A 57,671-nucleotide genomic window follows, 5' to 3' on the forward strand; every position below is an offset into this window, starting at 1 on the left:
GCCGCCAAATCCTCGGACGCCTCGTCGTGCTGAGTTTCGACAGCCCCCTCGACAGTGACGGCAAATGTAGTCCGGCTGACGGTAATCGTGTCACCGGTCATGATTCGACCTTCCTGCACAGCCTGTCCATTAACGAGCATAGGTGCATTGGCTCTCGCAATCACACGGCACTCGCCTCCGCGACAATCCATTTCAAAATGAATCGCTTCTAGGCCGCGATCATCCGCCAACCGATAGTCAGCGTGGTCCGTACCACCGATGGTCGCACGCTGACCTCCGCGAAGCTGAATTCGACGTCCGATCCCTGGGCCACGGACAACTTGAATCAGTGCAATCATGTATACCCTACTCCGTAATGCGTCAATTAATTTTCAGAATTGCACCACTTAGCTTTAACGTTGCCGCACCTGACACGTCAGCAATCGCACCACCTATTTTGACTTGCGCTTGCGCCGCAATCTCAACTTGCGGAGAACTTATGGTTATCTTCGCTGGTTCGATTTTGATGCTGCTCGCACCCACCTTCAGCTCAATGACCTGTCCCGCTTGCGTGACATGTTTGCCAACGGGAACTTTGATGGTGCGGTTGCCGAGTTTGATCTCAATCGACTCGTTACCTTTCTCGACCACGGTGTCACGGTTGCCGCTCTTCACCGTGATCGTTTCATTTCCTTGTTCAACCGTCAGGGTGCGATCGTTGAAAACCTCGATCGTTTGATTCCCTTTGTCCTTTTTGTCTTGCCCAATCTTGATCGTCGCATCATTCTCGACGATTTGTGTGAAGTCTCTTTCCGCATGAAGGTAGATTTCCTCCTCATCCGCCTTATCCTCAAACCTCAATTCATTGAAGTTTTTAGGCTTTCCTCCCTTTGTCGAACGTGACTTGATTCCACTTTGCGTTTGATTGTCGGGAAGGTCGTACGGTGTCGTTTGCTTGGCATTGTACACGCGTCCGGTAATCACTGGACGATCCGGATCCCCGTCCAAGAATTCGACCAACACCTCCTGTCCGATTCGAGGAATATGCACGGAGCCCCAGCCCTTACCGGCCCAGGTATTGCTAACGCGAATCCAGCAAGAACTATTCTCATCGTTCTTACCCTCGCGATCCCAAGGGAATTGAACTTTGACGCGTCCATACTTGTCGGTCCATATCTCCTCCCCGGACTTGCCGACCACCACAGCCGACTGAGGCCCCGAAACAATTGGACGCGGTGTAGTGGAGGGTGAGCGAAACTGGTCCGACTTCTTCATGGCTTCGAAATGCGTTTCGAATTCATTCGCACCGCCAGAAAAAACTTGAATCTCCGATGACACGATTCGGACGATCGAACTGGTAACTAGGTATTCAACTCGATTCTGATCCGTGCGAGGATGATCCTCCATCTCAAAGCAGGAACCAGTAACCAGCGTCACTTCATTTCCGACACCCATGTACCGATTGTGATCCGCCTGATACTCCTCCGCTCGCACTTTTGCCAATTGTGTTCCATTCCCAACCTCGGTGTATCGACCGGGAAAATCATAACGCTCAAACTTTGCGAGCTTATGTCTTCGAGTCACGTTCGCCCTGGCGGTAATATCCGCCTCGGGTTTCTCAAAGTCGTAATCGCCAATCGTGACAGATGTTGAATGCAGCTGGCTTCGGAAGGTCCACGACGAAATATGCTTTTGTTCGGCAGGGGCTTCACCGGGACGACGAAACGGAATGGGATTCATCCCTTTGATGGTCGTGTGACTTGCCGAGTCGTCAACTAACACCATCGTGTGTTTCTTTTCCTCATGCACGAAGTAGTAATAGATCCCCTCCTCTTCAAGCAAACGACTAACGAAATCGAAATCCGATTCGCGGTACTGCACACAGTAATTCCGCTTCGGATGCTGCTTTGTGAGCGACAATTTGAAATCCGTGAAGCCGTGCGTCGTTTTAAAGATATCGCTAACGATTTCGGGAACCGTTTTCGCTTGGAAGATCCGGCTGTCGGTTGTGTGATTGAGGAACCAAAGCCAAGGTCGGAGCACGATGTCATAGACGCTGAATTCGTTGTGCACTCCTTGATACGAGATTTCCGAAACTATGCCGTGGATAAATCTTTTCTTGTTCTCGATAGGCTCGTAGTGCAGCGCCAAGGATTCGCCCAGGTACTTGCTGTCATCGACCGAATGATCTTTGCTGAACGCTCGGATGGCACATTCAAAGGGTCGCCCCAAGGCATCCTCGTACCGAAGATTTTCAAGCAACAGGCCATCCTTATCTTCTGATTTGCCCAGAGCCGAAACGATGCGGTGAATGCGTTCCTTCTTTACCATCTGATACGCCAAGCAGTGAGGGATATTTCACATCGGTCAAGCCGAACACTTATTAAACCTATTGTATCAGCAAGGCTCAACCCGTGCCGACAGCATCAACGGCTACTTCAGAGCGAAGTCACCGCGCCCAACTGATTACGCAGCTCCACTGGAATACACCAAGACGGTTCCTATTTAGGTCTGCCGATAAACCGAGTTGCATTGCAAAAAAGTGGTGCTCGGCTCAAGAAACCAGAACGTCTTAATGAGCGAGCGGCTTCTTTTCCATTCGATGCCCCAACACCGATTTGCTGCCGTTTTGCCAGCATAAATCATACTACCCACCAAACGAGCTTACGGGATTTAACGATAAAAGCGAAAAATGCCCTGTTTCGTGATAATGCCGACGGTTCGGAACCTGAACGGAACAACTTCTCAACCATTTCACTCCGATAACAAGATTGTTTGATCCCTTATGTTATTACGCGGAACGAGACATGCTGCGCCACTGCCTACTCCTCATTGCATTCGCTGCGCTGCCTACGGTGGCGATCGCCCAAAGCACCGCGGCAATTGGAGACAACACTCCGAATCGTCCATTCTCAAATGCAATCACTTCGCTTTCTAACGACCGACAGACGAACACCGCCAACACTCGCAGCAGTCGCTTAAAACGATTGCCGAGGATGTACGGTGATTCCCTGCAAACCGGATCGCTTAGTTTCTCATCAGACGCTGGATCGGGATATCTCCAATCGCCAACATGTGGCGCCGCACGCATCGGCGACAACAACTCTCCCATCCCGCAGGATCGCGTCTACTTTCTGTACCAGCACTTTCACAACGCCGTCGATTCGACGTTCGGCCCCAACAGCCGAACGCAGTCGCTTGACCTCTACACTCTTGGCTTTGAAAAAACGTTCTGTAGTGAGCGTTTCTCGCTCGAAATGCGACTTCCCTTTAGTTCGTCACTCGCTCAATCGGATGGAAGTGTGAGCGTCACAAACGACTCGCTTCAAAGCATCACGGGTGTTGCTAAAGCCGTTCTACTCGAAAGTGATGACTCTATCTTCACCTGTGGACTGGGCATTTCGTTCCCCGTCAGCGATTGCTCTTCACAACTCAAAGTCGATGAAGTGACGACAGGCCTGGGCGGACAATCGGCATACTTCTCTCCCTTTGTTGGCTACGCGGCAACATTGTCGGAGCAAACGTTCGTCAATTCGTTTGCCCAGTTGATGATCCCCTCGGGCAGCGAGTTTGTTGAGGTAGCCGATTCTTCAAGCAGCGATCAGGGTTGGTTTCGCCCCGAGGAAGTTCTGGTGTTTGACATCTCGACGGGACTCTGGTTATTCAGAGACGAAAACGCGCCTATCTCGGGAATTGCCGCAATGCTCGAACTTCACTACTCCACCACGCTAGGCGATGATCAGACGGCATCGGCATCAACGTCCGGCAACAGTTTCGACTTCGATCTCCAGCGATTCGACACGCTCAATTTGACTTCGGGACTACATTTTGAAATCTATCGAACCACCGCGCGCGTTGCGGCGGTCGCTCCGCTCCGCGATGACCGCTTCTTCGACGCGGAAATTCATTTTTCGTTGAATCGCAATTTCTAAACGTCGTTCCGTTCCCCGGTTGGAATCGAGATTTTGATCATCCAGCGTTGGACCGCGATTGGTCTTCGCCATCGAGGCGTCGCGGGATGCGATTCGCTCGTGCGGAAACTCGCCCGATAGCGCGCGAGTTCGGTCATATTCGTGTTTCGTCTAATTATCGAATGCGTAAGCGAATTCGCCGTCGCTGACACCGAGATTGACGCGTGAAACCTCGCGACCTTCGGCCGTACGCAGCAAAAGTTCGCGACTGATTTCGGGCAACACCGTGTTGGTTAAAATCGAATCGATCATACGCCCGCCACTCTCCAACTCAGTACATCGGCTCGCGATGAGCGTGATCGCTTCTTCGTCGTAGGTCATTGGGATGCGGTATTTTTCTTGGACGCGTCGCTGAATTCGCCCGAGTTGCAACTTAGTGATCTTGCCGATCATCTCGTCACTGAGAGGGAAGTAGGGGATGGTCACGATGCGACCAAGCAGCGCCGCGGGAAACACACTCAACAGCGGCTCTCGCAGTGCCTTGGCAATCCCGTCAGGCGACGGCATCAATTCCGGGTCGCTGCACATATTCATAATCAAGTCACTGCCGACGTTCGAAGTCAACAGAATTAACGTATTGCGGAAATCAATCCGACGTCCTTCGCCATCCTCCATCACGCCTTTGTCGAAGACTTGAAAAAAGATCTCGTGAACATCGGGGTGTGCCTTCTCGACTTCATCCAACAACACAACGCTGTACGGTTTTCGGCGGACCGCTTCGGTGAGAACTCCGCCTTCACCGTAGCCCACATAACCGGGAGGAGCTCCTTTCAAACTCGACACCGTATGAGCCTCTTGGAATTCGCTCATATTAATGGTGATCATGTTCTGCTCCCCTCCGTACAGCAGCTCGGACAACGCCAGCGCGGTTTCTGTTTTTCCAACACCACTGGGGCCGCAAAACATGAAGACGCCGATCGGTTTGCTCGGATTATCCAGTCCCGCCCGCGAGGTTTGCACGCGTTTAGCAACCATCTCCAATGCGTGACGTTGCCCGATGACGCGTTGATCCAGGTGGGTGGCCATGTTCAGCACGGCATCGATTTCATCTTTGAGCATCCGCCCGACGGGGATCCCAGTCCAATCGGCAACGACGGCGGCAACAGCCTGCTCGTCGACACTCGGTAGGATCAGAGGATTTTCCCCTTGCAGCTCCGCTAATTCGGATTGCAATACGGAAAGCTTATCGAGCAACTGCTGACGCTGTTCGTCGGAGAGTTCTGGCTTGGCGCCGTCGACGTCGTCGGGCGAGTCCTTTTGCAACGCGTCACTTCGCAGACGGGCACGAATTGCGAGTACTTTTTCAACACGCTCCTTTTCGGTATTCCATCGCGACTCCAGTTTCGCCAATTCGGCTCGGAGCGACTCAAGCTTCTTTTCTGCAGCTTCTCGACGTGCCAGTGTTTCGACGCCAATGGCGCTTTCACTCTTGATGATCTTCAATTCCGTTTCATACGCATGGATATTCCTTTGCACGTACTCCACCTCCGCCGGAACGGAATGCTGAGTCATCGTCACGCGGGCACAGGCGGTGTCGAGAAGGCTGACACATTTGTCCGGCAGCTGCCGATCGGGAATGTAACGGCTCGACAGCTTCACGGCCGCTTCGATCGCCTCATCTAAGATTTGGGCTTTGTGATGCTTTTCAAGCGACGCTGCCATGCTGCGCATCATTCGAATCGCCTTCTCTTCGGAAGGCTCGTCGACCTTAACAACCTGGAATCGACGTGTGAGCGCGGGATCCTTTTCAATGTATTGCTTGTATTCCGCCCACGTGGTTGCGGCAATCGTCCGCAGTTCGCCGCGTGCCAGGGCAGGTTTGAGAAGATTCGCCGCATCGCCCGTTCCTTGCTGGCCACCCGCCCCGATCAGAGTGTGTGCTTCGTCGATGAACAGGATCACGGGCTTTTCAGACGACTGGACTTCTTCAATCACCTGCTTTAGCCGATTTTCAAATTCGCCTTTCATACTCGCCCCGGCTTGCATCGCGGCCACATCAAGACTTCGCAATGACACCTCTTTCAAGGGCGGAGGAACTTCACCCGACACAATTCGCTGGGCGAGACCTTCTAAGATCGCCGTCTTTCCGACACCCGCTTCGCCCGTCAGGATCGGATTGTTCTGACGACGTCGCATCAAGATATCAACGATCTGACGAATTTCATCGTCGCGACCGATGACCGGATCCATCTCGCCACTACGAGCTTTCTCGGTCAAATCATGGGAGTAGCTTTGCAGGGCTTCTTGCTTGCCCATTTGCGCCGGTGCCATCGCGCCGCTGGCGACGCCGGGGGCCACGCCGCCTCCGATTTGCCGGCCGTCTTTCGCCGACATATTTTCTTCAGGCGATGAGGACACAATCTCGCGAAAGTTGTCGACAAGCTGTTCGATTTTGATCTTGCTGAACTCACTCGAAATGGATGCTAGCGCGTGAGCCAGATCTCGCGTTTTCAGCAGCCCCACGATGAGGTACCCCGTCCGAACTTGCGAATCGGCGAACATCAGTGTGCCGTACACCCAACCACGCTCAACACCCTGTTCGATATGTGGCGAGAAATCCGATATCGATGTCGAACCGCGAGGAAGCTTATCGAGCGAGGTGGTGATATCTTTCGCGAGCCGACCGGGGTCGATTTGAAAGTGGCGTATGATCTCGTGCAGGTCGGAATTTTCGAGCTGCAAGATCTGGTGAATCCAGTGCACTAATTCGACATAAGCGTTGCCACGCATTTTGCAGAACACGGTGGCAGCTTCGATCGACTGATACCCGACGGAATTGAGTTTCCCGAACAATGTCGCGCGGCTGATTTCAATCATGATGGACCTTTCTTTTGCCTGGAGATGAGTAAGTTCGGTGAGACTCTGGCGACCTAGCCGGCGTGAACGAAAAGGGTTATTGAACAGATTCCTGGAGGATCAAATCGTCGCGATCAACTTCGCAATTTTCCGTCACGAGCCAGTCACGCCAGCCAAGGTTTCCCGACACCCCGAGCTGCATCGATGGAACGTGATCTTTCTTAAGCTGAAAACGTACTTCCCACTGCAACTGATGACCGACGTAATTGCGAACGACCGATTCCAATCGATTGAGACTCTCACCGCCGGGTAACAGCCGTTGATATTCGTCTAGAGACAGTGGTCCCACGACGATGCGAAATTTTTGAGAGCAGTCCCAAACGTGCGAGCCGATGGTCGCATTGAGCCCGAGTGTCGTGGTCGCCCCAGAGACGCCAAGCGAATTGCAACAATCGTCGGGAAGTTTGATCCATTGTCCGACAAACTCTTCGATCCTTACGGGCAGCTTGAGAAATGCCCCCAAAATGACCTCCAGCCCCTCGGCGTTACGAGTCTGGCAGCCCAATCGCCCCGCAAAATGCAACTTGACCAAGTCCGGCATCGCATCGCGGTCGCGAAACGCAGGAGTGCCGATCCCGATTAAGGAACCCACGTAATCTTGGAAACGATCTTCCTCAGGGCGATCAAAATGCAGCGTCGGTTCGGCATCCGCCCGGGCGCGGTAGAACAACGACAACATGCGGTGGTGGAATAGATTTAAAAATGACGTGATCGTCGGGTCGTCGTGATTGTGTTGGCGTTGCCAAGCCGTTTCGGTCAAATGCAATGGCATCGGACCATTGGGCCCTAACAATCCCATGACCTGCTGCCAAATCCGAGTCTGCCCAGTCGGGGTCGAATCCACTTTCGTGACCGATCCCGCGGCAAAATTCATCGTTGGCGACTGAACAACTCGGACCCGCTCGTCCGCAGGATGATCGGCCTTGCCGATGCGAGGCTGATCAGGATTCGCGCACTCAACCGCTCGCATGGCTGTATACAAGCCAAACTCATGCGGTCGCTCGTGCAATCGACGCTGATGCTCTAAAGCAGTGGGCGTCGGCCCATCCTGGCTGGCCATCGTTTGATCTCGCCTCGTTGTTGTGTGCGAAGTACCGTTTCCGTAAATGAATTGAGTGAAACGTACTTGCTAAAAAATTGCTCCAGCACCGAGCCGAGCAAAAAGCCTCCTTGTCCCTTAAAAGCCGACTCGTCGAACTCTAATTCCACCTCGACGCCGCGTCCAAACGTGATCGGTCCCGTGGTCGGTAACTGACGAGTGATCCCCTTCGACCGGATCGATTGAATTCCGTTGATCTGTTTTTCGATCGTCGATCCGTCGGTAGGACTGTATAGTTCCAACAGTTGACGTATCGCTGCGGCACCCGATTTGGAATCGGAATCGCAAAGCGACAGATAGTTCAGCGAAAGATGACTGACAATCCGCCACAACAACTCACCCCTGGCATGGGCCAACGAGGGCCGGGGAGCAGTCGGTCCGGCGATGCACCGTATGCTTTCGACCGGCGCACCAATGTCGAGCGTAAAGTCAGTCTCTAGCGCGCCAATCGGAATCTGCAGCGGAAGATCACGGTTGGTACACAACACTTCGACCGACAACATTTGAAGCTCCCGGCGATAGGGAGCGGCACGGCCATCGACCAGCGATAGGTACACTTCACTCCCCGTGTAACTGGAACGTGCACCTTCGAGTTTTTGTTTGGAGGAAGCGACACGCGGAACTCGGTTGATGGTGTAGTACGCCATCGCATCACCACCAAGGCCATCGGTCATGGAATAGAACGGCTCAAAGACCTGGTCGTGTTCCATGTCGACTCCTCGACCGATCACCGACTTCACATCGAACACCTCCAGGTCCAATGGCCGCGATCGATCGGGAACCACGTGGTGCTCAAAATGACTGTCGGATAGATGAATTGAATCAGCTCGTTGCGGGAACAAATTAATCGCCGGAGTGCAATGCAACTGAACGCTTTGCTTGTTCACCGAACGCTGCAGAATCGGGTCGGCTCGATCGAAAACGACAATGATTTCGATCTCCTCGTCATCACAGCGTCGAATCGCTTGGTCGAGCTGGCTGAGCTTCGCGAACAGAAACTTTTCCGGGAATGCGAAATACTCACGCAGCAGCCGATAGCCTTGGAACGAACGATTGTCGAATGGGATCGATGCTTGGTCGTTTTCGAAACCCACCGGCGACACTGACTCTTTGCCCAACACGACCTGCCATGCCGGGTTCGCCCCGACTGGCTGCACAACAACCGCAACAGTGGTTGCCATCAATTGCTCGTAGAGTCGCACAGGGGTCTCGTCGGGACCGACCAGGTACAGAGGCAATTCTTTCAGCTGCAATTCGGAAATTTTAAGACCAGCGGTTGCGCGGAGGCGAATCCGCAGCCCCGCCGACGCGATGTCGCGCAACCGACTCGGCAACGAAAGTGTCGTCACATCGCGACTGAAATAAGTGCAGTCGATGACCTCCAATGGCCACAAATCGACACCTTGCGTCGTGGTGTATTGACACTGAATTTGCGAGTCTTCTGCCGGTGCGGTTCGCAGACGAACACCGCGGGGGACGTGGTGCCCTTCGTTCAATCGTCCTTCCGTCAGATCGGGGTTGAACTGCGCAATCGTCGCCGATGGTGTCGGATAGAGGTAATGTGGATAAACCAGCTCGAGCAGGTGCTGCGTAAATCGCGGCACCTCCGAATCCATCTTGAGTTGAATACGGGCGGCAAGAAACGCGAATCCTTCTAGCAACCGTTCCACATAGGGATCCGCGCAGGCGAGCGTTTCGAGTCCCAACCGCCCCGCGATCTTAGGATACTGTTGAGCAAACTCACCGCCGGACTCGCGAATGTATTGCAGCTCCTGTTCGTAATAACTGAGAAGTCTCGTATCCACAGGCTAAAAATCCGCTACGGTTTGAATTCGAATATCCCCGGTCTCGAGGTCAACATTGGTTCGCAAAAACAGTTTCAATGGGACCGGTGTCGCCCACAAATCGCCTTTGATCTCGAAAACCAACGCGTTGACGGAACTCTCTTGATCCGAATACGTCGCCTTAACTTGGACCGTATCTGGGATGATCCGCGGTTCATAAAGACGTATCGCGTCTCCCAGACGATTTTCGATGTCGCTGATGTCGACCGCAGAGAGCGTTCGCCCGGCAAGTCCCGGCATTCCATAATTGATGACCGATGCTGCGACGTTTGGGAAATCCGTCAAATCATGAACCGATTCCGCATTATCAGTATTCATCAGCCATTCAAGGTCGCGCAAGACACTCGCACGATGCTGTGTGAGAGAATGGATTCGCTGGCTACGAGATTCCCGTTGAACGCGTGAGGCATCATCAATCAGACGATCCAGCAAAGATGGCTGAAGCTTTTCTTTGAGCGATAGGTCAGCCATCGGTTTGTCCCTTCATTACGACAGACGTGAGCAACGAGCAAGCGAGCTACGATGGGGCGTCAAAAGAAATCGCAGCCAAATCGAGAAGTGCGTAATCGTCCTGATCGGTTGCCAGCATTCTTTGGCCGAGCCCGAGATAAGATTCGTCACCCACTTGTTTCCAGTCCGTCTTTCGACCCAACTGAATCAACCCGTCATCACTGTCTTGCGACCCGGGATAGCGAGTCGGCACCATTCCGACCATCTCGCCTCCTCCAACCCATGTAAACTGCGCGGCGATCCAAACGTAATCTCGGAGGTCCGATACGTCATGGAACTGTACTTCCTGGATCCGTTGGAAGGGCACCCAGTAGTACTTTCCCTGCATGATGACTTCCATGAAAGGTCCGATGCGGGAATCGGCATCGGCAATCCACTCGAACGCCACACTCTCTCCGGTCTCTGCATCTCCTCGGGGGCGAAGCGTAATGCGCCCCGCCGATGGTTCGGCATCCTCCAAAGCTTCCGACTGCAGCGCACTCGCCGCCTCGTACTTCTTCTCGCCGGACAACCGAAGTGCTTCGATCATCTTGGCGATCCACGCCTCCGGCTCGCCAAAGATTAACGGGGCCCGTTTCCCTTCAAACACCTCGCCGCGAAGAGCCTCACACTGCAAGATATGCTGGTATGCCTCGCCCATCGTCTGGCATTCCTTATCCAGATCCGACGCCACCTTCAACTGAGACAATGAACGCGTCCAGTCACCGGTGATGGCAAACAGTTGGAACAGGAAGACGCGATGTTTCGACACCTGCGGCTCATTGCGAACGTCATCCTTCACTTGGCTCAGGGCGAGTTCAAGGTCTCCGTTCCGCAGTGCTTCAATAGCTGTCACGATCTCTTCCCTTTCCAACTGCTCGGAATCCAATCTTTTAATTCCTCTTGACTGAAGCCCTTCGCATTGGAGGGTCGGAAGTTCCCTTTTTCATCGATTTGCGCATACTGAATGGCAAACTTGTCAAACTTCAGGGAGAAGGATTCCGTCGGACGGTCGTCACTGCTCCCCGATAATGACCAGGAATCGACAACCACGTCCTCCAGAGCAACTTTCATGTAGGCCGTCACCGCTACCTTCGACTTATTGGCCTCTTTCGCAAAAGCGGAAGAGGCTTCGACAAAATGAATCTCCGCCGCCAAGTCATCGCGTGAATTGCTTTCGATCTTCAACTTGTCAAAGACCGAGAGATACATCAGCGCGCTGGTCGCCACATCAACAAACTTGCTACACGAAACGGTATTCTCCGCTTTGCCAGACCCCACTGCCGTTGTCCCGGTCAACTCTTTCCGAACTTCAGCTTCGGTATTGAGCGAGGCAATTTTTTTGTAATCTGGCGTCTTCGCAGTCGACCCGAAGCTAAATGAGAAATTGGCATCCGAGAGTGGAAACCAGCTTTCATACCCATCGAGCATCACACTGCCCGGGGTCTTCGAATTGCGCATCTTGTCTGTTATGCGGGCGACGATCAAAGGAGACTATCCAAGGTGAAGGTTACGGCTTCCAGTTAGCACCGACGGCGAGCGCGGCTTCCTGCATATCCCACTTCTTGTTCTTGACGTTGTCCCAGCCCATGTAGTGAACTTTTCCGGTCCAGTTGTCACCCTCGTGCGGTGCATAACCAAACGCGAGCTTGTTATAGAGGAACGAAACCTCCTCGGTTGGACGATCATCCGCATCGCCGCTCGTCGACCAACTCTTGATCATGCAGCGGTGGAGCTTGTAGGACAGGTAGACCCGCACACCGGTGTCGGTGCCCCCCGTTTCCCCAGCGATTTCAACGAAGCAGATTTCGGCATCGCCAAGAGATTGGCCCTGAATGGACGCTTGAGCCAAGTACGCCGATGCAGCATCCATCGATTTGCTGATGGAGCATTCCTGCATCTCGCCCACGCCCAGATTGACATCCTTCGTACCGCCCTTTTCACCGCTTTCTTTGAACTCTCGCTCGACGCCAAAACTGAAACTATCAGCCATAAACCACGATTCATCGAAACCGTCGAGTTTGCAGTCACCCAAAATACCGGGAATTCGAATTGCTATTGCCATCTTTCGTTAATCCTATTCATACGCGGGAGAAGTAAAGCCGAATTGGTAAGCCGAGATTACGCAGGAAGTTTCGAGACCAACCGCAACGAAACGGTCAGACCTTCCAATTGGTAGTGAGGGCGGAGGAAGAATTTGGAGGAGTAGTACCCTGGATTACTCGGGTCCTCCTCCAGTTCAACCGAAGCGTCCGCCAGCGGACGCATTGCCTTGTCCGCTTCGGTCGCCGTTGCTGGGTTGGGTTCCACATAATTGTTGATCCAATTTTGCAACCACGATTGAAGCTGCTCACGCTCCATCGACGATCCGATTTTGTCCCGGACCATACATTTCAAATAATGTGCAAAACGACATGTCGCGAACAAGTAAGGCAATCGCGCCGAGAGGTTGGCGTTTGCGGTCGCGTCGGGATTGTCGTATTCAGCGGGCTTCTGAAGTGATTGGGCACCGATAAACGCCGCGAAATCACTGTTCTTCTTATGAATCAGCGGCATGAAACCGTTGGCCGCCAACTCCGCCTCACGCCGGTCCGAAATCGCGATTTCGGTTGGGCATTTCATATCAACGCCGCCGTCGTCAGTCGGAAACGTATGCGACGGCAAATTCTCGACAGCACCGCCCGATTCCACCCCACGAATTTGGGTACACCAACCGTAGTGCTTGAATGCCGACGTGATGTTGGTCGCCATCGCGTAAGCTGAATTGGCCCAACAGTAGCTATCGTGTTCGCTGCCATCAACGTTCTCTTCGAAGTCGAACTCGTCGACCGGATCGGTCTTAGAGCCGTATGGCAAACGAGCGAGGAAACGAGGCATGGTCAGCCCCAGGTAACGAGAGTCTTCCGATTCCCGCAGCGACCGCCACGCGGCATACTCGGGGGTTTGGAAAATCTTCGTCAGATCACGTGGGTTACTGAGCTCTTGCCATGAATCCATCTGGAATGTTGATGGCGACCCACCGGTGATAAACGGTGCGTGGGCGGCGGCGCAAATCTGCGTCATTTCTTGCAGCAAGGCGACGTCCGGCGGACTGTGATCGAAGTGGTAGTCACCGACCAAACAGCCGTAAGGCTCACCGCCAAACTGCCCGTACTCCGCTTCATAAATCTGCTTGAATATCGGACTCTGGTCCCACGCGGTTCCTTTGTACTTCTTCAGCGTTTTCCCAAGATCCTGCTTGGAGATATTGAGAACTCGAATCTTCAGCTGCTCATCGGTCTCGGTGTTGTTGACCAAATGATGCAACCCACGCCATGCCCCTTCGAGTTTCTGAAATTCTTCGTGATGCAAAATCTCGTTGACTTGCTCAGTCAGCTTCTTGTCAATTTCTGCAATCATCATTGAGATGGACCGCAACGCGTCATCCGAAACCACATTGGCCTGCGCCAACGCTTGCTCGGCGAGCGTTTTCACCGCAGACTCGATTGCGTCCTTTGCGGCATCCGACTTGGGCCGAAATTCCTTTTGCAACAGCGCCGAAAATTCACTGTCAGCAAAGACGGTGCTGCCACTCGAGGCGGCCGATTGAAGATTTCCTTGAGACATATCGTTTGCTCTTACAGGTCGTTGAGAAGTGAATCCAGATCGTCATCGTCGGAGTCGCCCGATGAGGCCGGCGCATCATCGCCACCGATATCATTGAGCATCGAATCCAAGTCATCGTCCGCCGCGGGCTCGCTGGCGGGAGCAGCTGCGGCAACCGGAGCGGCTGCTGCGACGGGAGCGGCCGAAGGAGGAGCCGCCGCGGCGGCTGCCGGCGGTGATTGCTTCTCCGGATTGGGCGCCGACGCAAGACTCTGAAGCTTGGCCGAGTCCTGTAACAATTCGGCAATCATTTCCTCCGCACCAGATTTGCCGTCCATGTAGGTCATCAGGTTTGCCAACTGCGTCCTCGTATCGAGCAGTTTCCGAAGCGGTTCGACCTTCCTAGCGATCGCCGCTGGGGAGAAATCGTCCATACTTTCGAAGGTAATGTCGACGCTTAAGTTGCCTTCGCCCGTCAGCGTATTGGAAACAGGAAACGCCACTCGCGGCTTCATCGACTTCAAACGATTGTCGAAGTTGTCGACATCGATTTCCAAGAATTTGCGATTGGCGACGGGCTCTAACTTATCGGCCGGTTTCCCCGACAGATCAGCCATGACCCCCATCACAAAAGGCAATTGCACGGTCTTCTCAGCACCGTAAACTTCCACGTCGTACTCGATCTGCACGCGCGGGGCGCGATTGCGCCCGATAAACTTTTGGCCGCTAGATTTTGCCACTACAGTACTCCTGGAAAAACGAATGCCCTGCCTGAAGTTGCAGGTTACGGAAGTTATTGGTGGTTAACGTATTAGTCATCCGATCGCCCGCCACCGATTTGCTCGGCTTGCTGCAGCGCATCGGGCGTCAGATCCTGAATGATTTCCATGAACGAGGCGGTCACCAATCGCTTGGCACGGTTCAGCAATAGCGGAAGCGGACTCGATGGCTCGTATTTTTCGTAGTAGTCGCAGATCCGGTCGATCGCGCGAATGACGTCCTCACGCTTGCGAATCTCGCCGCACCCGACCGGTTGCGCCGGAACCGATTCGGCCGCCGCCGGCGTCTCGCCCGACACCGCTTCTGATTCCGATTCCGCCGATTCGCTGCTATCGACCTGCCGCTTTTGCAGGTACCCCTGCACAAACCCTTCGATTTCCGTGACGACATCCACGATCGGATCGAGGCTAACTGCCTGACTGACACCAACCTTGCTTGTGATTGCGGACTCGATTGCCGATAGCTTTTGACGGATGTCGCTAACGACACTCAGGGTTTCGCGAAGCATGTTGACGTCGCATCCTTGAAAAGCGCCGTCTATCGTTGACATCGAAATTGGTGGATCTCCACCTTCAGGTGCCGCGATGTCACCGCGGGCGATCTCGAGATCCATCAGCGTGATCGGACCAATGCCGGGTACTTGTATTAACGGCGATTGTTTTAACAAACGCAGCGTCGTCGAGGGATCTCGCAACGACGCGACCGCGTTGACTCTTTCAGTGGGATCATCGTCGTCATCCGCATCGAGCACCGGATGAACGCTGCTCCAAAAGTCAGTCAAATAACTTTCGATTAACGACGCCACGTCGCGAAACTCGGCCAACCCGCCAACCGCCAACGAAGCGTTCGCCAAATGCACTGCGATACGCAAATCTTTTGTACGAGCTAATAATTCGACCGCCAGCTTATGCACGGTCTTCCAGTCGGGCTCTTCGGCCTCGATGATCGTGTCCCCGAACTGCTGCTCCTGCTTCCCTTTGACCGCCTGATCCAACGCCACCGCTTGAAGGTCGTACTCCAAATCTTGCCCGCTCGGCTCATCATCTGAGACAGGAGTCAACAGCGATTCGAGATCAAGGGAACTCATCAGCGCGAGATTTCAGCTTTCGTTAGCATGGTGATTTGCACAAGTCGCCTGGGAAACCAAGCCGATCGTAGAGCCAGAGAACGCGGGGCTGACTTAACAGACTCCGACCGCTACTAGCTACCAATCACGATACCACGTCCATCCATGTGGTGCACGACTTGCTTCCTCTGGGAGTATAAACCGAACCGAGTCCTAAAGTCACACGATTCGACACGAGAATTTCGCAGAAGTCGTTTAGAACGAGAATCGAATGTTCGCGCGGAGCAAGTTTTGATACCAGCGGGCGTCCCCGAATGCGGTCCCGAATTGCAGACCGTATTCAACAAGCCCGAGATCAGACCCGGTGTCGCAAACCAACCGTCCACCCGCGTAGATAGTAAAGATATTCTCGGGGTCGATGTCGAAAACGCCGCCGCTCGTCGTCCGCTGCCCATCCATCACTTGCCAGTGAACAGCCTCAAGACTCGAGATCCAAGCATAGGAATCTCGCTCGCGGAGTACGCGACTCCAAGCGAACCCGTCACTCAAGACCTCACCACCGTGAATCGGGTCACCGCCGATGGGAAACCAGTATTTCAACGCGGCATGGATGTAGTTCGCGTCGTCGACCCGGTAGCGAAACAGCACGCCGGGCTCCAATGACACGTGCCCGGTGCCCAACCCCAACTTAGCATTTCCGGTGTTCACATGCGTCCGCAACATCGGCGTGATCTGCCATGTCCGGCCGTCCAGAAAAACGGTTTTGAGGGTCACTTTGACATCCCCTAAACCAGCATGATTCCGGTTGATCTCAGGATCGATCCCACGAATGGGAATCTCCGTCGCGAGTGAATAGCTCTTTGAGCCCAGCTCTACCTTGAAGAGAAAATCTTGGTAATCAGCGGAGTCTTCGGGGCCCGGCCCCTTCAGCGGACTGGCAAGCAAATACTCGGCCCGATTAGGCCAGATGAAGTCATAGGCAAAGTCGGTACCCAGCGAAATGTAATTCTGGGGCTGTGTCGTATCGACCTCAAAAGGCGCGTGAACCACTCGCTCCGCGCCCACACCAGCTGGTCGACAAACAAACTCTTTCACCCTGGAAAACGTCGACAGCGGCCCGTCAACGATATACTCGACGTCCTCGTTGAAACCTTCGTTAACCAAGACATCAAACAGTGGATCGGTGGCCTCCAAAGTGCCCGGCAGCAACTCGGCATCGCCGGGAAGCGTGATTGACTCAACGTCTTCGGCGACCGGTGGCAACTCAGACTCAACCTCAGGCTCTGGCAGCAACGCAGGCCCGGCTGTTGGCTCAGGCAGCAATTCCGGCTGAACTTGCCACGCGGGCGGCACGTTAGCCTCAACGGCCGGTGCGGGCAGCACCCCGGGTTCGACGGCCGGTGCGGGCAGCACGCCGAGTTCGACGGCCTGCGCAGGTAGCGTCTCAGCTTCATTGGCCGGCTTCGGCAGCACCTCGGGTTCAACCTCGGGAGCTGACAACGACTCAGACTGAACTGCGGCGGAGAGCATCAACTGCGCAGGATCCGCAAGCGGATCGACACGGCGGACTGGACCTGCAAATGGCGTCGACGGGCTGTCCGGAGCCGCAAACGGCACGCTCGGATTATCCAACGTGACGGGCAAACCCGACACAAAAAGCGGCTCAGCCATGGTTGCAGGTGGCGGGTTCAACTCGCCCTCCAACAACGCCATCGTCTCAGGCTGCGTAACCAACGCTGGCACTGATTCGTCCGCAAATACCTGCGGCTGGACTACTCTGATTTGCAGCGTTGAGACCGGCCGGAACAAACTGGGAGGCAGCGGCTCGGCCGCGTTAAGAGCTTCGCCCAAGTTGATTTTGGTCGGCATTCGAAACTGAGCGGTGCCGAAGCTAAAAGCACCCCGCTTGGCAAAAACGTTCGTTCCACGACGGCCCGGAACCCCGTCGGACACCTGCGCAGTAGCGACGTTCGCGAACCCTACGACGGACAACGCGACAACCAAAAACGGCAGTGATCCCAGCGACTGAATCATGAAAACCAACTAGCGGACTCGTCACCACGCCTATTATTCGCACGCGGAAAAAAACTACTCGTTTGTATCGTATCGGTTGTAACGGTTGATTCTGTACACGAAAAACGGGGAATTTGACGGTTAGGCCGACGAGAACAAACGCAAGCTCCCCTGTGGCTGCGGTCGGTCGCGATTCCCGCCAACGCACATTTTGCTAGCGATACCACGCCGAGCAGGGGCGGGCAGTGGTACTTTCGTGCTATCATCGTTGCAACTATCGTAAGGTCGCTCCAAGCGCTTACTGGATACAAACGAGATGCAGGACCATTGAAACAGGGGTTACTTTGTCTCTGATTCCGTTTACACATAAGCATCTTGAGATGAGGAATCGGCCGCGCGCAACCAACGAGTGTTCTAGATGAAAAACTTGCCTGTCCATTGGTATGAGGGCCTCTTTCTGAGGCCACAGCATTTTCAAGCGACTGAGCGGTTCCACCATGAACAAAACAGGCTAACGCACGACTGGGAATCACCTTACGGCTACGGATTGCACGCGGTCAAATTCAGCGAGGATGCACTCTCGAACCACCAGCTCGAGATCCATCATCTCGAAGCCCGCATGCGTGACGGAACACTGGTCACCTTCTCCGATGGCAACGAACCCGACCGGGTCGACCTCAAGAATGAGGTGGCGGCCCAGCATCATGTCGTCGCCGAGCTGGCCGACGCATTTGAGGTTGAGAACACCATCCGCGTTTATTTGGCGGTGCCGCGTCTCAAGATCGGCCAATCCAATATTGACACTTCCGGCGCAAGCAGCGATTCCAGATACCGCGAGATGAAACTCGCGGTCGACGACGAGAATCGAGAAGCTGCAGCTCAAGACGTTCAATTCCGCGAAATCAACGCGAAGATCGTTTTGTCGACGCACGACCTTTCGGGATTTGAACTCTTACCGATCGCTCAGTTGAAACGCGCCAGTGAAGGCGAAGCTTCTCCGCAGCTGGACCACTCCTACATCCCGCCGCTGCTTTCGATCAAGGCGTGGCCGGGACTGGGACGCGATATCGTACGTGGCATCTACGACATTATTGGCCAGAAGATTGACGTCTTGAGCCAGCAGATTATCAACCGAGGTGTCGGACGTGACACGCGAGAACCCGGTGATGCCGATCGCATCAGCATGCTGGAAAAACTCAACGAAGCACACGGACTGCTATCGATTTTGGCATTTGCCGAAGGCGTGCATCCGCTGCAGGCATACAGCGAACTTTGCCGAATCCTCGGATCGCTCGCGATCTTCCGTCCCGAACGCTGCCTTCGCGAATACCCGCGTTATGACCACGAAGATTTGGTCCGAATCTTCACATGGGTGAAGATCGAAATTGAAAAGATCATCCACTCCGTCCAAGACTACCAGTTCGAACAACGTTACTTCGAAGGCGTCGGAATGGGCATGCAGGTGTCGCTGGAACCTCGCTGGTTTCACTCCGATTGGCAGTGGTATGTCGGCGTCGCAAAGGGCGATCTGACCGAGTCGGAGTGCCGCGACCTGCTTTCGCCGGGGCAACTCGACTGGAAATTTGGTAGCAGTCGCCAGGTCGAGATCCTGTTTAAACGCCGGGCCGAGGGCGTCAAACTCGAGCCGGTCAGTCGTGCCATCCGGGCATTGCCGGCACGTCAAGATTGGGTCTACTATCAGGTGCTGCAGGACGGCGCCCCCGCATGGCGTGACGTGCAACAAACGCAGTCACTGGCCATACGATTGAAAGATTCTCTGATCATGAACTCCGATAAATTACAGGGGGAACGACAGATCGTTGTCAGCGCGTTCGGTCGCAAGGTACCGCTCGAATTCGCTTTGTTTGCGGTCCCCAGTGAATCATGACGCCACAATTCTCAATGGCCGTTGATCCGATTTTCTTGCACATGCTTCGGCTCCTGGAGCGAATCGGAGCGGGGCAAGAACCCTCGGCAAAAGAAGAGCGGGTTCGCATCGCCGCTTTAATCGCCGAGGCGGACGCTCGACTCGGCGCCCATGCGGAGTGGATGTTCGCCAAATACGGGCTCGTTTCGTGGATCGATGAAATGCTCGTCGAAGCCCCATGGAACGGCAAGGAGTGGTGGAGCAACAATGTCCTCGAAATGGAATTGTTCAACTCTCGTAACTGCTACGAGTCCTTCTTCGTCAAAGCGCAAGAAGCATCGACGCTGTCGCAACGCGACGCATTGGAAGTTTTTTATGTTTGCGTGATCCTGGGATTCCGTGGCCTCTACGACGACCCTGAACTCGCTCGACCAGCGATTCAGGCTTATGAGTTACCAGAAGACCTCGATACCTGGTCGCACCAGACCGCCCTCGCGATCCGCCTTGGGCAGGGACGGCCGATGCTGCAAGGGATTCGGCGGAACCTCAGCGGAGCCCCACCACGCTTACCCAGGGAAAAGCTTATCTGGCCTTGGCTGCTCGCGGCGATTTCGTGTTCCGTGGCCGCTCTCACCTACGCCCTCTAGAACCGACAGGATTCCGATTGCGGAACACAATTTGATGTTAAAAGCATTGGAAACGATCGTTCTCAAAATATCTTGGCTACCAGGGATGGGCTGGCTGGATACTTACGTGAACGCGCTCTATCACAAGAAGGGGGCTTTCGACCAAACCACGGGCGACATCGAGGTGCAAGCAAAACAGTACAAAGGACTCGTCACAGACCCGTTGGGTAAAGGCAAAGCGGCGGCCGGAGATGCAGCACCCGACGGCGGCGCCACGCCCGATGCAGCCGGCGCGGCATCCGCGGCGGGAGGAGCAACCGCCCCATCGCCCGCTCCGGGATCTCAAGCTGCCGGGGCGCCGCCCAGCGCGGCTTCGCCACAGCAATCGACTTCGCCCGCGACCGCGACAACGTCGGGCATCCCGCCGTCTTACCGGGCGCAACGAACCGCCACGCGGGCGTCGTGCCTGATGTTTGTGTTCCTATTTGTGATGGTCGCTGTCGTTTGGGCGCTGTTCCTGTTCGATCCCAAAAATGTTCCTTGGCGACATTCCATGTCGTGGTGGCGGATCGGCCTGCAAATCACCCTCGTGTTTACGATTCCGATCGTTCTCCATCGGATCATCCGACTTTGGCTGGAAGGCGACCAAGCCAAACATCCCGATATCGACTATGCCTGGAATCACGGGATGGCGGCGCTGCAGAGTGTCGGCGTGAATATCGACTCTGTTCCCCTATTCCTGCTGATCGGCTCCAGCAATGACCAGCAAGAACTCGCGATCATGGGAGCATCCCGACTCGAATTCCGTGCCGCCTCGGTGCCGCCAGGACCAGCATCGCTCCATTGGTACGTGACCCCGTCGGCTGTTTATCTCTTCGCAACCGATGTCGGTTGGATCAGCTCGATTGCGTCTCTCGCATCACGAACCGCCAGCGTCGCGTCACCGCTTCAAGCCGCCGCCATGCCTTCTGACGCCATCACCTTTGGCCAATCCGGCGGGCCGGCATCTGCGGTTGAGGGCACTATTATGGCGAGCGATTGGCAACCGCACGCTGCGGCCGCGATCTCCAACGATCCGGTGAAAGCATCACCCGAGGCGGGCCAAGGCACGCTGCTCCTCGACGGACAAGACGGGCCTGCCCCGTTCGCCGACAGCATCCAGCGCGACGACATCGGTCAAAGTATCCAGCCCGCAAGCAAACTCTCCTCAGGCGAATCGGCCGCCGCCCTCGATCGATTAAGATACCTCTCCAATTTGATTCGCAGCGTTCGCGGAGCCCTCTGCCCAATTAATGGCGTTGTCGTCCTGTTGCCCAACCGCATCATGAATGCGAGCGACGACGAAGTCAGCGAGTTTGGAAAGGCGATCAGCTCCGACCTGGAAACAGTAAGCCGTGAGATGCAGCTGCGATGCCCGGTTTCCACTTTGGTGACCGGCATGGAGAAAGAAGCCGGATTCCAAGAATTCATCCGCCGAGTCGGCATCGACCGCGCCGTCTGGCAACGTTTCGGGAAGAAATTCGAGCCGGATACCGAGAACTCACGTGACGAACTGCGCAGCTTCAGCTCACACGTCGTTGGAGCATTCGAAGATTGGATTTACACACTGTTCCGGGAGCGAGAGTCGCTGTCTAAACCGGGCAACACCAACCTCTACGAACTGCTATGCAACGTCCGCTGTTCCATGAAGTCACGAATGGAGCGGTTGCTGATCGACGCCTTCTCGAATGATAGCAACCCACTCCTTTTCAGCGGTTGCTATTTTGCCGCGACTGGCCCGACCGCTGACCAACAGGCGTTCGTGCGCGGCGTCATGGACAAATTAACCGACGAACAGGAATTGCTGGAATGGACCGACCGAGCCAGGAGTGAAGATCGTCGGATAGGGTGGCTCAGCCGTCTGGGATGGCTCGCGTTCCTAATCGGACTTGCCGTGATCGTTTACATCGCCGGACACGAATGGATGCTGTGGTGGTGAACAGGACGACAGCAATCTTTCAGCACATCAGCCGGTTGGACGCTGGCGACCTACTGACGAAACAAATCCTCCGAATGAACGAGGCATTCCCAACCTAACCCGCAAGCGTGCGGACCGCTCCGATCGCTCGTTGACACAATCGGGTTGACCAACGATCCAGTCGCGAACCACGGCACTGGCTTACTAGCGGGACGAACCCCAAACCGGCCAATGAGAATTCATCCAATCACTCCCGCATATCCACTTTGCGATGAGCAAACGCTTGAAATCTCGTTATGCGATACTCTATTTCTGACCGAGGAGATCTTTTTGACCTATCGATCATTGATCGCATCTTCGATCTCATTCACGAAACGACGCCGGGGCCGAGATGAGTAGCGCCCACATCGATCGCACCCTCAACATCGCTTCCGTGCTTTCGATCGCGTTGTTCATGTTCGCCCCATTGGTCGCGGTTTCGATCTACATCGCCGCCCCTGGAGCAACACTCGCTGAGGGCACTGCGGAAGCAACCGTCGGCGTGGGCGTCATTCTGCGGGCAGTCGCCCGACGCCTGTTTCGCGCGGGAGCCAGGAATGTCATCCGGGTCACCTTCGGCACGATGACCCGTACGGTTGCCCGCACGGCAACCACTCGCCTGCTTCGCGTGTTCCTACGTTCGGTCGCCGGCAGCGCCGCCAAAGACATGATGGATGGCGAACCGAAAGAGGATTCTCAATCGGCCAGTGTGTCGATGATGGCGATCGCCATCGGTGTGATCGGAACCGCTCTCTCATTTTGGGGAGTCCTGAAGTTTGCTGACACGGCGTCCGTCCATGCACTAAATTCCGAATTAGGACTTTCACTACCTGTCCTGCTTGCCGGAGCAGTGATTCCGTTGGCCTGCTTCGCTGTCATCTGTCGTCTGGCAGGCAAATTGTTCTCGGCAAAAACAATCTTCACGACCGGTTTTGATGGATTGCTGATTCAAAGCTATTTCACCATCTCGGGTTCGTTCTTGCCGATGACCACCGATTTTGAATTTCAAGGCAAACGAAAACGCTGTGCGAATGCCGCGATACTGTCCTTGTCGATCATGTTGATCATCTTCGCGGCGCTGCGATGGATCGGCATTCAAACCGATAATGATTTCTCGATTTTCCTCAGCGCGATGTTCTTGACCTACGCCTTCGTTTATTCGTTTCCTGTCCAACCGTTGCTGGGATACAGCATCTGGGACCGAAGCAAATGGATGTGGTTGCTGATGTTTGCCCCGATCCTCTCCGCGTTCCTCTTTGCATTCCCCGGCGTCGTGGCGGCACTACTATGAGTGATCAAGAGTCGATCGAACCGCCGAACGAAAGCCCGATTCAACGCCGGATCAAGCATCTTCGCTTCACGTTAATTGCTTTGATCCTTGGCTGGACGTATTGCTACAACGTGCTGATCAAGGAACAAGGCATTGTCCGAGCGTTCTTTGAGATACTCGACACGATCAGCGACGACTTCGTCATGGGAACGCTTGTCACCATCGCCGTCGGGATCGGGATCGTCGTGGTGTTCTCATTCACGAAGTTGTACACACAGATCGTGGCGAACATTTATTCATTTCGAATCATCGAAACCCTCGTTGTCGAAGAACTGGCTCAGCGACGTTTTCGAACGTTCGCGTCAAAACTATTGCGTTTCGAAGATCAGCCGCTGCCGGCGCAGTGCTGCCCCGAACGGATCAGCTCGCTGTTGCTCTCGTTTACGTTCCTTTACGTGATGAGCTGGGTTTACCTCATCCTATTCAGCGAAGCGTTGTTTTTTGTGTCATGGAGTGCCGGGGTGGATTTGCCACTAGATGATCCGGGCAAAATGCTTTTTCTGCCAACACTCGCTCTCGCGATCCCGTTTTCCGCCCGGGTGATGGCGTATGTTCGCTATCCGTACGCGCAAGACTATGCTGACTTCATGCCGACCGCCGTGTTCGCGCTGCTGATCGTGTTTGCGTTAGGATCCATTTTCGAATCCGACGACCAAAAGTTTTTTCTGCTTCAGGTATGGCAAAACCCGGAATACCTCAAGACGCTACTGAAAAACGGAACGGTCCTCGCCTTCATCCCGGTATTTTTCGAAGGCGTGTTTTGGATTATCGAATTGAATCGTATGGACAAGGAATCGACCGCTCGCGAGTCGATGGAATCGGAATCCAATGGTGACTGATTGCGTCGGACAATCCTCGTGAGCGGAACGCATTCGAAAATGGAGAAGTGACTACCAAGATGAACACCATCAATGAGTACGATCTTCAGTTCGGACTTCTCGCGCTGCGAATGTTCTTTGTCAACGGAGACCAGTTGATTGCGGCCATCAACGACTGGGAAAATCGCGGCGACGTTCGGCTCAGCAGCGTTTTGATCGAGATTGGTGCGATGGGCGCCGACGAATGCGGAGTCATCGAGTCGATGATGCCGCAGGAGCCCGACGCTTCAACTGCCATCCCAAAAACCGATGTTGCCCCCGAGCCCAGCTCGGACCAACCTGTTGTTTCCCCGCTGTCTCCGGCAGACGCTGCAGCGGACGGTTCCGGCACGATCGACGCCTCCATCGACAGCACGCTGCCCACCAACTCGAACGCATGGGATGCCCCGTCGCGGCCGAGCCGAGACCTGAGCGGCGGCCGCTTCGAAATCCAACGTTCTTTCGCGCGAGGTGCGCTCGGTGAAGTCTTCATCGCACGTGATACCGATCTCAGGCGTAACGTCGCCCTCAAGCAGATGCTTGATCACTGCGCCGAGAACGCGAATAGCCGCGCACGTTTCATTTTTGAAGCCGAGGTGACCGGGGCGCTTGAGCACCCAGGGATTGTTCCCATCTACGCACTCGGCAACCACGACAACGGCCGCCCCTATTACGCCATGCGTTTCATCGAGGGCAGCACGATGGAAGCCGTGATCGATAGCTTTCACGCCGAGGGCGGGTTGAACGGAGACGCTATCGCAGCACTGACGCTTCGGGAACTGCTCGGGCAAATGATCAGCATCTGCCGGACAATCGGATATGCCCACAGCCGCGGAATTGTGCATCGCGATATCAAGCCAGCCAATGTCATGCTGGGGCAATTTGGAGAGACGCTGGTTGTTGACTGGGGACTCGCCAAAATCATCGGAACGAACGATGACGCCGAAGCGTCCGCCCCCGATGCCGCCCCAAATGCCGCCTCCGAGAACGACAACGGGTTCGAACAATCGCAACTGGGACAAGCATGTGGGACTCCCCAATTCATGAGCCCCGAACAGTCGATCGGACGCCACGATCTTGTCAATTCACGCAGCGACATCTATTCCTTGGGCGCGACGCTTTACAAACTGCTCACCGGGAAACCGGCGTTCACCGGCAGCGATCTTGGCGAAGTGTTGGACGCTGTGCGAGCGGGGCGATTTCTTAAACCCCGACAAGTCGCACCGGCCGTGCCCAAACCACTCGAGGCGATCTGCTTGAAAGCCATGGCAGCGGATCCCGCCAAACGCTACGCGTCCGCCATTTCGATGGCCGATGACATCTCAAACTGGTTGGCCGATCAGCCCGTCAACGCATACGGTGAACCGCTGATCGCTCGGACGAGACGCTGGATGCGGCGGCACCGATCATTCGTCGGATCCGCCGCCGTCGCGGGCTGCGTCGTCTTCGCGGTCCTGATCGGAAGCGTCGCGATGTTGACGAAAGCCTACCAAACCGCAGAACGGCATCGCAAGCAAGCACACAGCACCGTCAATCAATTCTTCACCACTGTCAGCGAAGACACGTTGCTGAAGAAGCCCGGAATGGAGAATTTGCGGACCGATCTGCTGGAACAAGCGCTGACCTATTACCGCGGCTTCCTGGCCGAGGAAGGTCGCGGAAGTCTCGAACGTGAAATCGGGCTGACAAACTACTACGTCGGTCGAATCGTCGAAGATGTCGAATCGCCCGCCGGAGCCGAGCCGCTATACCGGACCGCCGAAACTGCCCAACGCAAACTTTTGAAACGCGCCCCGGACGATCACGAACTGATGGCAGAACTCGCCAACACGCTCAACGCATTGGGCCGCGCCAATGACAAACAGGGCCGAACCGACCGGGCACTGAATTTGTTCAAGGAATCGATGAACATCCGCAAGCAGCTGGCAGACGAAGTCCCCGACAATGTTGAGTACCAACGCACCTACGCGAACGGGCTGATGAACCTCGGACTGGCGCTCGGACAACAAGAAAATTATACCGAAGCGATCGACTTCATTAGCCGAGCGCAGGAAATCCGAGCGAAGGAAAAAGCGAACGACGACTCCAAGAAAAGGGTCACGCGTGATCTGGCCAAGGGTGACTACAACCTCGCACTGATCGAGTTGACCCAGCGTGATATTCAGGCTGCTCGAAAACGGCTCGCCTCGGCATCTGCGAATTTTGAGGAGCTACTGAAATCAAATCCCGACGACCTCGACGATCGATATAGCCTTGGTGTTGTCAAGCAATTGCTAGCGAATATCGAATTGGAAGCAGCCGGCTTTGAGACCGCCGAGCCAATCTATCAAGAGGCCGTGCACACGTTTGAGAAACTGCTTTTCCGCATCCCTGGTGTGCCTGAATACCAATACGCACTTGCCAATATCCACATCTCGCTCGGTGAACAGCAAACGGGCGCAGTGGCGATCCAGTCCCTGGATCGAGCCAAAACCATCGTCTCGAACCTAGCGGCTTTTGCCCCCGACGACGCCCGATATCCTGAAGACCTCACCTATATCGAAGAGTTGATTCAGGAAAATTCGCCGGAAGAGAACGCTCGAATTGCGCCCTCGGGCCAGTAACCATCGGGCCCTCGCGCTTGGTCAGGTTATCCGAATCTTGACGGCTTCTCGGCGACGATGTTCCCGACGGTCGGGGATGGGCACGCTTTGGACTCATGATTGGGCAGGCACATACCGTTAGAAATTGAGAACCAACGATCTCATTTCACTTCTAGTGGTGTCCCGTCATGCCTCGTGCAACGCATGCCTTCCTCGCGATTTTTGCTTGCCTGTTACCAGGATTGGCTTTCGCACAAGCTCCCCCATCGCCGGCACCGCTGTCGTTCATGGACGATTCGACGAGCACTCTCGATTTGAACACCGCGTCAAGAAACCAACCTAACCCGCCATCGACCAATCCCAATCGCACCAGCGACCGACGCTCGCGATTGGCGCGAATGCCAAAGATGTACGGCGACATGCTGATCATTGGAAAAGCCTACATCGACGACAGCTCCTTCGGCGTGGATGGGAAGACGACCTTTCCCGTCCCCGGACTTGCGAAAGTCGCCGAGAACAACTCGCCGGTGCCACAGGACCGCATCTTTTTCATCCAAAATCACTACCACAACGCGGTGCAAACGCATCAGGACATCATCTCGGCTGGCGAAGTCTACGCCGAAGGCAACGTGGACCGATCCACGCTCGGGATTGAGAAAACCTTCTTCAACAAATGGGCCTCGCTCGAATTGCGGCTTCCCTTTCTGACGACCGGCGATTTGACGACGGATAGTCCGATCGCACCGTCCAATGCCGAGTTTGACGGGGTCGGATTGACGTTGAAATCGTTGCTTTATGAGTCTCACAATTGCGCCGTCTCGTGCGGAGTCGGTTCGATGATTCCGGTCGGTGATGAAACCCGCTTCTCGACGTCTCTCGGATCGTACGTTTTGGATCACGAGACGTTTCACCTGTCGCCGTTCCTGGCAGGATCCCGAACGTTTGGCGACACGTTCTTTGGACAAGGTTTCATCCAGATCGACTTCCCGATCGACGACGATGACGTGACTGCAACGGTGAGTGGAACAACTTACGATGCCGGCGATGTCGCTCCACCGACGCTTCTGCACCTCGACGGGTCCGTTGGCGCGTGGTTGTACCGCAACGAACGATCGCGTTTCCTGACCGGATTCGCATCCCTTTTGGAACTGCACTACACCCGCTCCATCAGCGACGTCGAAACGGTCAGTTTTGAAGACCCGCTTCCGATCACGATCGCCGATTTCACACTAGGGACACCGGGAGAGATCGAGCTGTTCAACCTGACCGCCGGCCTGCACTTTGAAATCCGCCGCAGCACCACGTTCCGCGTCGCAGCGGTTGCTCCGCTATTCGATGGCACCCGCCGAGCATTCGACACCGAGGTTCAGTTTTCACTAAACCGTCATTTCTAACTGGACAGCGCCACCTATCACGTAGCTCGGTCTCTCGGGACATTGATTGTTTTGGTGTTCTTTTTTGGCGGAACGGCGCAAGCCGTCCGGTCCCGAGTCACCGGACGGCTCGCGGCGTTCCGCTACGATTGAATTCCCGCAGTAATTAAATCAACGTCTCCCGAGACCGAGAATAGCGGGCGTTACCCGCTTCCGGAGCCTAGGCGAGGTTCCGCTACGTGAACGTCGAAAATTCCAATACGTCCGCCAGAAAGTGGCGCTGTCCAGCTAGGTTCCGCGTCAGGCCTGATGGAATCAAATGAGGTTTGGACTTGCTAGAGATTCGCCTGCCACGAATCTCAAAAACTGCCACGTCGAAGCCCACCTCGTCAACGATCCGTGATAACTTGATATTGAGTCGTCTCCATCACTGCTGACTTGAGGAGTCCCCACCGATGCCGTCGCCAATGCCAGCTGCCCGAATCACGGACATGCATGTGTGTCCGAAGATCGAACCGGGGCCCGTTCCCCACGTCGGCGGACCAATCGTGGTCCCTGGCGCCCCGAATGTCCTACTCGGCGGCTTGCCCGCCGCGACGGTCGGATCGATGGCAGTCTGTGTTGGCCCTCCCGATACCGTCGTTGCGGGTTCGGGGTCTGTACTTCTAGGCGGCAAACCAGCGGCGAGACTGGGTGATTCGTGCCAACACGGTGGAAAGATCGTGAGCGGTGCTCCCACCATTATGATCGGCCCGTAGTACTCGCCGCAATTTGTTACTTCTTCAGTTGCCTAACCACGCAGCGCGGTGAGCGTTTGCATGCGCTGCCCGGCAATCAAACGCGACGCAACGGTCACACACCCTTTGCTCATTTTCCTGCGTTACCGCTCACGAATTTTCGTTTTTAACCTGATGACGGTAGCGAAAAATGCTGAGCGACAATCCCTCACCGCTCGGCCAATCCCAATCGAACGAAGTCGGTAACCACTCACTCTTGGATTTCAGACATGGCAAAAACTGAAGAGCCACCGATCAGTGAAGACACGATCGAGATGATCGAGAGTCAGGTTAAAAAGGGGAAGGCTCGCAAGTTCTTTCTGATCTACAAGGGCGCCAGCATCAAAACGTTGGTCGTGTTCAAGAAGGGACCCTTCGGCCCCAAGATCATGAAGGCCAAGAAGGACGGGTTTAAAGGCGACGTTTGCTATGGCGTCGTGACAGGCTCAGGTAAAAACCTGTTCTTTCAATTGCCTGCTAACGGTGAAGTCGCAGCGGCGATGAAGGTTGAATCGTGGGAAGAAAAACCACCGACTAAAAAGGCAAAACTACGTGAGTTCTTGAACGGCTGCGGTTTGAGTTTCAAACCCGAGTTCAACATGATCACGAAGGTCAGCGACGCACCGGATCCCGAGAGCGAATCGGATATCCCCGCTCCACCACCACCGCCGGGATCGGCAGTGGCAGATGAGGACGGAGACGATGCACTCCCCCTCCAGTCGCAGCCTGAGAGCGCTACCGCTTCACAAAACTCTGCCGGCCAAAACCCCACAGCGGATTTCAAGCAGCGGCTTGCTGCATTGCTACCGCGAATCAAAGCTGCCGCAGGCACAGACGCCGGAGACAACGCAAAACAGAAGGTAAGCGAAGCAGGAGTGTTTGCGCGCAAACAAGAGACTAACCGCGCAAACGTCTTATTGGATGAAGCGGAACAGTTATTAAAACGCACGCGTGGTATCGATGGCGGAGATGATGATTTTGCCCGCGCAACGAAGTTAGCAGAAACACTTAAAAAGCTAAAGCCACTGGCGGACCGAATTATCGATTCGGACCAAAACCGCCGGAGCGAGCTGTTTGACGCAATGGCGCGGATTGCCGGGGAAATCAAAGCTAAGCAGTTTGATCAAGCCAAACAAAGCATTACTGACTTCGCGTCGTTTCTGAAATTACTGTCGACACAGCAATTACAAGGAACACAACGGGAAGGTGCAGATTGGATTACCGAGTTCACGACTCTCCGCGACGAGCTTGAATCTCGTCTTTTCGAAGCCCAGCGGGCTGATCGTGAAGGAGCCACCAAATTGAGTGCGGCGTGGGACTATGCCAAGGAACAAGCCGCCGCGGGAAACTTCGACAACTCATTGAAGGCATTGGTTCGGCTGGAAAAGGCGATCAATCAAATCTTGGCTGTTCCCGATTCCGTCGAAGGCGACTCGACCAACGCGAACCAAACACCTACGGCTGAAGCCCTAAGCCGATGGCGCATGACACAAGCGAAGGTCGCCTCGGATCTAGAGGTATTCCGCAAAACGCTACTCGCCAGTGAAGCTGTGAAATCGGACCCCCGCTTCCGATTCGTCTCAGCCGCGTCAGCCGAGATACCAAACATGTTACCTCCCGAGGGCCGGCGACTGGCTGTCGCACTGTCCGGCAATAAGGAGCCTAACGAGGTGATCGATGCGGCTGCGGCTTACCGTGATGCATTGCAATCCTCCCGTCGACTGGAGCAACTTGAGCAATTCGCAAACGCCAGTTTAGGCGTTCCCCTCGCGGTCCGTGAGACGCTTAGCGAAGGCATCGAGTATGTCGAAAACATAATCCGTTCGGCCATTTGATTCGAGGAAAATCGTGCCATGGGAAACGGTAAGGGAAAACTGGACAAGGTTTCTGGGGCGAAGAAGAAGCCAAAGAAAAACATTGTCGACGATATTCGGCTCATTATCCCTGGAATTCCAGTACTTCCGGAGCAGTGCCTCTTTACGATTCAAGGATTCCAGGAAGCGATGGGCCGAGCCCCCAAAGGGGATGTCGGCATCTTCAAAAGAGATGTGACTTACAAAAGTATTTGTTCGGCGTTGAGTCAGGTACACATGCTGCTGGAAAATGCTCCTGACAAAGACAGAGATGGCGAGGACGCGCGTGTGGACTTCGAACAGTTCGTGAACGGAAAGCTTGATAAGATTGAGAAAGCTGCAGCCGAGTACCTGGAGCGTTATAAGAAGGGAAAGAAACACGGTGCCGTCACTAATTTGCTGCAGCAAGTCGACGACGTGCGCAAGCAACTTCCGACATGGATCGGGCTGGATTGGCCCGAAGGGCTGCAAGGTAAAAAGCTTGATCTCGCCCGAAAGGCTGGGATCACGCCATCGCAATTGAAAGGAGTCAACATTGCCCATTGTGATTTCCTTCGATTTAACGACGACACAATGGTCGGCGAACCGAAGTTCCTCGGGAAAGGCAATGTGAATGAGGTGCAGCTTATCAACTACGAAGGCACCGACTATGTATTCAAGCAGGAGGAAGTCTCGTTAGGCAAGAAACCAGATCCGGCAGGCGCCGTCGGCATTGATGTTGTGAATGACTACCGCGGAGGCAATCGCAATATTGCTTGCGGACTGGTTTCAGAATTATTGGATACAACTGTCATACCGAAGAGCCGGTTTGCGGTAGCGCGAGGTAAAGTTGGACTATTGATGGACAAAGCGCCTGGTAAAACGGCCTGGGCGTATAGGTTTGGCAAAAAGCCATGGGACGGTGAGCTTAGCGAAAAAGCTTTGGCGAGCCTACAGGAGCAGCTAATGGATCTCCAAGTATGCGATATCCTGACGGGACAGCCGGATCGGCATGGAGAGAACTATTTGGTTAACTGCGAGGGAGATCAAGTTACAATCACCGGCATCGACTGTGATTTTGCTTTTGGCAAGAACATTGAGGTGCTTGGCGATGAGACGCCTCCCTATAAGACTAAGCCCGGCAAGATCAACGGGATCGGATTCATGCCCCCATTGATCGGCGAAAAAATCGCAAGGGAGATCCAAGACATGGACTATGCGACTGACCTTCTGCCGCAGCTGAGCGACCTCTTAAGTGAAGAAGAGCTTCAAGCAACCCAGCATCGGCTGATCAAGCTCAAGGAACACATCAATCAATTGCAAGAAACTGGCCGTGTGGTCAATGATTGGTCGACATGGCGGAGCGACAAGGGGCAAACCGTGACCGAGTTCCTCAGTCGCGGGTACAAGGAATTCGATGACGAAAAGATTACATTCTTTCGTGACGTACAAAGCCTTTTTCAACGCGACTTCGCTAAGTTCTTCGTTTAATGTGAGAGAAGATGACAACCAACCAATCCGAAACGTTTGATGAAAACTCCGCAGAAGCCATGACGGTGATCGAAGAAGCGTACTTGGAATACCGTGACGCCGGGTTGCGACTACCGCCTATTCCGAAGGAATTCGTTGAGACCCTCGATGAGTTTGCGGACTGGTATTGGGGTACCGATGAGATGTCACTGGATAACGTTACAGCGTTTTTAGAGAGCGCGATGCAGCCTGGAGGCGAGAGCGGGTTGGCATTCGGTATAACGGGCCATGGAATAAACTCACTCTGGCTGTGCTATCGTTTGAAACTAAAAACACTTGCGGTTTACACGCGTTTCGCATTCGGCGGCGCCTACCAAGACAACGACGCGGCAATCCCTCGCGTTAACGAAGCTACCACGCTATTGGAAGAGCTGATACCTGCTGCTCAGGCCGCAAACGAAGCCGGTCGCTTTCGCGGTGGACACCGGATGGTAGTAATCGATGACCAACTGAGCGAGCGTTCGTGGCAAATTGCGGGCGGCCCCGTTGATAAGAATGTCACCGACAACCCGATCCGTGAGGCCTTAACATATTTAGGAGAAGCCTTTCTCAACGAGTAGGGCGGCGATGACACACAACAGGGCCGGACTGGTTGCTCGATGTCGCACGGTTCAAGCACTATTTTTCAACCGTTTCCCTTTCCGAAAGCACACAACACAAGTGGTTTTTGCCTGACCCGATATAGCACACTTGAATGATTAACTTTCGCCGAGCGCTTATTTAGTAGCGTCGGCCTACACTTCCGCAGTTGCGATCCAGCACGAGGCATATCATGGCCAAAGAAGATCTTCCGCCAATCAGTGAAGACACGATCGAGATGATCGAGAGTCAGGTTAAAAAGGGCAAGGCGCGTAAGTTCTTTCTGATCTACAAAGGTGCCAGCATCAAGACGTTGGTTGTGTTCAAGAAAGGCCCCTTCGGCCCCAAGATCATGAAGGCCAAGAAGGACGGGTTTAAAGGCGACGTTTGCTACGGCGTCGTGACAGGCTCAGGTAAAAACCTGTTCTTTCAATTGCCCGCTAACGGTGAAGTCGCAGCGGCGATGAAGGTTGAATCGTGGGAAGAAAAACCACCGACTAAAAAGGCAAAACTACGTGAGTTCTTGAACGGCTGCGGTTTGAGTTTCAAACCCGAGTTCAACATGATCACGAAGATCAGCGATGCTCCGGATCCCGAGAGCGAATCCGACATCCCAGTACCACCACCGCCTCCAGGCTCTGCCGTCGCTGAGGACGATGAAAGCCGTGTCCCCAAGACGGAAGAGAAGGAGACTGGCGATGACCCCATGTCGGCCTACAAAGAGCGTTTTCAGTCGATATTGCCCAGGATCAAGGACGCCGCTGGTTCTGAACTCGGGTTGGACGCCAAGTTGAAAGCAAGCGAGTCGGGCGTTTTCGCGAGAAAGAAAGACTTCGACACTGCACATGACTTGTTGGATCAAGCCGAAGAAATACTCGACGGAAAGAAGCCTTCGTCTCCTGACGCCACAACAAGCGATTCGGAAGAGTCGCCCGATGTTTCAGATCAAACCCCAGAAACATCCGATGATGTGAGTGACGCCTTTCGAGAGATGTATGAAGGCTTGTTGACGACGGTCCCAGGCGATTTGCGCAAGTTAGCGAAAAATGACTCTGCGACAGCCGAGAAGATTCAAAAAGTAATCGATGGGGCGGCTGCCGAAGCCACGAAGGGTGACTATGCCAAAGCATTCGAATTGTTGAACAAGGCTTCCGATCTAATCGCGAAGTTTTCGTCGCGTGTCGCCCTCGATGCAGCGAAAGACGTCATTCCTGAAAACGTGGTGCGTGAACGTCAGAAGTTTGTGCAGAGTCGATGGCAAGAAACGATGAGGGCGGTTTACGTTTCGATTGAGGATATCCGACCGGTCGTCGCGGAAATGGTTCCCGGGGAGGATCCGGATGGTCTCGTCAACGCGATCCAAGAAGCGATCGACGATTTTTGCGATGAGTTAAACGAGGCGATTCTGGCAACCAGCCGTGCCACCAGCCAGGACGTAAGCTCCCTTGAGACGGCATTAGAGCTGGTCGACCGATACCTCAAAGAAGTCCCCAAGGACAGGTTGATTCAGCATCTTGAGCAGTCAGCGACGAAGTTGGGTGTCTCACTTGGCGTTCAAGACTCATTGATCGCCGCGTTGAGGGACTTAAAGGTGAGCCTGTCCGCCTGAAAATTAAAGTAGCAGGCACAACCTGTTGTGCCGTCAGCATCTTTCAGCCCAAAGTAATAAAGATTTTCAAATGCCGAGCCCTGACGACTGCCGGATTTGGTGTGAAGAAATTCGCGACATCTTGAAGGACAAGATCAAGCGGTTTCAAAACAAAAAGCTCAATAAACTCAAGAAGTGCGACGAACGAGTCGTGGCGGCGTTGAAGCGACTTCAACAAAAGGAGCAGGATGAAAGCGTAGAACCTACCGCGCAGATCTACCCGATCCTGATGAGGACTTATTCCCAGCTCTCGACCGAGATCTCCGAAGTTGTCGACGGAACGAGAGATCATAAAGTTTCCCGGATTTCTGATTCGCTGACGATTCTCGACTCTGAACTGAAAATTGCTTTGGCCTCGAGTTCGCGTGAAAAGAAACAAGCCGAGAGCCAACGCGACAACCAAAAGAAAGAGCTCGTCAAGAAGTCGCTTCAGAACTTTTCGAAAGCGAAAAAGTCTGCGGAGAGTTTGATTTCGAAATCACAGAACAAAGCGGATGCTGGTGACATTGACTACGCGACGCGTATGGTGGAGCAATCGGCAGTGCGAGTCAAAGAGATCGTCGCATCAACGACCTATACAGCAGAAACGCCGGAAAGCATTCGAGATGAAATCGAGAAATTGAATCGGATCGGTAGCATATTAGCCGGATCATCGAGCATCCGTTACGAAGCGCTGATGCGGGACGCCCAGCTAGCCGAGGTGGAGCTGAGATCGATTCCGGAAGCAGCGACGCCGCTGGCAAACCTTTCTCGTCTCATTTCCCAAGCACGTCGATTGGGTGCATCGGGTCAATACAGCGATGCGGCAAACCAGTTAGAGGGTTACAGTCGGTGGCTTACCGAAGGAAGGCAGGCGGCGAAGATTCGGGAGCGAGCACTTCCAACAGACGCGCTGGAAGAAGAGGCAGCGGAAGTTCGTGAGACCCTTGAGGATCTGAACGGACTGGGCAGCGCGGACGAGATCGCAGTCTTTGGGAGGCAAATCGAGGCTCTCGTCAAAGGGAAAGTGGACGAAACGGCAGTGGCATCAGCGATTGAGGAATTAAAGCGTCTCGATGTCACCATCGACACGCGTACTCAGGCACTCATGCGGGTCAAAGCGGATGCCGATAAGATTGTTCAGACAATTGAGTCGGGTCGATCTACCCTTCTGCAAGAACTTTCAATTTATCGCACTCGTGTCGCCCGATTTGATGCCAATAGTTTCAAGGATGTCGAAGAAGACATCAACCGTTTCTCAGAGCGATTCAATGCTGCGATGGAACTGCTCAATGCGCCTCAGATCGAGGACGCGGCCGAACGTCTAACGAGCCTCCAAGAGGAACTGGTGGATCTGAGGCTACGGTTTAGCGAAGAAGGGTGGGAGTCAGAGGAATTCAAAGCGAAGCTAACGAATCAACTCGGCCAACTGCGTGCGATTGCAGCCTTCCCTCAAGTGGCATCGGAAAAAGCCACTCTTCAAAATTTGCTTTTTGGATTAAGAGCCCAGTGTCGAAATGCAAGCGGCTATACAGATGCGATTTCGGAATATGAGTCCGCAGGCTTGGAGGAGCGTTTCAAAGCCCTGATCGAGCAAGCTGCTGAACTTCCTTCAGGTGAGGATTTCGAAGAACTTCGCAAAGTCTCGGACACCTGTTGGTCAGAAGTAAGAAATCAATACAGTGCCACGTCGAACCTCTTGTTGGATTTGCGCACTCACTTGGCTGAGGTTCCCGATCCGAACGACACGCGATTTCATTTGTTACTGGAAACTGCCTGGTCGAAATTCAACAACCAATACGACCGATTGACCGACGCGGAAGCGATCGCGACCTTAAAAGATCAATCAGTCGCATCGATGCAGCGAGTGCAGGACGCGATTAACGACGTGTTGCAGACGCCCGCTAAGCTGGAGGTTTTAGTTGGTGAGATCAAGGAATCGCAATCAAATATTGCGGTGTCGAAACTGCCCGGAATGATTGCGAAGCTGATTGAAGAGCTAGGTGTTTTGTCTGAGTCAACCAAGGACTTCGAAGATGAGTTGAACAGCATCATTGAGGCGGGTGCGGATGCGGAGGACTATGAATCAAGGCTCGTCGCGTTACACAAGCTGATCGAGTTGCGGCTTGCTCCGCTGCGTCGACGAACCGATGCGATGGCCAAACGAGCGTTGGAGGCTTCGGAAGCATTTCAAGACGGGCTGCGTTACATGGAGATTCCCTCGCGATATCAATCTGTCCGCAACGAATTTGAAATGCAGGCTCGCGATATCGAGGACCTGGCAAGGTCGGGCGATCCGGCGTTAATTGAGCTTGCTAACCAAATGCGGATGGACTGTGCAACACGACTCCTCGATGTCGCGCCTGCCTCAAATTCAACAGGCGAGCGCAGTGGTGCGACGTTCGACATGATCGACAAGTTAGTCAAAACGCTTGTCAATGAACTGGGGGCCGGAAACAAGCGAGTTGTCAGCACCTATTTGCCTGACACCTATTTACGTTTGTCTCGCGACCTGAAGGAGGCGATCGCTGAGACTCGTCGCTGCGAACCGGGTGAAGGAATTCAGATCATTCGAAAAATGGAGGTACCCATTGTCGAGGCCGTTCAATTAGCGAAGAGTCAGAAGGAAAAGATTGAATTGTTTGAGAGTCGCGTTGACGTCTTTCAAACCGAGTGGAAGGAGTTGAGAAAACTTGCAGACAGAAACATTTTGCACCCCGCCAAGGAATTAAACGCCTATTTTGACGCCAGGATAGACGAAGCGAAGGCATTGTCCAGCACCGAGAAAGGTCTACCTGAAGCCAACAAGATTCTGCAAAGACTATTCCGCGAGAAGATGGATTTAACCGGCGATGATGCAACCTCAAAGATCGACGCGAAAAACGACGTCTGCAAGTCCAACATTGCAAAGGTAAAAGAGGCTGCGGAACAGTTCGTCGCTCAGCATCGATACTGCGTCGAGATTCTGATTCCTGAGGCGAAACGCCTAGAGGAAAACAAGGGTGACGGTGATCTGGGGCAGATCGAAGGTATGGAAACGATCGCCAAGTCGGCTGAGTCTTCGGTCAAGAACTATCTGAAAATGCTTGAAACGAATTTGGTTAAGAAACGAGGAGCCGACAAGGCCCCCGACCTCGACAAAGCTCGTGAAGCGTTTTCGCAAGCCCAGGACATGCTTGAGCAAATCAAACGCAACGCGATGCGTCTGGCGTCGATGACCTCCAGCACGAACGTCAACGTGTCGGGCAATCTCGTCAAAGTGAAGGCGAACTGGGAAAAGCAGTCACGTGCATTTGATACGGTGATCGCGGCCATCACTAGCTTGATGGAGTCGGACGCGAAAGACGTTGATGCCGGAGGCGTTGACTTGCCCGATTCCGTTGATTCCGTGGGGTTTGTTGAGAAACTTCGATCCGCAAAGGAAGTCATTGGCAACTTGGAAAACTCGTTTGATGCCTCTGCCTTCAACGCAACTTTTGAAATACTCATCCAGAATCCCGAAGGGCTCGAAGGAGCCGCAAAGCTAGAACTGCGCCGCCGTAAGCTTGCTGCCAGAGAAGACGCGTTGTTGATCATGCGTCGGTATCGAGAGGAAATCCTGCTGAATCCTGTATTCAAAAAGCTGGTCGATGCGAGCAATCCCTACGAGCAGAAACGAGTGACCGGAGCGACCGGGTCACTCCGCGCCGCGCTGAAGCGAGTGGAAATCGAATCGCTCATTGCATAGAACGTGACATTAACGTAGCGGGCATGCTCCGACGTGCCTTCCGCCGAAAGAATTGAAAATGCAAGTACGTATTGACGCCAACGGCCCAACCGACTGCACCTACTACTTGAACGGATGAGTCATGTTGTCGAACGACCGCCGCACCCTTCTTAAAAAATGCTAAGAGTTTTCGATGGACATTGAAAAGACTGTCACCTTTGTTGATGCGATCACCGAGTCCGCTGAATTATCGGCCGCGTTTAAGAGTCGACAAGAAGCAAAACAAGGCGTCGTTGATGTCATGCGAAGTGAGCTAACGCCAGACAAGAAGGCGGAGTTGCGTGAAGGTTTCAGCTTCAATGTGTTTGAAAAGAAAGGTAATCGCTTAGTCGAAAAGCAGAGTTCTTTCGATGAGCGTGGTTCTGAATATGCGGTGGACACGTTTGGTGCGACTCGAAAAGGGTACGCCATGACGCAAGAAGATTTCACCCGTGCACAGAATGCAATGGCGTCGCTGCTTGAAATCACTCGGAAGGCCTTGGCGAAAAAGGACGCGAATGGACAACCGGTGCTGCGATCCATTCAGGAAGTAATGGATGAGGTCTACACTCCTTTGGTTCGCGAAGGCGTCTTGCCAGAGAATTTTGTAATCAACAAATACAGTGAGGTTCAAAGACTGCTCAATGAAACCTTCAAAAGCTATGCTGAGACTTTGGAGGATGAGCGTCGCGATACGGCAATGACCGGTGCGGACGCTTCGTTCAAGCTGCACGGCGGAGGGGGAAAACTCGACCGGTTGAGTGGACTCAGTACAACGGTCAAGAATGCGATCGCATCGAAAGTGAGTGAGGACACGCAGAGGAAATTGGGGATCGCTGCACAAGGCGTGACGACGGTGATCGCAATCGCTGGAGCGAAGAAAACAGTTGGCAAAGCGGCCGATGGTCCAAGCTTTAAGGACTCCAAACTCGTTGAACAGCAAAAGAAGTTTTTGGATCCTGAGAGCTTTCTAAGTCAAGATCAACGGAACGAGATCATCGCGGGAGGAAAAGCGGAAAGCGAGTTATTGCAGGGCGTCACCCGCCAGAAACAACCAGACGGTAGTTTCACCTACGTCGCCAGCAACGTCACAGCAAATAACCCACTTGCTGGGACCACCATCACGATGACGCCAGCGCAGTTGGAAGCATGGGAGCAAATACATGGACTCAAACCTGTATCGATTGATCCTGATGACGCAAGAGCGGCACTCGCGTCAGCAACTCGGGCGAACCTTCTCACAGATGCCCTGAACATCTTGCCTCAAGCGACTGCGGAGAAGCTTGAGCCCCTCAAAGATTGGATCATCAAACAGGCGGATACCAAATTAGATTCCGATGGTTTCTTCTATACCACTGAAGGGATCAAGCTTATTAAGGACGGAATTGTGAATGTCTTGGGCATCACGGAAGATGCTTCAACGGCCACAGAATTGGCGAATAGCCTTGCCGCTGCACATCACGAACGTCGGGCCCGCGAATTACTCCGCTCGACCGTGCTTGACATTGATAGCGCTCTCTCTGCCGCATGTGCAAATGTGAATGGCAAGTTGGGCGTTGCGGTAGACGGTCAGTACGCAAAACAAATTAACCTCGATACTCTCGACGGAGTCACGGCGCCTGACTTTGATTCAACGGGTATTGTGGGTCTACTAGCCGGTGGCTTTGAACCCACATTGAAGGGACTGAAGCTTGCGCCGGAACATCAGGACGCGTTTAGCCAAGTTGGATCCCGAATTGGCGATTCTTACCGACGATCAGCCGCCGTCAGCCCGACTTTGGAAACGGAGGCGAATGAAGCAAATGTGCAAGGTTTGATCACTGCGGTCGATGGTGCGGTTACCGCTGCCATCGACCGGGATTTTGAACAGCTCGTCAATGGTCTTGACCTTCCTGTCTTCGACGAGGAAGAAGTCATGTTAGCGCTCGATGAGTCCGACGAAGAAATGCGAGAATTTGAGAACATGTTGGTTCTCATGGATAGCGATGGTATTTCGATGGCGGAACAGCGAAGTGTCGAACGGCTGATTGAGAAGATTGAAAAAGACCGAAAAAACATTGCGTTGGTCAATAAAGTGGGCGGAGCCATTAGTGGTGCCGGGGGTAGTACCGTCGGGATCGCGGCCTGGGGATCCGAGAAATTGACCGATGTGGTTGCTGGTCAGATTGTCGGGCCGTTGAAAGCGGCAAAGCTCATCATGGACCTTGCGATCAAGATTAAAGAAGCGGCGGAACGAAAGATTTTGATCGAAAAATTCAAGCTGAATCTTCAGCGATCGCGGACAGCGGTTAGCGCGTTGAGCAGCCCAATACAAGGCTTTTTAAATAACAAAACCGACCAACAAACATTCCGTGGCATTGAAATCGCATTGCAAACCGTTGAGATCGCTGCGACGGTATTAGGATCAGTGCCGGAACCTCTGACCATGGCCGTTGGCAAGGTCTTGGGAGCTGTCAATACTGCCGCCCAGGAGTCGCTCAAATTCAGCGAGCAAATCTACACCGAAGTTAAACTCGCGTCGGGGTGGCAGACAACAAAAGAAGCTATTCAGAATCCGTCGGACCGCGCGAAAGGTCTTCAGGCATTGAGGTTGAATGCAACCTTGGGAATGCACTCGGTCGCTTGGGCGGGAATGGAACGCAGTCCGCCAGACCCGGTTGCTCGAATGGTCCTGGAATCACTTGGACTTAACGAGAACACATTGGCTGTGAGTGGATCTGAATCGAAGGTGCGAAAGTATTTGGAAACGGTTTTGCACGAAGATATCGTGTTCAAAGACCCGGACAAGATTCAACCCGACTGGGTTCCTCGACACCTCGAGTTGACGCTAAAAGATTGGTGTGTCGTAACGGCGCGGGCCCGCCGAGAAGCCGTTCCTGTTTTAGAATCATCGGGCGACGAAAGAGTGATTGCAGCATTGAAGTTAGTGCAATCTGATTTAGCACATCTCGATGATCTTGAAATTCAATCAAAAGTGGGAAACGCCGACACGAGTCAACTTGAAGCGGCAGTGAATCATGCCCGTGTACTCCGCACCCAATTGTCAGCTTACCAACCGAAGTCCGCGGAGGGCGGGGGATCAGCGAATACACATGAGCAGATGTCGAGCGTTGCCGATAACTTCATCAAGATGGCAGCAGATCATCACACGCGACTGGATATGATTTCGATAACCAATGCGAATTTCCCAATTGAGAAAGAGCGTGATGTCGTTTCCCTAACACAAGAACTCATTGCATTCGCGAGTGAGTCTTCGCTCACGGCGGAGCAACGCAATGAGTGCCTCACCGCATTTCGCAGTGCGGTTGATGAAATTAAGGTGCTTGATTGCGTTTCTAATTTTCCGTCACTGGGTGAAGCGATTAATGAATTCGATCGACAATTCACCATTCTGACAAACCGTCCGATCGCGAACGAAGAATCCGATGTCTCCGGCGAATCTGAGGTAGAATCCGAAACAATTCCGGAGCCGGTAACGAGCAAAGTAGACGACGAATAGGTACAGCTCAGGGAAGTGACAGCCAGTTTTTGAATTCAGATCGCCGGTTCGCTCGGTTAGGCAACCGGTTGCTGATATTGGGTTTACTTTCCTTCCCAATGGAGTAGCCCATGCCCCGAGCCGAAACCGCGAAGCTTTGGACAGAGCGTCTGCAATGATTTGAGCAAGCACAGATGACGGTTACTCAGTTCTCTGCCGCCGAAGGTGTCTCGCAGCCTTCTTTCTACATCTATACACGCAAGCTACGTTCGCCACGGGATCCGAAGCCGGTCGCTTTCGCGGTGGACACCGGCTGCTAGTAATCGATGACCAACTGAGCGAGCGCTCGTGGCAAATTGCGGGCGGCCCCGCTGACAAGAATGTCACCGACAATCCGATCGGTGAGGCCTTAACATATTTGGGAGAAGCCTTTCTCAAGGAGTAGGGCGGCGATGACACACAACAGGGCATGGCAGGTTGCTCGGCGTCGCACGGTTCAAGCATTGTTTTGTCAACCGTTTCTCTTTCCGAAAGCACACAGCACAAGTGGTTTTTGCCTGACGCGGTATGGTACACTTGAATGATCGACCTTTGCCGATCGCGTTTTGAGTAGCATCGGTCTGAACTTCCGCAGTTGCGATCCAGCACGAGGCATGTTATGGCCAAAGAAGATCTTCCGGCGATCAGTGAAGAAACGATCGAGATGATCGAGAGTCAGGTGAAAAAGGGGAAGGCTCGCAAGTTCTTTCTGATCTACAAAGGCGCCAGCATCAAGACGTTGGTCGTGTTCAAGAATGGACCTTTTGGTCCCAAGATCATGAAGGCCAAGAAGGATGGCTTTAAAGGCGACGTCTGCTATGGCGTCATAACGGGCTCGGGCAAGAACCTGTTCTTTCAGTTGCCAGCGACCGGTGAAGTCGCAGCGGCGATGAAGGTTGAATCGTGGGAAGAAAAGCCTCCCACCAAAAAGGCGAAACTACGTGAGTTCTTGAACGGCTGTGGTTTGAGTTTCAAACCCGAGTTCAACATGATTACGAAGGTCAGCGACGCACCGGATCCCGAGAGCGAATCGGACATCCCCGCTCCACCACCACCGCCGGGATCGGCAGTGGCTAGCGAGGATGACGGCACCGTCCCTCCTCCTCCTCCTCCACCGCCGCCTCCACCTTCCTCAGCAAACGCGCCACCACCTCCTCCACCACCGGGGACCGCGTCCCCGCCGCCTCCACCGCCGCCCGGAACAGTTCCGCCGCCTCCTCCGCCACCGCCCACATCAACGAGCCAAGATGCTGCCGCGGTCTTCAAACAGCGTCTAGTCGCCTTTTTACCGCGAATCAAATCCGCAGCCGGAACACCGGCTGGAGAGAACGCCAACCTCAAGGCCAGCGAGGCAGGCGTCTTCGCCCGCAAGAAGGACTTTGAGCAGGCAAACCTTCTCCTCGATCAAGCCGAAGATTTCCTTAAGCCGGGCGGGGGCGATTCTGCCGCCAAGACCGATGCATCCGCGGCTTTGGCAAAGAAGCTTGCCGCGGCACTGAAACAGGTCAAACCGCTGGTCGACAAAGTGGTGAATGCTGACCCAACCAAAAAAGGGGAACTGCATGCGACGCTAATGCAAATCGCTAACGAGATCAAAGACAAACGCTTTGACGAAGCCAAGCAAAACATCACCGACTTTGCCAAACAGCTCAAATCATTGGTGGCACAGCAAGCTGCGACTTCGTCCACAGAATCAGGCGATCTTTCAGCCAATTTTGCTCAGCGCATTAAGTCTTTAGAACCCCGACTTCTCGCAGCCCAAAAGGCTGATCGTGAAAAGGCGACCAAGTTGGGTGCGGTGTGGGGCTACGCAAATGACCAGGCTCAAGCTAACAATTTCGCAAACGCCTTGAAAGCACTCGACCGACTGACAACGGCCATCGATGGTGTGCTCAAAGCGGCCGGTTCGGCGCCGGTCGAGTCGACCCCACCACCATCTACCGAATCCACCACGGCAGAACCGGAAGTGTCCCCAGAAGTCCTGGAAGAGGAACGTCAACGAAACGCCCGAGCCCCCGTGGCTCTCAGGGCGACAATCGTGAGTGGCTGGACCGCCGCCCGTTCCGGGATCAGCCGGTTTGCCAACGCCATCATGGCCGACGACGAGCTTGCGGATCTCGATGAGATTGGAAAGAACCTCAAAGAGTTGGATTCGCTAATCCCAGACGAAGATCGGCTCTTGAAGTTGGTAAAGGCATACGAGAGCTCGGACGATGCTAGCCGGGACAGCACCGCAAAAGCGTGTCGCGATGAAGCTGCATCCGTCTTGAAAATTATCGACCAGGACGAGCGTCTCGAAGTCTTGGAATCCAATGAGATTGTTTCTGCGGGCGTGGTACCGCCGCTCCGCGACGCTCTTACTTCTCTTGTCACCGCACTCAGTTAGTTTTCGGAGTAAAAATGTCGACTGGTCTAGCAAAACCGTCCGTCAAGGTCGAAGAGGTTCAGTTACTGCTAAACTTCACCGCGACTCTCAGCGAAAGCACCTTCCGAACACGCTTAGAACAGGCGTTTGTCGACCTGAGCGGTTTGGTGTTGGAAGCTCAACGTCATGGAGTATCAACGACCGACGCAGAAAGACAATTAGCGAAGGCAAGAGAGGTAAAAGAAGCAACCGGCCGTCTTGCCAAAACATTTACCAAAAACGAGGTGAAGGCTGCCGCGAATGTGTTGGAAGCGCAGATCAAATCGCTAGGCAATGCCCTTTTAGAGCGTAGAAGGGAACGTGGAATCCGCAAAGACGCACTGTCGGTCAAAATCAATTCGCTGAACACTCGCATCACCGAGGACTTTTCGCCCGCGGAATTGTTCACTGCCAGTGACCTCTTCGAAGCGAGAGCGGCCGAAAGTAAAAAGCTTGAAATAGCGGTGTCCGATCTCGCCGTCCCGGATGCCGATCTGAGTGCCATCTCCGCCAGGATCGACAATGTCGAACTCGTACTCAATCGGCTGGCTGAAAGTTGGGGTACTCAAAAAGAGAAACTCGACACGCCTGCGGGAACCTATGGTAAAAGCCCTGCGGCGATGCACCATCGACTGGTCGAAACGTTTACGAAAGGTGAATCCTCTTTCTTGGAACCTTCCGAAGTCATCGAGCTAACAGGTGCTGCGGACACCGTTCTAAAGAATTTGCTGAAGGATAATATCAATGCAAACGAAGCGTGTGAACAGCTCGCTACGGTTGAAGCCGACTACGAGAGACTGAATCGAGCCTCGAAATGGTCGGAGGCCAAGAGAGCGTTAGAGGAATTTAGCGAGACGCTCGATACGGCGGCTTCGGATCGCGAGGGCTATCCCGCCGAAGTCCAGCGACAGCTCGATGTCTTCCGCATTACTCGGGTTCAAGCGGAGGCATTGTACGCGGCTCATCGCTACCGCGAAACACTCCAACGGATCGATGGTCGTGCGGAAGTAGTGAGGTCGCTCAATGCAACGTTGTCAACTGATCTGGAGGAATGGGGCAGAAACAGCACCGAAATCAAAGCCGCGGTTGCTGAGGCCGTTGCACAACAAACCGAACTGGAGGGCGAAACGTTCCAGGCCGAAGCTGCCAAATTAGAGTCCCGGGCCAGGGCACTCGACGTCAGTTGGCCGCCTGGCGGTCTGGAAGAGGCCAGTAGCGAACTCGCCCGACTCGCGATTGCGCTCGGACAAAACCGTGAAAACTCCGTAACCTGGGCGACCGGAGCACTTGCGGAGACGCGGACCGCACAAACTCAGCTGGTCACCGATGCGGCGCGCGGTGCACACGCTCAGGTGGAAGAACTACGTCGATTTCTCGCAGAAGAAGTCCGGAAGGTCGGAGAAGGAGAACGACCACCGCTACTCAGTTGGCAGCCTGCTCTCCCGGCCGAACTTGACGATGAAATCGACCAAGTCGTCGATTCCTGGAATCAGGTAGCAAATTCGGCGTTAGCTAGTGACGAATTGGACAGTAGCAGCTTTGTTGCTCAAATTCTCACGATTAAGGACCGAGCGACTCAAACGGGACCTGCTCTGAACCAAGAGCGTTTAAACTTTATCGCCGAAGGGGGTGAAGAACACTATCAAGCGGCTCTGCGAGATTGCGACGAAATTGAGAGTTACGGCGTATCGACCAAGACCCACCGCGGAGTGTTAGTCGACATCCGTGACGCGCTAGACAAAGCTCTGGGCCGAAAATCGGTGGACGACTACCAGACCGCGACGGTTTGGGCAAAAGCGACCGCAGATGACGTGGCCAGGGCATTAGAAGTACAGCGTCAACGGCTCGCGGATTGGCTGCGGAACTTCCTGGTGACGCTCGATAACGCGGAGCGTCAGCTGACAGCGCTGGACGAGAAACTCGGCAAAAAAAGCGGTGCGGACTCCTACCGTCCGATACTAACCGAGTTTCGCCGATCCGCGCCGGACGCCCGCAGGTCCGGTCTACGCAACTTCTACGAACAACGGGTGGCCTACATTCTGTCTCTGGTCGCCGCTGATCTGGACAGTTCTTCTCAGTCCAGCCAGGCGTTGAAAAACCTGAGCACGCGGATCGAACAACTGCTCCGAAAAGTATCCTTCCGTTTCAAAACCTTTCTAACGGAGGAAGGAGGGGAACTGACCACCGCTTTAAACGATTTAAAATCGAGAGTACGGAGCGAAGGCTCCTCCTCGGCGACTGAACACACCTACTCGGCACTATGCGATCGCTTCAACGCGATGTTGATGAAAGAAAACAACCTCATCCGATCCAAGGAGGGCTGTGACGCGCTCTTGACCGAGATTTTGACGAACATCCATGTCCTGCGAGATCAATACGCATTTAAGGACGATTTTCCCAAGTTATATGCCGCCTTAAAAGCAAAGTACCATCAGCGGAACACGCAATCGGCGACAGAACCGTTCGAAGCACTTAAGAAGCTCCCGGACTTGAAGACCGAAGTTTTGGGAATCATCGAGCGTGCCGGGACAAGCGGGGAAGATCGAGCTGAGAAGCTGCAAGAAATCCAAAATCTTGAAAGCGAGGCGCGCCTCAAGGAAGAGCGCAGTGCTGAGGAGAAATCGAAACTCCAAGCTCATTTGAGCCGCTTGAAGGAACGCTACACGTCGCAGCCGCTTGCCAAAGACCCCGAGCTAGAGAAACAGCTCAAGGCGATCAAGACGACGCTGGAGGGTGATGACCTGGAGACGGCGAAAACGCAAATCGAAATGGTGGAACAGCGACTAAAAGTCCGCGAGGGAATTGGCGCCGATCCTGCAATCGATTTGAGGATGCTCACCCCGACGCTAGCCGTGTGGCGCAAGGCGGTAAGCGACTACGAAAACCAAATCACTTCCATCGCCGCTGACCTGGCTAGGAACGCGGAATTAAGAGATGTTGCTTGCGCCGATCCATTGAGAAGTGAGGTACTCGGCTTGAGTGGACGATTCGATTCCGGAGCCTTTGATCACGCGGTTCGGATCGTTCAGGACAGCAGCGCATCCCCAAAGAATCGATTGGAGGCGCGCGAGAAAGCGCTCTCACGGATCAAGACATACCGGGATGTTCTGAAAATGGAATCTCGCTTCCGGGAGCTGGCAGCATGCCCGCTCGATCCGCCAGGCTTCACCGCGCCGGCTGCCCTCTACCGAACCATGACCAATCTCGAACGTGTGTTCCTGATGGCCGTCACACGATAACTCTTGCCAGGGACTGAACTGATGCCACTCGAAACGGAAGATCGTGCCTGGATCGCGCGGTTCCTCGGGAATGCCACGCCACCCGAAGTTTGGAATACGCTTTCGATCTACGACGAACTAAAGGCTCGCAATGCAGTCGAGCGACGCGAAATCGCAACGGCACGCCTGGCAGCCAGAGCGGAAGTTGAGCGACGTCTGGAAAAGCACGTCGGAGTACTTGAAGAGATTGCCGCTCTCGAACTGACGGTCAGCAATATCGATTCCGAATCCGTCAAGGTTTCCCTCATGGGCTCGATTCCCGATGAGGTCTACGGGCACGGGTACGATCGCCTGAAGACGTCGATGGATACACACTTGGTGCAGTTTGGCGTGATCGTCCACGACTTTGCCACAACGACAACAGAACTGACCACGCGGACCTTGCCTTGGTCAGTTCTCAAAAACGGTGGCATCGAGCGTGAAGAGCGTCACTTGTTCGATAACCTGGACGCAGCCGATGCTACCTATGGTCCGTTCATTCGTCGTGGATTGTTTCCGGAGGACCAGATCAATGCGAAGTTCAGTCGCGCTCAGGAGATGATTGATAAGAGCAATCGGCTCTATCTTGAAGACCTGGCAGAAATCGAAGACGAACCGGAGTGGCAGAACACCGCGACGCAGGTGCAAACAATTCTAAGCGGATTGGGTAGCGTCGCGATTGCATCCTTGGGCGTGAAGGAAACGAGCGATCCGGCGTTCCACGACACGGCAAAAAACATCGGAACGATCATCACGATCGTCGACATTTCTCTCAAAGCGACAACCACGGCAGTGGTCGAGATATCCAAGAAGAACGCCGAGGATGCGTCGAAAGGAATTATCGATGGTCTGGGGCAAGCGATTGGCAAGGGAGTAGGAGGAGATGCTGGCAAGTACATTGCCCTCGGTTTCAAAGCAGCCGCGCAGGTGCCAGCATTGGTGAAGACCTTTCGCACCTCCAATTCAGATGGAGAGTTGGCCAGCCGATTGCTAGCCCAGCTGGGAGATGCAATCGCCATCGCGGTAAGTATTGATAACGTTAGCAAGAGTGGCGATGACGCTCATACCGCGACGCAAATTACCGCCGGTATCAAATCGGGGCTGGTGGTGGTTGGAAAAGCCATCGAGAAGGATCTGATCGGAGCGGTGAAAAAGGCGAGAAAAGGGGACACGTCAGCGCTCAAACGGTTTGCCATCTCGTACGGAGCCGCCGTGGCGAGAGAGGTAACATTGGCCGTGACTTCGGCCATGAGTGCCGAGGTCATCAAGGCGAAGAAAGACACTCTCGACCCCAGCAAAAACCCCTCGTATCAATCAACCGACGAGTACAAGACATTCATGAAAAGCATCGAAGGTCGGGGTCTCACCGGGACGGCTCTGGATGATGAATGGAAAACCTACCGAGGCGATCTCGCGTCGACGTGGAGCTCGTCGGACAGTTCTACGCTGGCTAGTCAAACGGGCAGTGCCGATGCCGTCGTCAAGGCTCTCGAATCGATCCTGGATGGGCCCCAGGTGAGTACCAAAACATCCAAATTACAGGAAGATATCGCGATGAGAGATGCGATCGAATACGAGGAAGACGACTACCTCGATGCCCTCGAATCGCTGCAGGACGAGCCCTCAAGAGAAGCACTCGAGCGGATCGGGCAACTCATCGCCAAGATTCAAAAACAGCGGGCAATCATGTCGTTGGTTTCGGGAGTGGTGAAAACCGGTGCAGCGGGAGCGGCTCGGTTCTGGGGTGCCGCCGCCGCGGCAGGAACGGCGCTCGACCTCGCTCTCCAGATCAAGTTGGCCGTGGAGACCCATCAAGAACTCGTCACATGGCGGCAGTCTTCAGAGTACGCCGAGAATGCCGCAAGCCCCTACTTCACGTCGGTCATTTCCTTCGTGAAAGAGCAGGAACGGCTCTACCCGCGGGACGTCGTAAAATCGATCATGCTCACGGTGAAAATGGGTGCTCAGATCGCTCAAGCCGAACCTACCTTTGGTCTCGCGATTGGAAAGCTCGTCGAGGCCATTGAAGGTGTTGCCGAAAGCGCCATGGATCTTATCTGCGCGCAAATAGACGCCGCAAAAGTTGAAAAAGCATGGCGGATTACACAAATGGCTTTTGAGAATCCGGAGAATCGCAAAGCGGCGTTGATCGCCCGCAAACTAAACCCGACGTTGGCCAAATACACGATTGCTTGGGGGGCGATGGTCGCCAAAGATGTTGTCGCCAAGGAGGTTTGCGCCCAAATCGGTTTGACCGAAGGAGACCTCCGCGCACCGGACGACAAAGCGGATGATTCAGTCCGAATCTTGGTCAGTTTTCTCGAAATTCGGTACGAGCGACACCTACAAGTGAAGAAACACTATGAAGTCGAGGAGACGACGCAATTAACGTGGTCGAAAAACGTAAGTATCGGCTCACTTGTCCTTGAGACTTGGCTCAACCTTTACTCCACGGCACTCGAAAATGGAATGGTGAGACAGGACCCGAACAAAGTCTCCGGCGCACTTTACGACGCTTGGTCTCTCGGCTCAGCGTTCAGTCGCGAGGCGAATGAGCTCTATGAGTTGACTCGCGATCACAGGCGACACTTAACTGCAGAACAAGTCAATGCCATGCACGTCAAAGCAGTGAGACTCACCAAGGCATACGGGAACGCCAAAAAGGCTCTAGCAGGCTTCAAACCGGTGTTGGAAGACGGGACTCCGGACATAAACATGGAAGCCGTGCTCGAGTTGTATGGAGCCCATATCGATTCTGAGGAAATGAATATTGAAATGTCGCTGTCCTCACTGGACATGGCTGTCGAACGCGAACGGCTTACCGGATTTGGAGATGAAGAACTGATGCGACTTGCAAGAGAGACCGAAGAGGCATCGGCTCAGGCACTCGTAAAAGACTCGCTCGGACTGCTAAATCTCCATATCAGTGCAGTGGAGGGATGCAACCACACGGACGAACTGGACGATCTGCAACAAATCTACGACGAAGCCAATGAAGCTCTCGAAAAAATTGGAAAGCGGAAACTCGTCAGTGAAGTGCCATCAGTGTCCAGTACCGCAGAGAGCCTTCGAGAGAAATTGGCACCACTCGGCCGGCTGATTGAGAATTTGCAAGCGGAAGTGGCTCGCGACCCCGTCGCGAGTGGCGTTGGCGAGGATGACTAGAGCATTTTGTTTTTTATTGCGCGACATAGCGTGTGTTGCGAAAGTAGCTCAGACAATCCGTCGGCGTCACAGATTTGATGGCTTTTCCAATCGCGTTGTGAAGGTTGCCTTCGGTTCGAACGTCTAGGCGACGTAGATGAGCTTTGAACTTCGAGAAAACTTGTTCAATCGGATTTAGGTCCGGTGAATACGGCGTTAGGAATCGGACTTCCGCCCCAGTCGCATGGATCTTTTCCAGCACGGAAGCGTTCTTGTAACTCGATAAGTTGTCCATGATCAGAATGTAGCCAGGACGCAGTGTGTGAGCCAACAACCAATCGACATAGGCTTCAAAGATCTGTGCATTGGCTGGGCTGTTAGTGATCATAGATACGCGACTGCCGTAACAATCAATTGCGTGAATCAACGTTGTTGTCTTCCAGTGTCCGTGCGGAACTAGGTCAGTGACTCACTCAACACTTGGGCCCCAGCCATGTCGACGCGTCATGCTCGTCCTGGCACCCGTTTCTTCTAGAAATATCAGCTTGTTGATATCCAACCTGCGCTGCTGGTGTTTCCAGCTTATCCTTCGTTCTTTGACGTCACTTCGCTCTTGCTCGCTGGCATGCAGCGACTTTTTTATGCGTATGTCCCTAACGATGCAGTTCCATCCAAATCGTCTTCGGACAGCAGCCAACTCGCATTGTCGAACGAAGTTGCTTGAGTGTGAGACTGGGATCCTCGCGTACAAGCTGATCGCGTCGCTTGCACTGTTCGTCACTCAACAGGCGTTTTCGCCCCACTTTGTGAGTTGGGGGCTCAAGCGTTCCCAGGTCACGCCATGGGTACTTCAGCATTTGCGCTATCTTATGACTGACCGAAAATCAAGCAGCTATTTTCGGCATGCTCTCATTGCCATCTAGAACGGCAGCCAAGATCCGGTCTCGCAAATCCATACTCAACGCTCTCATCTGTGCACCTCCCTGAGTCAGAAGTACGCAGTTTATCGCCGAAGTTTGAATCGACCTACATCACAAAGGAAAATGCTCTAAGACCAAATCGTATTTCCATTATGCTATGATATCGATCAGAACACCGCTGGTTCGCAATTCAGCAGCGTGTCTCGCATCGATGACAGCTTCCTTGTGACCGACTAGAAAGATCGATCCATCATGGCCAAAACTGAACTGCCACCGATCAGCGAAGAAACGATCGAGATGATTGAGGGGCAGGTCAAGAAAGGAAAAGCGCGGAAGTTCTTTCTGATCAACAAGGGGGCTTCCATCAAAACCTTGGTCGTATTCAAGAAAGGGCCCTTCGGTCCCAAAATTATGAAGGCCAAGAAGGATGGCTTCAAAGGCGACGTTGCCTACGGCGTGGTCACAGGATCCGGACAGAAGCTCTTCTTTCAATTGCCCGGCAATGGGGAAGTCGCTGCGGCCATGAAGGTCGATTCTTGGGAGGAAAAGCCACCGACCAAAAAGGCGAAATTGCGCGAATTCCTCATGGGCAATGGACTTGCGTTTAAACCGAGTTATCACATCATCACGGACGTAGCCGCCGTTCCCAATCCCGACGCCGAAACGGATGTCCCCGTCGCGCCGCCACCACCTGGTTCAGAAGCCGTTGACGATGGAGAGCAGGAATCGGAACCATCACATGACGATGAGGCGGCCCAGCCGCCTCCTGTAGCCGACGATCAGGACCTGGCAAAGAAATTGGCGGTTGGGTTGAAGAAATTGAAGCCTGCGATGCAAAATGCCGTCTCGGCGGCGCCGGATCAAGCTGCTGACCTCACGGCAACAATGGCTCAACTCGTGGGGCAGATTAAAGCTCAGCAATATGATTCTGCACGGACCGGGATGGTCGAGTTCGGAAAGCGGATTCAAAGCATTGTGGCTGGCGCGGCGCCGGCCAATGCTGTCCCGGATTTAGGCAGTAAGCTAGCCGAGTCGCTGAAAAAGCTAAAGCCTGTCGTGGAAAAGGTGGGTGCGTCGCTGCCAGACCAAGCGTCCGAGCTTCGAAACAGGATGGTGGAAATCGTAAATGATATCAAAGCTCAGCAATTTGAAATCGCAAAAACAAGAATGGCCGAATTAGCTGGCTTGCTCAAGCGTCTGTCCGCCTCCCGGGCGGACGTGGAAACCGCCGCGACTGATGTGCACGAGCCCTCTTTAGGAATGGCAGAATCCTTGTTGATGGACCTGCTTGCAAACGACGGAGAAGATTTCTTTGACTCGCTAGCGATGCCAAGTCAACGCAAGTTGACCGATGAAGAGCTTGTTGAGAAGGTACGTCCCGTCGATCCGCTGCGTGCCGTGGCCGTGGGCGGTCGCGTCATTTGGGAACGCGCAAAAGGCGAAGTTGCCGAGCAATTGGTGGCACTGGAGAAAGCGATGCACGCATCAGGCAACATCGATTTACAGCGTGTCGCTCGTTTGTGCCGGGATGAGATTACCGACAACTTCCGGCTTGGACTTCGGAACGCTTTGACCGACTTCGACAACGCAGCTCCGGCTGATCAAGAACGTCTCCGAGGAGAAGCGCTCCATAAGATCACGCAATATCAAGAGCTATTGAGCGCAGACGCGTTGGTGCGATTGTGCGATCACAACCCACTGGGCGTTAAGGTCGGAATCAAAAGAACACTCTCACCCGCTTTGGAAAAACTGAAAGACGCGCTTTCGCGTTAGCGTCAATACCATAAATAAGTCGTTCCGACGCATCGATAGAAAGGTTTCACAATGGCGGATGGTGGCAATCAAGAGTTCACGGTAGCTGTGTTGGCTGCCCTCGACCAACGCATTACAGATTTCGATGCTGCGGACATTCCAACGACCAATGATTCACCGTTAGACGATCATCGCGTAAGGGATCCACGAGAAGTACTGCCTGAAGTCGAAATGCCTGGAAAAGCGGCGCCAACATCCGGTATTGGCAAAGGCCTTGCTAATCAGTTGTTTGGTGACGCTGGTGATCGGGCAACCATAGAGAAGGAAAGAAAGGATGCATTGAAAGAGTTGTATCAGGACGGTCGAGCTGCGCCGGTTACGATTAGCGCGAATGGTCGCGAGTTACGTGGCAATTTCTTTTCTGTTGCTGGACACAACCTCCGAGGCAATGACTTCCAAGTTGATACGACGCGTCCCGCCGTTCTTCTTCTCACGGGCAGTCATGGTTCAGCCGAGGACCAAGGTTTCGACGTGGCCTCGTTTTACGCTGGTAACGGAGCCAATGTGTTGTCCGTCAATTACGGAGGCTTCGGTGGTTCCGATGCGAATGACGTGGGGGAGCTAACTGTCAACCAGGATGGCCAAGCCATGTTGGAGTATCTGGTTGGGTTAGGCTACGATCCCGAGAACATCATTCTGCATGGCTTTTCGATGGGCGCGACGGTCGCGGCGCAGCTAGAGGCTCAGTACGAGTCCAACGGCATCTGTTTTCGTGGACAAGTTCAAGATCGCCCTATGCCAAGCGCTAATGATGGTGTCATTGGGCACAGCACGATATTGGGGCGTCTGGGCGGAGCGGCACTAGCGAAACGCGGACTGGGCCGGATGAGTGGCAAGAAAGCGTTGCTGGAGCTCAGCAATCCCGCAACGCGCAAAGTCGTTGCAACCGAAGGCAATGAGGATGAAAAAGGGGAGTTCGCCAAACGAGGCGAGTCGATGCGCGACAAGCTTGTCGAAGCTGGCCACCAAGTAACGGGTACGAGCACCGGTGGCGACCACATGGACCATGAAGCCATGCTTGAAACTCATCGGGATCCACTACTCGACCTAGTTCGTATTGATCTAACGGGTCAGCAGGATTGGCTGCCACCCCAGGAAGATCCCTATCTGCAGCAGATCCGGTTGCTGGACACGACGATCGAAGTGATCTCCAGTGAAATCAAGGAGGCCTATCGCCCCATTTTTAGTGAGCTAACGCTAGGCGAGAACGCCGAACATCCAGTGGACGAACGAAGGGCTGCGTTGGAGAGAGCCTGGCGCCGAATGTTAGCGGTAGAGGATGGTATTGAACAATTCAGGGAAGCGGGAGGTGATGCGTTGAGGCGTTACAACCACGATTCCATTCTGTTCGCAGGCTACGCAAGAAATATTGAAGATCGTAAGCAGCGGGCAATAAATGCATTCGCTGAGATTGAGGGTGCGACATCGGAGACCTTGGGAGAATTAGCGCTGGTAGAACTGAATCAATTGCTACCACGAATTCAAGAACTCACGACAGAGTTAAACACCGCGGGTGGCCCAGCGATTGAGAATTCCCCGTTAGAAGACGAAATATTGAGGTTGGCCAAACGTTGCCACACGCTCGAAACCATGATCGAATTTAATGACCACGAGTGACTGAGCTGTTGTGTCGGGCACAGTCGAAACCGATTGTCAGGAGAGAGTAAATGAGCGGCGATAAGGTTGTCTATGATGTCACGTTGAAAATAGGCCTCGAGCAACTGTACGCGTTGGAACAGGAGATTCTCGAAAGCCGCGCAGAACGCGATCGTCAACTGGACACGGCCCGAAGCGAAATGTCGGAGTTCGCAGGACGGCCTCGAGTTACCAACCATTGCCAGATCGCGATGGAGGAATTGGAGGACGAGAGACGAAATCTCCTACATGATTTTGATGACCGGCTGGGGCCCGAGGATGAGCTTTTTCGGACTTCAGTCTTGGAACCGGTTGCCGCACTGCTTCCTCGGATTGAGAATGAAATCAAACAAAAGCGATTTCCCATTGGTATTGAAACCCTGCCAGAACTAAGCCCCGTTCTCCGCAATCTCGAATTTGCGTTGCGAGCATTCTCGGAGGAACTCCAATTAATTGATCGAGACCAGCTCGCAGATCGATCCGCACAACTCGAGCTCTACATCGAAATTACTCAATTCAAGATGGACGCCTTGGCGAGGGTATTGGAATCGGCCAACCAGCAGGCAGATCGAATAGCCGCCAGAGTTGAGGAGCTGCGAGGGGCAAGTTTGCAGGAGTTGGAGGACGCTCAGGTTATTGAAACCGTACACCGAATTTCGGACGCTATCACCGCCAACTGGATTCAGGATATTGGCGATGTCGTCCCGGACGCAGGAGAAGACGAAATCGGAAACCCCGCTCGTGAAGATCTCAATGCCCTTGCAAATTTTTACGCCCATTGCGATGACTATCAGCGGCAAGCAGTTCTTGAATCGGGATTGGCTCCCAAGGCTCTGGGCGTGCTACTGCCGCAAATAGAATTTCCGCAGGTCATGATTACCGTCGAAACGATTGTCAATGAGTTTGCACAAGACGACGAGTATATGGATCAGTTGTTGGGAGCTATGATTGCCGATGAATTTTCCAACGCAAGTTCCAGCACGTCACCTTTGAGATCTAAAACGGCTAGCTCAAAGTTGTTGACTACCTACGCACTGTCCTCGGGCGGAATCGAGTTCTGCCAGGGTAGCATCGCAGACATGGTCGTCTCTGTGAAGGACGTCGATTTAAGTATCAAGCTGCCCCAAGACATTTCCATGGATGATCGGGAAGCTTATATGAACGCGCTTGCAACGCGGGATGCGAACATCGAGACCCACATCAACTTATTCCGGCAGTTTGTCGAAAAGATTTGCGCCCAGCCAGTTCCCTCGTCGATCGCCAAGTCCTGCATGCTGCAGTACGACGCAGCCATGAAACGGTTTGCCGAATACGACGATGCCCCACGGCGGGCGATCGCATACGTAGGCGGATTCGTCGTTTTGCGTCTGATCTGTCCGGCGTTGACAAATTATGATTTCCAAGGTGATCGGGATGCACTTAAAGCCGCGACGATTCAGAGCAGATTAATCCAGTCTCTAGCCAGTGGCACGGAGCCGGAAAATGTGGATATGCAGGTATTTGTGCCGCTTTTGAGAGAGCTACGAACCAGGATGGACGACTTCTTGATGCTTGCCGTTAATCGGGGGCGGGCTGCGTACGATGAAATGAGTGCAAGCGACGAAGCGGTGCTGGCCTTGGAGAGCAATGTACTGGTCGGGGAGGCTTTTTCCGAACCCTCTGAATCAGACCCGTTGGGAACGCTGGCGGCGGACGCGTCGACCGTTTTAGGGAACGCGATCAATGATCTGCGCACCCAACGCTCCACCGACTACGAATGGGATTCTTTGGTAACGATGCGCGAAGCAAACCAAGCAGACTTTGACACGCTCGTAATGGGGGAACGACGCGAGATCTTGAACCTGGTTGCGCAGAGCGGATAGCAACCATGCGAGACTCGGGTCAGCCACGGGATGCAACAATCATTTCGCAGGCTGTTGCCTTGTTGGCGGCTACCTTAGAGCCAAGCGAATTCGCGAAACCAGTTCGGGGAATTTAGAAATCGATGCGTTGTATTGTTGCATGACCAGCTTATGACATTCAGTGTGTGCCCTGACCCAATCGGCTTGTGCCCAATCTCGTGCGTCCGACGGTTGCTGGTAGACGCGCTCAAAGGCACTACGAATCGACGCATCAATGTTGATCTGCGCATCTGCCGTCGAGGCAATATGCTTTCCATAAAGCGTCGCCGCCGCTCCGGTTGGAACAGGATCGGAAGCAAGATAAAAGTCGAGGGTCTCTTCTGAACGGAACGCTGCCATAAGCTTACACAGAAACGGAACTGCCGCTGGTTTCGCCAAGACGTCGTCAATCGTCGGTTTCGGATCCACAGCGAGAACGCGCGCGTCCAGAAAGCTTTCAAATTGCGGCGTTTAGCAGGTAGGCTGGAGTCTTTCGGTATATCTGTCATTTGATGCTAATCACAGTTCCTACGTTCAACCAAGGCAATCACAAGACTGCCAAAAATTCGTTATAGGCAAGACATGTCGCTATCCCTTTCGCGATTTGCGCGAATGGTTAGTCACGATCGTGACGACACGTCATAGCCACGGACGTGAGTCTCCGTGGTTAGGGAAAACAAAGCGAAGCAAGTCGCAACGC

The 57,671-nt window shown here is 53.9% G+C and carries 35 protein-coding genes and 1 pseudogene (1 of these 36 only partly in view); 21 read left to right on the forward strand and 15 right to left on the reverse strand.

The window, feature by feature from the left end; all coding sequences use genetic code 11:
* Both NB063_RS04450 and NB063_RS04455 read right to left on the reverse strand, forming a co-directional pair.
* Nucleotides 1-338: the 5' portion of a DUF6931 family protein gene (locus NB063_RS04450; protein WP_250927541.1), read on the reverse strand. It extends 586 nt beyond the left edge of the window; the window shows 338 of its 924 coding nt (coding positions 1-338); it begins with the start codon at nt 336-338; its stop codon lies off the left edge, out of view.
* A gap of 22 nt (nt 339-360) precedes the next feature.
* Nucleotides 361-2,310: a type VI secretion system Vgr family protein gene (locus NB063_RS04455; protein WP_261367209.1), complete on the reverse strand. Its 1,950-nt coding sequence runs from the start codon at nt 2,308-2,310 to the stop codon at nt 361-363.
* A gap of 476 nt (nt 2,311-2,786) precedes the next feature.
* Between NB063_RS04455 and NB063_RS04460 the strand changes: the two genes are divergently transcribed.
* Nucleotides 2,787-3,911: a hypothetical protein gene (locus NB063_RS04460; protein ID WP_250927543.1), complete on the forward strand. Its 1,125-nt coding sequence runs from the start codon at nt 2,787-2,789 to the stop codon at nt 3,909-3,911.
* Nucleotides 3,912-4,061: 150 nt separating this feature from the next.
* Here NB063_RS04460 and tssH read toward each other — a convergent pair whose 3' ends face one another.
* The 11 genes from tssH to NB063_RS04515 form a co-directional block, all read right to left on the reverse strand.
* A complete protein-coding gene (gene tssH / locus NB063_RS04465) occupies nt 4,062-6,767 on the reverse strand; it encodes a type VI secretion system ATPase TssH (RefSeq protein ID WP_250927544.1) in 2,706 nt (901 codons plus the stop codon).
* A 76-nt stretch (nt 6,768-6,843) separates the two neighbouring features.
* Nucleotides 6,844-7,866, reverse strand: a complete 1,023-nt coding sequence (tssG, locus tag NB063_RS04470) for a type VI secretion system baseplate subunit TssG (protein ID WP_250927545.1) — start codon at nt 7,864-7,866, stop codon at nt 6,844-6,846.
* The gene (tssF, locus tag NB063_RS04475; protein ID WP_250927546.1) at nt 7,830-9,710 is read right to left on the reverse strand and encodes a type VI secretion system baseplate subunit TssF; all 1,881 of its coding nucleotides are present in this window, start codon (nt 9,708-9,710) and stop codon (nt 7,830-7,832) included. The genes tssG and tssF overlap by 37 nt, the downstream gene beginning before the upstream one ends.
* A gap of 3 nt (nt 9,711-9,713) precedes the next feature.
* A complete protein-coding gene (gene tssE, locus NB063_RS04480) occupies nt 9,714-10,220 on the reverse strand; it encodes a type VI secretion system baseplate subunit TssE (protein ID WP_250927547.1) in 507 nt (168 codons plus the stop codon).
* 46 nt (nt 10,221-10,266) lie between these two features.
* A complete protein-coding gene (locus NB063_RS32410; protein WP_250927548.1) occupies nt 10,267-11,094 on the reverse strand; it encodes a type VI secretion system accessory protein TagJ in 828 nt (275 codons plus the stop codon).
* Nucleotides 11,091-11,726 carry a type VI secretion system tube protein Hcp gene (locus NB063_RS04490; protein ID WP_250927549.1) on the reverse strand — a complete coding sequence of 212 codons (636 nt, stop codon included), beginning with the start codon at nt 11,724-11,726 and terminating at the stop codon, nt 11,091-11,093. Before NB063_RS04490 ends, NB063_RS32410 begins: the two co-directional genes overlap by 4 nt.
* A gap of 22 nt (nt 11,727-11,748) precedes the next feature.
* A complete protein-coding gene (locus tag NB063_RS04495; protein ID WP_250927550.1) occupies nt 11,749-12,303 on the reverse strand; it encodes an Hcp family type VI secretion system effector in 555 nt (184 codons plus the stop codon).
* Nucleotides 12,304-12,359: 56 nt separating this feature from the next.
* Nucleotides 12,360-13,844 (reverse strand): type VI secretion system contractile sheath large subunit, encoded by a 1,485-nt coding sequence (gene tssC, locus NB063_RS04500; RefSeq protein WP_250927551.1) that lies wholly within the window; start codon nt 13,842-13,844, stop codon nt 12,360-12,362.
* Nucleotides 13,845-13,855: 11 nt separating this feature from the next.
* Nucleotides 13,856-14,563 carry a type VI secretion system contractile sheath small subunit gene (tssB, locus tag NB063_RS04505; protein WP_250927552.1) on the reverse strand — a complete coding sequence of 236 codons (708 nt, stop codon included), beginning with the start codon at nt 14,561-14,563 and terminating at the stop codon, nt 13,856-13,858.
* Between the two features lie 71 nt (nt 14,564-14,634).
* A complete protein-coding gene (tssA, locus tag NB063_RS04510) occupies nt 14,635-15,690 on the reverse strand; it encodes a type VI secretion system protein TssA (protein WP_250927553.1) in 1,056 nt (351 codons plus the stop codon).
* Between the two features lie 234 nt (nt 15,691-15,924).
* Complete coding sequence (locus NB063_RS04515) at nt 15,925-17,703, reverse strand: hypothetical protein (protein ID WP_250927554.1); 1,779 nt, start codon at nt 17,701-17,703, stop codon at nt 15,925-15,927.
* A 397-nt stretch (nt 17,704-18,100) separates the two neighbouring features.
* Between NB063_RS04515 and tssK the strand changes: the two genes are divergently transcribed.
* From tssK to NB063_RS04600, 17 genes are all read left to right on the forward strand, one after another.
* The gene (tssK, locus tag NB063_RS04520) at nt 18,101-19,570 is read left to right on the forward strand and encodes a type VI secretion system baseplate subunit TssK (protein WP_250927555.1); all 1,470 of its coding nucleotides are present in this window, start codon (nt 18,101-18,103) and stop codon (nt 19,568-19,570) included.
* Nucleotides 19,567-20,196: a DotU family type IV/VI secretion system protein gene (locus NB063_RS04525; RefSeq protein WP_250927556.1), complete on the forward strand. Its 630-nt coding sequence runs from the start codon at nt 19,567-19,569 to the stop codon at nt 20,194-20,196. The genes tssK and NB063_RS04525 overlap by 4 nt, the downstream gene beginning before the upstream one ends.
* A gap of 34 nt (nt 20,197-20,230) precedes the next feature.
* Entirely contained in the window at nt 20,231-22,153 is a 1,923-nt protein-coding gene (locus NB063_RS04530; protein ID WP_250927557.1) for a type VI secretion system protein, read from the forward strand.
* A 370-nt stretch (nt 22,154-22,523) separates the two neighbouring features.
* The gene (locus NB063_RS04535; RefSeq protein ID WP_250927558.1) at nt 22,524-23,462 is read left to right on the forward strand and encodes a hypothetical protein; all 939 of its coding nucleotides are present in this window, start codon (nt 22,524-22,526) and stop codon (nt 23,460-23,462) included.
* Nucleotides 23,459-24,340 carry a hypothetical protein gene (locus tag NB063_RS04540; RefSeq protein ID WP_250927559.1) on the forward strand — a complete coding sequence of 294 codons (882 nt, stop codon included), beginning with the start codon at nt 23,459-23,461 and terminating at the stop codon, nt 24,338-24,340. Before NB063_RS04535 ends, NB063_RS04540 begins: the two co-directional genes overlap by 4 nt.
* A gap of 59 nt (nt 24,341-24,399) precedes the next feature.
* A complete protein-coding gene (locus NB063_RS04545; RefSeq protein WP_250927560.1) occupies nt 24,400-26,961 on the forward strand; it encodes a serine/threonine-protein kinase in 2,562 nt (853 codons plus the stop codon).
* Between the two features lie 167 nt (nt 26,962-27,128).
* Nucleotides 27,129-28,334 carry a hypothetical protein gene (locus tag NB063_RS04550; RefSeq protein WP_250927561.1) on the forward strand — a complete coding sequence of 402 codons (1,206 nt, stop codon included), beginning with the start codon at nt 27,129-27,131 and terminating at the stop codon, nt 28,332-28,334.
* A 434-nt stretch (nt 28,335-28,768) separates the two neighbouring features.
* A complete protein-coding gene (locus NB063_RS04555) occupies nt 28,769-29,071 on the forward strand; it encodes a PAAR domain-containing protein (protein ID WP_250927562.1) in 303 nt (100 codons plus the stop codon).
* A gap of 248 nt (nt 29,072-29,319) precedes the next feature.
* Nucleotides 29,320-30,924, forward strand: coding sequence for a hypothetical protein (locus NB063_RS04560; protein ID WP_250927563.1), 1,605 nt, complete (start codon nt 29,320-29,322; stop codon nt 30,922-30,924).
* 18 nt (nt 30,925-30,942) lie between these two features.
* Nucleotides 30,943-32,412 (forward strand): hypothetical protein, encoded by a 1,470-nt coding sequence (locus NB063_RS04565; protein ID WP_250927564.1) that lies wholly within the window; start codon nt 30,943-30,945, stop codon nt 32,410-32,412.
* An 11-nt stretch (nt 32,413-32,423) separates the two neighbouring features.
* Nucleotides 32,424-33,011 (forward strand): hypothetical protein, encoded by a 588-nt coding sequence (locus tag NB063_RS04570; RefSeq protein WP_250927565.1) that lies wholly within the window; start codon nt 32,424-32,426, stop codon nt 33,009-33,011.
* A 212-nt stretch (nt 33,012-33,223) separates the two neighbouring features.
* A complete protein-coding gene (locus tag NB063_RS04575; RefSeq protein ID WP_250927566.1) occupies nt 33,224-34,639 on the forward strand; it encodes a hypothetical protein in 1,416 nt (471 codons plus the stop codon).
* 70 nt (nt 34,640-34,709) lie between these two features.
* Nucleotides 34,710-38,384, forward strand: a complete 3,675-nt coding sequence (locus NB063_RS04580) for a hypothetical protein (RefSeq protein WP_250927567.1) — start codon at nt 34,710-34,712, stop codon at nt 38,382-38,384.
* 172 nt (nt 38,385-38,556) lie between these two features.
* Nucleotides 38,557-41,901: a hypothetical protein gene (locus tag NB063_RS04585; RefSeq protein ID WP_250927568.1), complete on the forward strand. Its 3,345-nt coding sequence runs from the start codon at nt 38,557-38,559 to the stop codon at nt 41,899-41,901.
* Between the two features lie 637 nt (nt 41,902-42,538).
* The gene (locus tag NB063_RS04590; RefSeq protein ID WP_250927569.1) at nt 42,539-44,305 is read left to right on the forward strand and encodes a hypothetical protein; all 1,767 of its coding nucleotides are present in this window, start codon (nt 42,539-42,541) and stop codon (nt 44,303-44,305) included.
* A 14-nt stretch (nt 44,306-44,319) separates the two neighbouring features.
* Entirely contained in the window at nt 44,320-47,562 is a 3,243-nt protein-coding gene (locus NB063_RS04595) for a hypothetical protein (RefSeq protein WP_250927570.1), read from the forward strand.
* Nucleotides 47,563-47,583: 21 nt separating this feature from the next.
* Nucleotides 47,584-50,745, forward strand: coding sequence for a hypothetical protein (locus NB063_RS04600; protein ID WP_250927571.1), 3,162 nt, complete (start codon nt 47,584-47,586; stop codon nt 50,743-50,745).
* Between the two features lie 13 nt (nt 50,746-50,758).
* Here NB063_RS04600 and NB063_RS04605 read toward each other — a convergent pair.
* Nucleotides 50,759-51,169: pseudogene (locus tag NB063_RS04605) on the reverse strand (transposase); the annotation flags it as partial.
* Nucleotides 51,170-51,896: 727 nt separating this feature from the next.
* On the opposite strand from NB063_RS04605, the gene NB063_RS04610 reads away from it, so the two are divergent.
* From NB063_RS04610 to NB063_RS04620, 3 genes are read left to right on the forward strand one after another with little or no spacing between them, the layout of a single operon-like run.
* Nucleotides 51,897-53,417: a hypothetical protein gene (locus NB063_RS04610; protein ID WP_250927573.1), complete on the forward strand. Its 1,521-nt coding sequence runs from the start codon at nt 51,897-51,899 to the stop codon at nt 53,415-53,417.
* 51 nt (nt 53,418-53,468) lie between these two features.
* Nucleotides 53,469-55,073, forward strand: coding sequence for an alpha/beta hydrolase family protein (locus NB063_RS04615; RefSeq protein ID WP_250927574.1), 1,605 nt, complete (start codon nt 53,469-53,471; stop codon nt 55,071-55,073).
* Between the two features lie 50 nt (nt 55,074-55,123).
* A complete protein-coding gene (locus tag NB063_RS04620) occupies nt 55,124-56,953 on the forward strand; it encodes a RasGAP domain-containing protein (protein ID WP_250927575.1) in 1,830 nt (609 codons plus the stop codon).
* Between the two features lie 69 nt (nt 56,954-57,022).
* Here NB063_RS04620 and NB063_RS04625 read toward each other — a convergent pair whose 3' ends face one another.
* Entirely contained in the window at nt 57,023-57,331 is a 309-nt protein-coding gene (locus NB063_RS04625) for a regulator of G-protein signaling domain-containing protein (protein WP_250927576.1), read from the reverse strand.
* Nucleotides 57,332-57,671 lie beyond the last annotated feature (340 nt).

Origin of the sequence: Aporhodopirellula aestuarii (genome assembly GCF_023701485.1) — a bacterium.
Lineage (GTDB): Bacteria > Planctomycetota > Planctomycetia > Pirellulales > Pirellulaceae > Rhodopirellula > Rhodopirellula aestuarii.

Coding starts and splice junctions, on each gene's coding strand:
- NB063_RS04455 (WP_261367209.1), bottom strand. CDS start 2,310: ATGGTAAAGAAGGAACGCATTCACCGCATCGTTTCGGCTCTGGGCAAA.
- NB063_RS04460 (WP_250927543.1), top strand. CDS start 2,787: ATGCTGCGCCACTGCCTACTCCTCATTGCATTCGCTGCGCTGCCTACG.
- tssH (WP_250927544.1), bottom strand. CDS start 6,767: ATGATTGAAATCAGCCGCGCGACATTGTTCGGGAAACTCAATTCCGTC.
- tssG (WP_250927545.1), bottom strand. CDS start 7,866: ATGGCCAGCCAGGATGGGCCGACGCCCACTGCTTTAGAGCATCAGCGT.
- tssE (WP_250927547.1), bottom strand. CDS start 10,220: ATGGCTGACCTATCGCTCAAAGAAAAGCTTCAGCCATCTTTGCTGGAT.
- NB063_RS04495 (WP_250927550.1), bottom strand. CDS start 12,303: ATGGCAATAGCAATTCGAATTCCCGGTATTTTGGGTGACTGCAAACTC.
- tssC (WP_250927551.1), bottom strand. CDS start 13,844: ATGTCTCAAGGAAATCTTCAATCGGCCGCCTCGAGTGGCAGCACCGTC.
- tssA (WP_250927553.1), bottom strand. CDS start 15,690: ATGAGTTCCCTTGATCTCGAATCGCTGTTGACTCCTGTCTCAGATGAT.
- NB063_RS04515 (WP_250927554.1), bottom strand. CDS start 17,703: ATGATTCAGTCGCTGGGATCACTGCCGTTTTTGGTTGTCGCGTTGTCC.
- tssK (WP_250927555.1), top strand. CDS start 18,101: ATGAAAAACTTGCCTGTCCATTGGTATGAGGGCCTCTTTCTGAGGCCA.
- NB063_RS04525 (WP_250927556.1), top strand. CDS start 19,567: ATGACGCCACAATTCTCAATGGCCGTTGATCCGATTTTCTTGCACATG.
- NB063_RS04530 (WP_250927557.1), top strand. CDS start 20,231: ATGTTAAAAGCATTGGAAACGATCGTTCTCAAAATATCTTGGCTACCA.
- NB063_RS04535 (WP_250927558.1), top strand. CDS start 22,524: ATGAGTAGCGCCCACATCGATCGCACCCTCAACATCGCTTCCGTGCTT.
- NB063_RS04540 (WP_250927559.1), top strand. CDS start 23,459: ATGAGTGATCAAGAGTCGATCGAACCGCCGAACGAAAGCCCGATTCAA.
- NB063_RS04545 (WP_250927560.1), top strand. CDS start 24,400: ATGAACACCATCAATGAGTACGATCTTCAGTTCGGACTTCTCGCGCTG.
- NB063_RS04550 (WP_250927561.1), top strand. CDS start 27,129: ATGCCTCGTGCAACGCATGCCTTCCTCGCGATTTTTGCTTGCCTGTTA.
- NB063_RS04555 (WP_250927562.1), top strand. CDS start 28,769: ATGCCGTCGCCAATGCCAGCTGCCCGAATCACGGACATGCATGTGTGT.
- NB063_RS04560 (WP_250927563.1), top strand. CDS start 29,320: ATGGCAAAAACTGAAGAGCCACCGATCAGTGAAGACACGATCGAGATG.
- NB063_RS04565 (WP_250927564.1), top strand. CDS start 30,943: ATGGGAAACGGTAAGGGAAAACTGGACAAGGTTTCTGGGGCGAAGAAG.
- NB063_RS04570 (WP_250927565.1), top strand. CDS start 32,424: ATGACAACCAACCAATCCGAAACGTTTGATGAAAACTCCGCAGAAGCC.
- NB063_RS04575 (WP_250927566.1), top strand. CDS start 33,224: ATGGCCAAAGAAGATCTTCCGCCAATCAGTGAAGACACGATCGAGATG.
- NB063_RS04580 (WP_250927567.1), top strand. CDS start 34,710: ATGCCGAGCCCTGACGACTGCCGGATTTGGTGTGAAGAAATTCGCGAC.
- NB063_RS04585 (WP_250927568.1), top strand. CDS start 38,557: ATGGACATTGAAAAGACTGTCACCTTTGTTGATGCGATCACCGAGTCC.
- NB063_RS04590 (WP_250927569.1), top strand. CDS start 42,539: ATGGCCAAAGAAGATCTTCCGGCGATCAGTGAAGAAACGATCGAGATG.
- NB063_RS04595 (WP_250927570.1), top strand. CDS start 44,320: ATGTCGACTGGTCTAGCAAAACCGTCCGTCAAGGTCGAAGAGGTTCAG.
- NB063_RS04600 (WP_250927571.1), top strand. CDS start 47,584: ATGCCACTCGAAACGGAAGATCGTGCCTGGATCGCGCGGTTCCTCGGG.
- NB063_RS04610 (WP_250927573.1), top strand. CDS start 51,897: ATGGCCAAAACTGAACTGCCACCGATCAGCGAAGAAACGATCGAGATG.
- NB063_RS04615 (WP_250927574.1), top strand. CDS start 53,469: ATGGCGGATGGTGGCAATCAAGAGTTCACGGTAGCTGTGTTGGCTGCC.
- NB063_RS04620 (WP_250927575.1), top strand. CDS start 55,124: ATGAGCGGCGATAAGGTTGTCTATGATGTCACGTTGAAAATAGGCCTC.
- NB063_RS04625 (WP_250927576.1), bottom strand. CDS start 57,331: ATGGCAGCGTTCCGTTCAGAAGAGACCCTCGACTTTTATCTTGCTTCC.